Annotated in this window: 53 protein-coding genes and 1 other RNA gene (2 of these 54 only partly in view); 22 read left to right on the top strand and 32 right to left on the bottom strand. The window is 66.5% G+C overall.

What is annotated here, in order from left to right:
- Both PQB87_RS05665 and PQB87_RS05660 read right to left on the bottom strand, forming a co-directional pair.
- Positions 1–358, bottom strand: partial view of a PA0069 family radical SAM protein gene (locus tag PQB87_RS05665; RefSeq protein ID WP_489242668.1) — the beginning only. Its footprint begins 830 nt before the window's first position; only the first 358 of its 1188 coding nucleotides appear in the window; the start codon lies at positions 356–358; the stop codon falls past the left edge of the window.
- A gap of 90 nt (positions 359–448) precedes the next feature.
- Positions 449–937 (bottom strand): Lrp/AsnC ligand binding domain-containing protein, encoded by a 489-nt coding sequence (locus PQB87_RS05660; RefSeq protein WP_011351353.1) that lies wholly within the window; start codon positions 935–937, stop codon positions 449–451.
- Positions 938–1082: 145 nt separating this feature from the next.
- Here PQB87_RS05660 and PQB87_RS05655 point away from each other — a divergent pair, with 145 nt between their 5' ends.
- The gene (locus tag PQB87_RS05655) at positions 1083–2369 is read left to right on the top strand and encodes a D-amino acid dehydrogenase (RefSeq protein WP_027788049.1); all 1287 of its coding nucleotides are present in this window, start codon (positions 1083–1085) and stop codon (positions 2367–2369) included.
- A gap of 100 nt (positions 2370–2469) precedes the next feature.
- Here the strand turns inward: PQB87_RS05655 and PQB87_RS05650 are convergent, their stop codons facing one another.
- The 6 genes from PQB87_RS05650 to PQB87_RS05625 form a co-directional block, all read right to left on the bottom strand.
- Positions 2470–4260: an acyl-CoA dehydrogenase gene (locus PQB87_RS05650; protein ID WP_153487990.1), complete on the bottom strand. Its 1791-nt coding sequence runs from the start codon at positions 4258–4260 to the stop codon at positions 2470–2472.
- A gap of 98 nt (positions 4261–4358) precedes the next feature.
- Positions 4359–5294 carry an electron transfer flavoprotein subunit alpha/FixB family protein gene (locus tag PQB87_RS05645; RefSeq protein ID WP_048026736.1) on the bottom strand — a complete coding sequence of 312 codons (936 nt, stop codon included), beginning with the start codon at positions 5292–5294 and terminating at the stop codon, positions 4359–4361.
- A 16-nt stretch (positions 5295–5310) separates the two neighbouring features.
- The gene (locus PQB87_RS05640) at positions 5311–6060 is read right to left on the bottom strand and encodes an electron transfer flavoprotein subunit beta/FixA family protein (protein ID WP_021157446.1); all 750 of its coding nucleotides are present in this window, start codon (positions 6058–6060) and stop codon (positions 5311–5313) included.
- 228 nt (positions 6061–6288) lie between these two features.
- Positions 6289–7083 (bottom strand): MetQ/NlpA family ABC transporter substrate-binding protein, encoded by a 795-nt coding sequence (locus tag PQB87_RS05635; protein ID WP_059685530.1) that lies wholly within the window; start codon positions 7081–7083, stop codon positions 6289–6291.
- Between the two features lie 31 nt (positions 7084–7114).
- Positions 7115–7768 carry a methionine ABC transporter permease gene (locus PQB87_RS05630; RefSeq protein ID WP_006486982.1) on the bottom strand — a complete coding sequence of 218 codons (654 nt, stop codon included), beginning with the start codon at positions 7766–7768 and terminating at the stop codon, positions 7115–7117.
- A complete protein-coding gene (locus PQB87_RS05625; RefSeq protein WP_027788053.1) occupies positions 7758–8792 on the bottom strand; it encodes a methionine ABC transporter ATP-binding protein in 1035 nt (344 codons plus the stop codon). The genes PQB87_RS05630 and PQB87_RS05625 overlap by 11 nt, the downstream gene beginning before the upstream one ends.
- Before the next feature lie 216 nt (positions 8793–9008).
- On the opposite strand from PQB87_RS05625, the gene PQB87_RS05620 reads away from it, so the two are divergent.
- Positions 9009–9929 (top strand): alpha/beta hydrolase, encoded by a 921-nt coding sequence (locus PQB87_RS05620; protein WP_489242667.1) that lies wholly within the window; start codon positions 9009–9011, stop codon positions 9927–9929.
- Between the two features lie 27 nt (positions 9930–9956).
- Here PQB87_RS05620 and PQB87_RS05615 read toward each other — a convergent pair whose 3' ends face one another.
- Positions 9957–10880: a histone deacetylase family protein gene (locus PQB87_RS05615; protein WP_489242666.1), complete on the bottom strand. Its 924-nt coding sequence runs from the start codon at positions 10878–10880 to the stop codon at positions 9957–9959.
- A gap of 43 nt (positions 10881–10923) precedes the next feature.
- Here PQB87_RS05615 and mltB point away from each other — a divergent pair, with 43 nt between their 5' ends.
- Complete coding sequence (mltB, locus tag PQB87_RS05610; RefSeq protein ID WP_081076022.1) at positions 10924–12267, top strand: lytic murein transglycosylase B; 1344 nt, start codon at positions 10924–10926, stop codon at positions 12265–12267.
- A gap of 78 nt (positions 12268–12345) precedes the next feature.
- On the opposite strand, the gene cysM is transcribed toward mltB, so the two are convergent.
- From cysM to gyrA, 16 genes are all read right to left on the bottom strand, one after another.
- Complete coding sequence (cysM, locus tag PQB87_RS05605; RefSeq protein WP_042973431.1) at positions 12346–13248, bottom strand: cysteine synthase CysM; 903 nt, start codon at positions 13246–13248, stop codon at positions 12346–12348.
- 214 nt (positions 13249–13462) lie between these two features.
- Entirely contained in the window at positions 13463–13810 is a 348-nt protein-coding gene (locus tag PQB87_RS05600) for a ComEA family DNA-binding protein (protein WP_021157453.1), read from the bottom strand.
- 73 nt (positions 13811–13883) lie between these two features.
- On the bottom strand, positions 13884–14876 hold the full coding sequence (rfaD, locus tag PQB87_RS05595) for an ADP-glyceromanno-heptose 6-epimerase (protein ID WP_048024367.1): 993 nt from the start codon (positions 14874–14876) through the stop codon (positions 13884–13886).
- Between the two features lie 63 nt (positions 14877–14939).
- Positions 14940–15890, bottom strand: coding sequence for a D-glycero-beta-D-manno-heptose-7-phosphate kinase (gene rfaE1, locus PQB87_RS05590; RefSeq protein WP_051363294.1), 951 nt, complete (start codon positions 15888–15890; stop codon positions 14940–14942).
- Positions 15891–15897: 7 nt separating this feature from the next.
- Positions 15898–17298 (bottom strand): UDP-glucose dehydrogenase family protein, encoded by a 1401-nt coding sequence (locus PQB87_RS05585; protein WP_027788058.1) that lies wholly within the window; start codon positions 17296–17298, stop codon positions 15898–15900.
- A 90-nt stretch (positions 17299–17388) separates the two neighbouring features.
- Positions 17389–18561 (bottom strand): lipopolysaccharide assembly protein LapB, encoded by a 1173-nt coding sequence (lapB, locus tag PQB87_RS05580; RefSeq protein ID WP_059485227.1) that lies wholly within the window; start codon positions 18559–18561, stop codon positions 17389–17391.
- Positions 18562–18614: 53 nt separating this feature from the next.
- Positions 18615–18908 (bottom strand): lipopolysaccharide assembly protein LapA domain-containing protein, encoded by a 294-nt coding sequence (locus tag PQB87_RS05575; protein ID WP_021157458.1) that lies wholly within the window; start codon positions 18906–18908, stop codon positions 18615–18617.
- A 210-nt stretch (positions 18909–19118) separates the two neighbouring features.
- Positions 19119–19442, bottom strand: a complete 324-nt coding sequence (locus PQB87_RS05570; RefSeq protein ID WP_006486894.1) for an integration host factor subunit beta — start codon at positions 19440–19442, stop codon at positions 19119–19121.
- 22 nt (positions 19443–19464) lie between these two features.
- Complete coding sequence (rpsA, locus tag PQB87_RS05565) at positions 19465–21177, bottom strand: 30S ribosomal protein S1 (RefSeq protein WP_027788061.1); 1713 nt, start codon at positions 21175–21177, stop codon at positions 19465–19467.
- Positions 21178–21319: 142 nt separating this feature from the next.
- The gene (gene cmk / locus PQB87_RS05560) at positions 21320–22006 is read right to left on the bottom strand and encodes a (d)CMP kinase (protein WP_006476573.1); all 687 of its coding nucleotides are present in this window, start codon (positions 22004–22006) and stop codon (positions 21320–21322) included.
- A 13-nt stretch (positions 22007–22019) separates the two neighbouring features.
- Positions 22020–23324 carry a 3-phosphoshikimate 1-carboxyvinyltransferase gene (aroA, locus tag PQB87_RS05555; protein WP_048024362.1) on the bottom strand — a complete coding sequence of 435 codons (1305 nt, stop codon included), beginning with the start codon at positions 23322–23324 and terminating at the stop codon, positions 22020–22022.
- 13 nt (positions 23325–23337) lie between these two features.
- A complete protein-coding gene (locus tag PQB87_RS05550) occupies positions 23338–24264 on the bottom strand; it encodes a prephenate dehydrogenase/arogenate dehydrogenase family protein (protein ID WP_111940462.1) in 927 nt (308 codons plus the stop codon).
- 186 nt (positions 24265–24450) lie between these two features.
- On the bottom strand, positions 24451–25533 hold the full coding sequence (gene pheA / locus PQB87_RS05545; RefSeq protein WP_048024358.1) for a prephenate dehydratase: 1083 nt from the start codon (positions 25531–25533) through the stop codon (positions 24451–24453).
- A gap of 33 nt (positions 25534–25566) precedes the next feature.
- Positions 25567–26649, bottom strand: coding sequence for a 3-phosphoserine/phosphohydroxythreonine transaminase (gene serC / locus PQB87_RS05540; RefSeq protein WP_021157462.1), 1083 nt, complete (start codon positions 26647–26649; stop codon positions 25567–25569).
- Between the two features lie 155 nt (positions 26650–26804).
- Positions 26805–27404, bottom strand: coding sequence for a DUF2059 domain-containing protein (locus PQB87_RS05535; protein ID WP_021157463.1), 600 nt, complete (start codon positions 27402–27404; stop codon positions 26805–26807).
- 83 nt (positions 27405–27487) lie between these two features.
- Positions 27488–30091 carry a DNA gyrase subunit A gene (gene gyrA / locus PQB87_RS05530; RefSeq protein ID WP_042973437.1) on the bottom strand — a complete coding sequence of 868 codons (2604 nt, stop codon included), beginning with the start codon at positions 30089–30091 and terminating at the stop codon, positions 27488–27490.
- A 527-nt stretch (positions 30092–30618) separates the two neighbouring features.
- Between gyrA and ompA the strand changes: the two genes are divergently transcribed.
- From ompA to ssrA, 4 genes are all read left to right on the top strand, one after another.
- Entirely contained in the window at positions 30619–31287 is a 669-nt protein-coding gene (ompA, locus tag PQB87_RS05525) for an outer membrane protein OmpA (protein WP_021157465.1), read from the top strand.
- 154 nt (positions 31288–31441) lie between these two features.
- A complete protein-coding gene (gene ubiG, locus PQB87_RS05520) occupies positions 31442–32140 on the top strand; it encodes a bifunctional 2-polyprenyl-6-hydroxyphenol methylase/3-demethylubiquinol 3-O-methyltransferase UbiG (protein ID WP_021157466.1) in 699 nt (232 codons plus the stop codon).
- A gap of 13 nt (positions 32141–32153) precedes the next feature.
- Positions 32154–32870 carry a phosphoglycolate phosphatase gene (gene gph, locus PQB87_RS05515; RefSeq protein ID WP_489242665.1) on the top strand — a complete coding sequence of 239 codons (717 nt, stop codon included), beginning with the start codon at positions 32154–32156 and terminating at the stop codon, positions 32868–32870.
- Positions 32871–32887: 17 nt separating this feature from the next.
- Positions 32888–33257, top strand: a transfer-messenger RNA (tmRNA) gene (ssrA, locus tag PQB87_RS05510).
- Between the two features lie 269 nt (positions 33258–33526).
- Here ssrA and PQB87_RS05505 read toward each other — a convergent pair.
- Entirely contained in the window at positions 33527–33880 is a 354-nt protein-coding gene (locus PQB87_RS05505; RefSeq protein WP_011351324.1) for a DUF4148 domain-containing protein, read from the bottom strand.
- Positions 33881–34047: 167 nt separating this feature from the next.
- Here PQB87_RS05505 and PQB87_RS05500 point away from each other — a divergent pair, with 167 nt between their 5' ends.
- Positions 34048–34230, top strand: coding sequence for a hypothetical protein (locus tag PQB87_RS05500; RefSeq protein WP_489242664.1), 183 nt, complete (start codon positions 34048–34050; stop codon positions 34228–34230).
- A gap of 27 nt (positions 34231–34257) precedes the next feature.
- On the opposite strand, the gene PQB87_RS05495 is transcribed toward PQB87_RS05500, so the two are convergent.
- Both PQB87_RS05495 and PQB87_RS05490 read right to left on the bottom strand, forming a co-directional pair.
- Positions 34258–34527 (bottom strand): hypothetical protein, encoded by a 270-nt coding sequence (locus PQB87_RS05495; protein WP_042973441.1) that lies wholly within the window; start codon positions 34525–34527, stop codon positions 34258–34260.
- 101 nt (positions 34528–34628) lie between these two features.
- On the bottom strand, positions 34629–35735 hold the full coding sequence (locus PQB87_RS05490; protein WP_489242663.1) for a substrate-binding domain-containing protein: 1107 nt from the start codon (positions 35733–35735) through the stop codon (positions 34629–34631).
- A 131-nt stretch (positions 35736–35866) separates the two neighbouring features.
- Here PQB87_RS05490 and PQB87_RS05485 point away from each other — a divergent pair, with 131 nt between their 5' ends.
- From PQB87_RS05485 to PQB87_RS05470, 4 genes are read left to right on the top strand one after another with little or no spacing between them, the layout of a single operon-like run.
- Entirely contained in the window at positions 35867–36367 is a 501-nt protein-coding gene (locus PQB87_RS05485) for an NAD(P)H-dependent oxidoreductase subunit E (RefSeq protein WP_059685551.1), read from the top strand.
- Positions 36364–37941: a formate dehydrogenase beta subunit gene (locus PQB87_RS05480; protein WP_060060720.1), complete on the top strand. Its 1578-nt coding sequence runs from the start codon at positions 36364–36366 to the stop codon at positions 37939–37941. The genes PQB87_RS05485 and PQB87_RS05480 overlap by 4 nt, the downstream gene beginning before the upstream one ends.
- A gap of 17 nt (positions 37942–37958) precedes the next feature.
- The gene (gene fdhF, locus PQB87_RS05475) at positions 37959–40910 is read left to right on the top strand and encodes a formate dehydrogenase subunit alpha (protein WP_489242662.1); all 2952 of its coding nucleotides are present in this window, start codon (positions 37959–37961) and stop codon (positions 40908–40910) included.
- A gap of 7 nt (positions 40911–40917) precedes the next feature.
- Positions 40918–41169: a formate dehydrogenase subunit delta gene (locus PQB87_RS05470; protein ID WP_059685558.1), complete on the top strand. Its 252-nt coding sequence runs from the start codon at positions 40918–40920 to the stop codon at positions 41167–41169.
- Positions 41170–41177: 8 nt separating this feature from the next.
- On the opposite strand, the gene PQB87_RS05465 is transcribed toward PQB87_RS05470, so the two are convergent.
- The gene (locus tag PQB87_RS05465; RefSeq protein ID WP_489242661.1) at positions 41178–42821 is read right to left on the bottom strand and encodes an FAD-dependent monooxygenase; all 1644 of its coding nucleotides are present in this window, start codon (positions 42819–42821) and stop codon (positions 41178–41180) included.
- A 130-nt stretch (positions 42822–42951) separates the two neighbouring features.
- Here PQB87_RS05465 and PQB87_RS05460 point away from each other — a divergent pair, with 130 nt between their 5' ends.
- A complete protein-coding gene (locus PQB87_RS05460) occupies positions 42952–44790 on the top strand; it encodes a tetratricopeptide repeat protein (RefSeq protein WP_404824630.1) in 1839 nt (612 codons plus the stop codon).
- 90 nt (positions 44791–44880) lie between these two features.
- Here the strand turns inward: PQB87_RS05460 and PQB87_RS05455 are convergent, their stop codons facing one another.
- Positions 44881–46176 (bottom strand): MFS transporter, encoded by a 1296-nt coding sequence (locus PQB87_RS05455; RefSeq protein ID WP_042973445.1) that lies wholly within the window; start codon positions 46174–46176, stop codon positions 44881–44883.
- Here PQB87_RS05455 and PQB87_RS05450 point away from each other — a divergent pair.
- Together PQB87_RS05450 and PQB87_RS05445 are read left to right on the top strand one after the other, a co-directional pair.
- Entirely contained in the window at positions 46175–46543 is a 369-nt protein-coding gene (locus tag PQB87_RS05450) for a hypothetical protein (RefSeq protein ID WP_059685565.1), read from the top strand. The genes PQB87_RS05455 and PQB87_RS05450 overlap by 2 nt on opposite strands.
- Positions 46540–47478, top strand: a complete 939-nt coding sequence (locus tag PQB87_RS05445; RefSeq protein WP_111940434.1) for a hypothetical protein — start codon at positions 46540–46542, stop codon at positions 47476–47478. Before PQB87_RS05450 ends, PQB87_RS05445 begins: the two co-directional genes overlap by 4 nt.
- 78 nt (positions 47479–47556) lie before the next feature.
- Here PQB87_RS05445 and PQB87_RS05440 read toward each other — a convergent pair whose 3' ends face one another.
- Both PQB87_RS05440 and PQB87_RS05435 read right to left on the bottom strand, forming a co-directional pair.
- Entirely contained in the window at positions 47557–48249 is a 693-nt protein-coding gene (locus PQB87_RS05440; RefSeq protein WP_111940432.1) for a DUF2968 domain-containing protein, read from the bottom strand.
- A 115-nt stretch (positions 48250–48364) separates the two neighbouring features.
- Positions 48365–49552: a gamma-glutamyl-gamma-aminobutyrate hydrolase family protein gene (locus PQB87_RS05435; protein ID WP_060060708.1), complete on the bottom strand. Its 1188-nt coding sequence runs from the start codon at positions 49550–49552 to the stop codon at positions 48365–48367.
- 279 nt (positions 49553–49831) lie between these two features.
- On the opposite strand from PQB87_RS05435, the gene PQB87_RS05430 reads away from it, so the two are divergent.
- The 7 genes from PQB87_RS05430 to guaD form a co-directional block, all read left to right on the top strand.
- Positions 49832–50512, top strand: coding sequence for a GntR family transcriptional regulator (locus PQB87_RS05430; protein ID WP_489242660.1), 681 nt, complete (start codon positions 49832–49834; stop codon positions 50510–50512).
- A gap of 6 nt (positions 50513–50518) precedes the next feature.
- Positions 50519–51895, top strand: a complete 1377-nt coding sequence (locus PQB87_RS05425; protein WP_027788083.1) for an amidase — start codon at positions 50519–50521, stop codon at positions 51893–51895.
- A 140-nt stretch (positions 51896–52035) separates the two neighbouring features.
- On the top strand, positions 52036–52548 hold the full coding sequence (locus tag PQB87_RS05420) for a disulfide bond formation protein B (protein ID WP_111940428.1): 513 nt from the start codon (positions 52036–52038) through the stop codon (positions 52546–52548).
- A 638-nt stretch (positions 52549–53186) separates the two neighbouring features.
- The gene (gene xdhC, locus PQB87_RS05415; RefSeq protein ID WP_489242659.1) at positions 53187–54182 is read left to right on the top strand and encodes a xanthine dehydrogenase accessory protein XdhC; all 996 of its coding nucleotides are present in this window, start codon (positions 53187–53189) and stop codon (positions 54180–54182) included.
- An 18-nt stretch (positions 54183–54200) separates the two neighbouring features.
- Positions 54201–55226 carry an adenosine deaminase gene (locus PQB87_RS05410; protein WP_489242657.1) on the top strand — a complete coding sequence of 342 codons (1026 nt, stop codon included), beginning with the start codon at positions 54201–54203 and terminating at the stop codon, positions 55224–55226.
- Between the two features lie 27 nt (positions 55227–55253).
- Positions 55254–55601, top strand: a complete 348-nt coding sequence (locus tag PQB87_RS05405) for a hypothetical protein (RefSeq protein WP_153487973.1) — start codon at positions 55254–55256, stop codon at positions 55599–55601.
- A protein-coding gene (guaD, locus tag PQB87_RS05400; protein ID WP_111940422.1) for a guanine deaminase crosses the window boundary here: on the top strand, positions 55598–56719 show its 5' portion. Its footprint extends 195 nt past the window's final position; the window shows 1122 of its 1317 coding nt (coding positions 1–1122); the start codon lies at positions 55598–55600; its stop codon lies beyond the right edge, outside the window. The genes PQB87_RS05405 and guaD overlap by 4 nt, the downstream gene beginning before the upstream one ends.

The raw sequence follows: 56719 nt of genomic DNA, 5'->3' as shown, positions 1-56719 counted from the left end.
TGCGGCTTTCGAAATCGAGCCCCGGCGACAAGCCGAGATAACTGTGTGTCGGACGCGCAAAGCAGTAGATGCACCCGTGCTCGCAACCTCGATACGGATTGAGCGATACGCTGAATGGAATATCGGGCGACTGGTTGTGCGTCAGGATGCTCTTCGCCCGCTCCTCGAATACCTGCGTGCGCAGCGGCGCGGGGAAATCGGCATCGTCCGACTCGTGCGTCCAGCCGTCGTCGACCGCTTCACGCTGGGCGATCTCGTATCGCCCCTGCAGGTTGTCGACCGCACCGCGCCCCTTGCGGGGCACGGGCGGCGCTATCGGAAATTCGTTGTCGGATCGATCGTCCATATGCCCACCCATTCGCCTGCGCCCAATACTGTACATTTATACAGTATTGGGCGCAGCGTGCCAAGGGCGGGATAAAGGGCCCGGCGGCCTGCCGCCGGTACGTCAGTCGCCCACCGCGATCGTCAGCGTCTCCTTGATTTCTTCCATCACGACATAGCTCTTCGACTGCACGGCGCCGGGCAACTGCAGCAGGATGTCGCCGAGCAGCTTGCGGTAGTCGGCCATTTCGCCGATCCGCGCCTTGATCAGGTAGTCGAAATCGCCGGACACGAGATGACACTCGAGCACCTCGTCGATCTTCATCACTTCCCGGCGGAATTGCTCGAACATGTTGCCGCCCTTGTGGCCGAGCGTGATCTCGACGAACACCAGCAGCGCAGCATCCAGCTGATGGGGATCGACACGCGCGTGATAGCCGGTGATCACGCCGTCCCGCTCCATGCGCCGCACACGCTCGATACACGGCGTGACGGTCAGTCCGACCTGTTCCGCGAGGTCCTTCATCGCCATCCGGCCGTCGTCCTGGAGCAGTTTCAGGATGCGCCGGTCGAGCTTGTCGAGCGAGCGTACGGGCTGACGTTGCGTTCTCATTTGTTTATGCTGAAAACCTGAAAAATACGATAACAAAACCTACACATTCGACAATACCATAGCGCAAAAAACTAGATCAGCTAGAGGTTACACGGAGCCGCAGGTGCGCCCGGCCTCGATCTGGTCCCTTCCATCTGGAGCAGCTATGCGAGTCGTCATTCTGGGCAGCGGTGTGGTGGGCGTGGCAAGCGCGTATTACCTCGCGCGCGCCGGTCATGAAGTCACGGTGATCGACCGGGAGGCCGGCCCGGCGCTCGAGACGAGCTTCGCGAACGCTGGCCAGATCTCCCCCGGCTATGCCGCGCCGTGGGCTGCCCCCGGCGTGCCGCTGAAGGCCGTCAAATGGATGTTCGAGAAACACGCGCCGCTCGCGATCCGCCTCGACGGCACGCGCTTCCAGCTCCAGTGGATGTACCAGATGCTGCGCAACTGCACGGCCGAGCGCTATGCAGTCAACAAGGGCCGCATGGTTCGCCTCGCCGAATACAGCCGCGACTGCCTGCAGGCGCTGCGCGCCGATACCGGCATCCAGTACGAAGGCCGCACGGGCGGCACGCTGCAACTGTTCCGCACGCAGCAGCAACTCGACGGTGCAGCGAAGGACATCGCCGTCCTTCAGGAAGCGAACGTGCCGTTCGAACTGCTGTCGCCTGCCGACCTGAAGAATGCCGAACCGGCCCTCGCCGCCGTTTCGCACAAGCTGACGGGCGGCCTGCGCCTGCCGGGCGACGAAACGGGCGACTGCCAGCTGTTCACGACGCGCCTCGCGGCACTCGCGGAATCGCTCGGCGTCAAGTTCCGCTACAACACGCCGATCGATGCGCTCGCGATCGCGGGCGGCAAGATCGCCGGCGTGCAGTGCGGCAGCGAGACGGTGCGTGCGGACGCGTACGTCGTCGCGCTCGGCTCGTACTCGACCAGCTTCATCTCGAACCTGATGAAGATCCCCGTCTATCCGCTGAAGGGCTATTCGATCACCGCGCCGATCGTCAACGAAGCGGCCGCGCCCGTGTCGACCGTGCTCGACGAAACCTACAAGATCGCGATCACGCGTTTCGACCAGCGCATCCGCGTCGGCGGCATGGCGGAAATCGTCGGCTTCGACAAGAAGCTGCGCGCCGCGCGCCGCGAAACGCTCGAAATGTGCGTGAACGACCTGTTCCCGGGCGGCGGTGACACGTCGAAGGCAACGTTCTGGACGGGCCTGCGCCCGATGACGCCGGACGGCACGCCGATCGTCGGCCGCACGCCGGTGTCGAACCTGTTCCTGAACACCGGCCACGGCACGCTCGGCTGGACGATGTCGTGCGGTTCGGGCCAACTGCTCGCGGACCTGATCTCGGGCAAGATGCCTGCGATCCAGGCTGACGACCTGTCGGTACACCGTTACCTGAAGGACGTGGCAGGCCAGACGCGCCCGGCCTACGCATAAGCCGCTGCCGCCCGCAGCAATGCGGGCCTGCCGGCCGGCATCAAAAAGAAAGGCGCCCCGTGGGGCGCCTTTTTCATGACGTCGAGTGTCTCGCGAAGAATCAGAACTGATCTTCCGTCAACGCGAGCACGCCCTCGTTGCCCTTCGTGCCGACGATCGACGCCTCGAGCGCGCCTGCCTGCACCAGCACCTGCTCCGCATAGAGCTGCGCGATCGCGATCTTCGCGTCGAAGAACGCCGGGTCGCTCGCGCGGTTTGCCTGCGCGGCCACCAGCGCACGCGCCATCTGCCATCCGCACAGCACCACGCCCGCCAGCTTCAGGTACGGCACGCTGCCCGCGAACACCGCGTTCGGGTCCTGCTTCGCGTTCGCCAGCACGTAATCCACCACCGACGACAGCGCCTTCGCGCCCTTCTCCAGCTGCACCTTCATCGATGCGGCCGCCGCACCGTCCAGCTTGCCGAGCGCCGCGACAGTCTCGCCGATTTCGGCGATCAGCGCCTTCGCCACCGCGCCGCCGTCGCGCAGCGTCTTGCGACCCACCAGGTCGTTCGCCTGGATCGCCGTCGTGCCTTCGTAGATCGCCAGGATCCGCGCATCCCGGTAATACTGCGCCGCGCCGGTTTCCTCGATGAACCCCATCCCGCCGTGCACCTGCACGCCCAGGCTCGCCACGTCGTTCACCATCTCCGTGCTCCAGCCCTTCACGACCGGCACCAGATATTCGTAGATTGCCTGATGACGCGCCCGCGTCGCCTCGTCCGAATGGCGGTGGGCAATGTCGCTGTGCGCCGCGGCCACGTACGCCAGCGAGCGCGCGCCTTCGGTCAGTGCGCGCATCGTGCCGAGCATCCGGCGCACGTCCGGGTGGTGGATGATCGTCACCGACTGCTTGGCCGACCCGTCCACCGGGCGGCTCTGCACGCGTTCCTTCGCGAATTCCGCGGCCTTCTGGTACGCGCGGTCGGCCACGCCGATCCCCTGCATCCCGACGCCGAAGCGCGCCGCGTTCATCATGATGAACATGTATTCGAGGCCGCGGTTTTCTTCGCCGATCAGGTAGCCGATCGCACCGCCGTTATCGCCATATTGCAGCACCGCCGTCGGGCTCGCCTTGATCCCGAGCTTGTGCTCGATCGACACGCAGTGCACGTCGTTGCGTTCGCCCAGCGAGCCGTCCTCGTTGACCAGGAACTTCGGCACGATGAACAGCGAAATGCCCTTCACGCCTTCCGGTGCGTTCGGCGTGCGTGCCAGCACCAGGTGGACGATGTTGTCCGCCATGTCGTGCTCGCCCCACGTGATGAAGATCTTCGTGCCGAACACCTTGTACGTGCCGTCGCCCTGCGGCTCGGCGCGCGAGCGCACCAGCGCAAGATCCGAGCCCGCCTGCGGCTCGGTCAGGTTCATCGTGCCGGTCCATTCGCCCGAGATCAGCTTCGGCACGTAGCGCTGCTTCTGCTCGTCGGTGCCGGCCGTCAGCAGCGCCTCGATCGCGCCGTCGGTCAGCAGCGGGCACAGCGCGAACGACAGGTTCGCCGCGTTCAGCATCTCGATGCACGGCGTCGCGATCAGCTTCGGCAGCCCCTGGCCGTCGTATTCGGACGGGTGCTGCAACCCCTGCCAGCCGCCTTCGACGAACTGGCGGAACGCTTCGCCGAAGCCCGGCGTCGCGGTCACGACACCGTCCTTCCAGCTGCTCGGATTGCGGTCGCCTTCGACGTTCAGCGGCGCCAGCACCTCGCCGCAGAATTTCGCGGACTCGTCGAGCACGGCCTGCGCCGTGTCGTAACCGGCGTCCTCGAAACCCGGCAGTTGCGCAACGGTGTCGATGCCCGCGAGTTCCTTCAGCACGAACAGCATGTCCTTGACGGGGGCGTTATAGCTCATGGTGTGTCTCCCTCTTCTCTCTTCTGTCGATGGCGAAAAAAAGGGGCGCTCGTCGCGCCCCTCTTCTCGTGTGCTTACCGCCTGAGCGTCACACTGCGTCAGCCGAGCTCGTTCACGAGCTCCGGCACGAGCGCGAACAGGTCGCCGACGAGGCCGTAGTCGGCCACGCTGAAGATCGGCGCTTCCGGATCCTTGTTGATCGCGACGATCACCTTCGAATCCTTCATGCCGGCCAGATGCTGGATCGCACCCGAGATGCCCACCGCGATGTACAGCTGCGGTGCGACGATCTTGCCGGTCTGGCCGACCTGGTAGTCGTTCGGCACGTAGCCGGCGTCGACTGCCGCGCGCGATGCGCCGAGTGCCGCCGACAGCTTGTCGGCCAGCGGCTCCAGCACCTTCGTGTAGTTCTCGCCGCTGCCCAGACCACGGCCGCCCGACACGATGATCTTCGCGCTCGTCAGCTCCGGACGGTCCAGCTTCGTCACTTCACGGCTCACGAACTGCGACTTGCCGGCGTCTGCCGCCGCCTCGATCTTCTCGACCGCCGCGCTGCCGCCTTCCGCTGCAACCGGATCGAAACCGGTCGCACGCACCGTGATGACCTTGATCGGGTCGCTCGACTGCACCGTCGCGATCGCGTTGCCCGCGTAGATCGGGCGCTCGAACGTGTCGGCACTGTCGACAGCCGTGATGTCCGAGATCTGCGCGACGTCCAGCTTCGCGGCGATACGCGGCGCGATGTTCTTGCCGTACGCAGTTGCCGGCGCGAGGATGTGCGAATAGTCCTTCGCGATGTTCAGCGCGGTCGCTTCGACGTTTTCCGCGAGGCCCGCTTCGAGTTGCGGCGCATCGGCCAGCAACACCTTCGACACACCTGCGATCTTCGCTGCGGCATCGGCCGCGCCTTGCGCATTGTGGCCCGCGACCAGCACGTGAATGTCACCGCCGATCTTCGCCGCCGCCGCCACTGTGTTCAGCGTCGCGGCCTTGATCGACGCGTTGTCGTGTTCTGCAATCACCAGAATCGTCATTTCTTTCCGCTCCCTCTTACAGCACCTTGGCTTCGGTCTTCAGCTTCTCGACCAGCGTCTTCACGTCCGGCACCTTCACGCCGGCCGCGCGCTTCGGCGGCTCGGCCACCTTCAGCGTCTTCAGACGCGGTGCGACGTCCACACCGAGGTCTTCCGGCTTCACGGTTTCCAGCGGCTTCTTCTTCGCCTTCATGATGTTCGGCAGCGTCACGTAGCGCGGCTCGTTCAGGCGCAGGTCGGTCGTCACGACCGCCGGCAGCGTCAGCGACAGCGTTTCCGCGCCGCCGTCGACTTCGCGTGCAACCGTTGCCTTGCCGTCAGCGATCGTCACCTTCGATGCGAACGTCGCTTGCGGCAGGCCTGCCAGCGCGGCCAGCATCTGGCCCGTCTGGTTCGAATCGTCGTCGATCGCCTGCTTGCCGAGGATCACCAGTTGCGGCTGTTCCTTGTCGACCAGCGCCTTCAGGATCTTCGCGACGGCCAGCGGCTCGACGCTGTCGTTCGATTCGACGAGGATTGCGCGATCCGCGCCGATTGCCAGCGCCGTGCGCAGCGTTTCCTGCGCTTGCGTCACGCCCACCGACACCGCGATCACTTCGGTCGCGACGCCCGCTTCCTTCAGGCGCACCGCTTCTTCCACCGCGATTTCGTCGAACGGGTTCATCGACATCTTCACGTTCGCGATATCGACGCCCGTGTTGTCCGACTTCACGCGGACCTTCACGTTGTAATCGACCACTCTTTTCACTGGCACCAGGATTTTCATGCACACGCTCCAAAGTTACGAATACGACCAGAGGCCATTCTATAGCGAGGCCTCATGACTGCGCGGCCAAGCGGACCCAACCATCATGGTTGTCGAGGATACCGCTTCTTGACGACGCGCCAATGATAGCGAACGATCGTTCTATTTTAAAAGAGAAAAAACCCGGACGCAAAGCCCGGGTTTTCGATCATCGACTCTAATCTCTCCGGGCGTCCCGTTGTTCGCCCGTTACCAGGCGGCAACGACCGCGCCGCCGAACTTGCCTTCGATGAACTGCTTCACGTCGGCCGAATGATACGCCGCGATCAGTTTCGCGACCCACGGCTTGTTCCGGTCCGCCTCGCGGATCGCGAGGATGTTCGCGTACGGGCCGTTCGGCCCTTCGATCGCGATCGCGTCCTGTTTCGGTTTCAACCCCGCTTCCATCGCGTAGTTGGTATTGATCGCGGCCGCGTCGACGTCGCCGAGCGAACGCGGAATCTGCGCCGCGTCGAGTTCGACGATCTTCAGCTTGCGCGGATTGTCGACGATATCAAGCGGCGTCGCCTTCAGTCCCGCGTCCGCGCGCAGCTTCAGGAGACCCTGCTTCTGCAGCAACAGCAGCGCACGGCCGCCGTTGGTCGGATCGTTCGGGACCGCGACGCGCGCGCCAGGCTTCAGTTCGGTCAGCGACTTCACGCGCTTCGAATAGATGCCCATCGGGAACGTGACGGTATCCGCGACCTTGATCAGCTTGTAGCCGCGATCCTTCACCTGCGCCTGCAGATACGGGTCGTGCTGGTAGCTGTTCGCATCGAGGTCGCCCGACGCAAGCGCTGCGTTCGGCTGCACGTAATCGGAGAATTCGACGATGCGGATGTCGAGGCCGCTCTTCGCCGCGACCTTCTTCACCGCTTCCATGATCTGCGCGTGCGGCCCGCCCGTCACGCCTACCTTGATGGTTTCGGCCTGTGCGTGCGCGCCCGCGAACAGCGCGGCTGCGCCGAGTGCCACCGCGAACTTCAGCATGAAGCGTCGTTGCATCGTCTCTCTCCCCTAACGGATCAATTTCGTCTTATTTGTGGCTCAGCCGGCGGACGAGCCAGTCGCCGAACGACTGCACGATCTGCACGAACACGATCAGGATCGCGACCACCGTCCACATCACTTCCGGCAGATAGCGCTGGTAGCCATAGCGGATCCCGAGATCGCCGAGCCCGCCGCCACCGATCGCGCCCGCCATCGCCGAATAGCCGACCAGCGACACGAACGTGATCGTCAGGCCCGCGACGACACCCGGCAGCGATTCGGGCAGCAGCACCTTGAAGACGATCTGCGACGTGGTCGCGCCCATCGATTGCGCGGCCTCGATCAGCCCGCGGTCGACTTCGCGCAACGCCGTCTCGACGAGACGCGCGATGAACGGCGCGGCCGCGAGCGTCAGCGGCACGACCGCCGCGGCCGTGCCGATCGACGAACCCGTGACGAGCCGCGTGAACGGAATCACCGCGACCAGCAGGATGATGAACGGCGTCGAGCGAACGGCATTCACGATGCCGCCGAGCACGCGATTCACCGCGAGGTTCTGCAGCACGCCCTGGCGGTCGGTCAGGTAGAGCAGCACGCCGAGCGGCAGGCCGACGAGCGCGCCGACCGCCCCGGAGATGCCGACCATGATCAGCGTCTCCCAGAACGACTGCACGAACATATCGAACATCTCACTCAACATACGAAAGCTCCTCTACCACCACACCTTGTTCGCGCAGGAACGCGAGCGCCTGCCCGACCTTGCCCGGCTCGCCGCCCGCGAGCACCGCGAGCGAACCGAATGCCTGCCCCTGGATCTCGTCGATCTGGCCGTGCAGGATGTTGAAATCGAGTTCGTACCGACGGATCGTTTCCGACAGGATCGGCTGGTCGACACCCGAGCCCGTAAACGCAAGCCGCAGCAGATGCCCGCTGCCGGTCTTCAGCCGCTCGGCCACGCGCGCCTTCAGCGCGGGCGGCAACTCCTGCGCGATCACGTCGCCGATCAGCGCGCGCGTCACTTCGTGATGCGGCTGCAGGAACACGTCGATCACGCGGCCTTCCTCGACCACGCGCCCCGCATCGAGCACCGCGACGCGATCGCACACCTGCTTGATCACTTCCATCTGGTGCGTGATCAGCACGATCGTCAGGCCGAGTTCGCGGTTGATGCGCTTCAGCAGGTCGAGGATCGAGCGCGTGGTCTCGGGATCGAGCGCGGACGTCGCTTCGTCCGACAGCAGTACCTTCGGCTGGCTCGCGAGCGCGCGTGCGATGCCGACGCGCTGCTTCTGCCCGCCGCTGATCTGCGACGGATAGCGATCCTTCTGCGCGGACAGCCCGACGAGGTCGAGCAGCGGCAGCACCGCGGCCTCGATGTCGGCACGGCTTGCGCCGGCCAGTTCCAGCGGCAGCGCGACGTTGTCGAACACCGTGCGCGACGACAGCAGGTTGAAGTGCTGGAAGATCATGCCGATCTCGCGTCGCGCCTCGCGCAGCGCGCCAGCAGACAGCAGCGTGAGATCGAGCCCGCCGACGACGACATTGCCTTCGGTCGGCCGCGTGAGCAGGTTGATGGTGCGCACGAGCGTGCTCTTGCCGGCGCCGCTTCGGCCGATGATGCCGAACACCTCGCCCTGCGGGATCGTCAGGTTGATGTTGCGCAGCGCCTCGACCCAGCCGCCCGGCCCGGGAAATCGCTGCGAAAGATTGCGTAATTCGATCATGTAAACAAAACGGCGGCCGGCTGGCGAGTTGGCCCGCCAGTCGGCCGCCGATGCATCTGGAATAACCGTCGATTTTACCGCAAACCCCTCATTCCCCTTAATAATCGATTTCGATCTTTTCATAACCGCACGAAATTAGAGGGACGCCGCTGGCGCGCCACGACGATGCCGCGACTATGATCCGGAACACCGACCAACCGACAGGGGACACGCCAGATGACCGCCACCACCACGCCGGCCGCCGCACCTGCCACCGCCGGACCGGCGCCTTCGTCCCCACCCGCGCCGACGATGGGCCGCCTGCGTACCGCCGACGGGCTCGAACTGGCGTCGTACCGCTGGCCGGCTGGCAACGGCACCGAGCCGCCGCGCGCGACGATCGCACTCGTACATGGCCTTGCCGAACACGCGGGTCGTTATGCCGCGCTCGCCGGCCGGCTGAATGCGGCCGGCATCGAGGTGCTCGCGATCGACCTGCGCGGGCACGGCCAGTCACCCGGCAAGCGCGCCTGGGTCGAGCGCTTCGACGGCTACCTGAACGACGCGGATGCGCTGGTCGCCGAAGCCGCACGCGGCAATTCGCCGCTGTTCCTGATGGGGCACAGCATGGGCGGGGCGGTCGCGGCGCTGTACGCGATCGAACGCGCGCCGGCACGCGGCCACGCGCTGAGCGGCCTCGTGCTGTCGAGCCCGGCGCTCGCGCCGGGACGTGACGTGCCGCGCTGGATGCTCGCTGTGAGCCGCGTCATCAGCCGCATATGGCCGACCTTCCCCGCAATCAGGATCGATGCCGCGCTGCTGTCGCGCGATCCGGTCATCGTCGCAGCCAATCGCGCCGATCCGCTCGTCCATCACGGCGCGGTGCCCGCCCGCACCGGCGCGGAGATTCTCGACGCGATGGCACGCATCGAAAGCGGTCGCGGCGGGTTGCGCGTTCCGGTGCTCGTCTATCACGGCACCGAGGACAAGCTGACCGAACCCGACGGCAGCCGTGCGTTCGGTGCGCGCGTCGGCTCGCCCGATCGCACGCTGACGCTGTACGAAGGCGGCTTTCACGAAACGATGAACGATCTCGAACGCGATCGCGTGATCGACGCGCTGATCGCGTGGATTCACGCGCGCGTGCCGGCGCGCTGAGTGCGCCCGGGGCAGGTCACGCGATCGTCAGATGCCGGCCAGTACGCGCAGGTGCGCGACGACGCTGCGCCCGAGCGCGGACAGGTTGTAGCCGCCTTCGAGGCAGCTCACGATGCGCCCCTGCGCATGCCGGCGCGCCACCTCGACGATCTGCGCGGTCAACCATTCGAAGTCGGCTTCGACGAGGCCGAGGCTGCCGATGTCGTCCTCGCGATGCGCATCGAAACCCGCGGACACGAACAGCATCTGCGGCCTGAACGCATCGAGGCGCGGCAGCCAGAACATGTCGACGGCTTCGCGGATCGCCATCCCGTTGCTGCGCGCGGGCATCGGCAGGTTGACCATGTTCGGCGCCTGGTGATCGACGCCCGAGAACGGGTACAGCGGATGCTGGAAGAAACTGCACATCAGCACCCGCTCGTCGTTCGCGAACGCCGCCTCGGTGCCGTTGCCGTGATGCACGTCGAAATCGATGATCGCGACTCGCTCCAGACCGTGTACGTCGAGCGCATGTCGCGCGGCGATCGCGACGTTGTTGAAGAAGCAGAACCCCATCGCGCGCGCAGGCTCCGCATGATGGCCGGGCGGTCGTACGCCACAGAACGCATTCGCATAGCGGCCTTCGATCACCGCGTCGGTCGCCGCGATCGCGGCGCCGGCCGCACGCAGCGCCGCGCGCCACGTATCGCGGTTCATCAGCGTATCGGGATCGATCTCGACGTAGCCGTCGACAGGCGTCATGCTCCGGATGTAGTCGATGTGCGCCTGCGTATGCACCCGGCCCAGCGCCACCTCGCTCGCGAACGGCGCGGTTTCGTGCACGATCAGATCGTCGATGCGGCTCGCGATCAGTTGATCCTGGATCGCCGACAGGCGGGCCGGGCATTCCGGATGCCATTCCCCCATCTCGTGCAGCATGCAGTCGGGGTGCGTATAGAAAGCGGTTGCCATAAGCTGTCATCCGCGGCGCACGGTGCGCCGCAGGTCTCCATCAATGATGTCCATCGTCTGCCGCGAATTCGCCGCTAACTTACCACAACGGGGGCCTGCCACGCCCCGGCGCGCCGGATCCGTCGGGTATACTGCGCCGAACCCAATCGCCCTGTCCGCCCGCTTCGACATGAATTCCAGCAAGCCTGCCGCCCTTCTCTCCGCGCTGTTCCGTGTTCGCGCTCCGCTCGTCGCGGCCGCTGCCGTCGCGGCTCTCGGCACCGCGCCCGCCGGCGCGCAGACGCAACCCGCGAAGCCCGCGGGCACGCTCGTCGCACAGGCCCAGCCGCAACAGCCGACGCCGCAAGGCCAGACCTTCGAAGAGGAAATCGTTCCGCAGCGTTACGCGAACAACGCGAAGGTCGATGCGTTCATCGACGAGATGGTCAGCCGCAACGGCTTCGACTCCGCGAGCCTGCATGCGCTGTTCTCGCGCATCAGCTATTCGGCGACAGCGGTCAAGCTCGTGAAACCGGCCCCGTCGCCGACGGTCAAGAACTGGCGCGTCTATCGCTCGCGCTTCATCGAGCCGATCCGCATCAACGCGGGCGTGAAATTCTGGAAGGCGAACCAGGCAACGCTGCAGCGTGCATCCGAGCAATTCGGCGTGCCGCCCGAGGTGATCGTCGGCATCATCGGTGTCGAGACGATCTACGGCCGCTACATGGGCAATTTCCGCGTGCTCGACGCGCTGACGACGCTCACGTTCGACTATCCGGACACGCCGAATCGTGACAGCCGCCAGGCAACATTCCGCAAGAACCTCGAGGATTTCCTGGTCTGGACCCGCGACAACCAGCTCGACCCGACCACCGTGCTCGGTTCGTATACGGGCGCGATCGGGATTCCACAGTTCCTGCCGAGCAGCATCCGCGAATATGCGGTCGACTTCGACGGCACGGGCCATGTCGACCTGCGCAGCAGTCCTGTCGATGCGATCGGCAGCGTCGCGAACTACCTGAAGCAGCACGGCTGGGAAACCGACCGACCGGTGGTCTGGCAGATCACGCCCGACACGGGCAGCCTGGGGATCGCACAGGCCGCCGCCGACGGCCAGCCCGAACCGCACTGGGCACTGTCGCAACTGCTGCGCGCGGGCATGACGCTGAACGAGCCGACGGTCAACATCACGACCGAAGCCGGCACGCCCGTGACGGTGGTCGACCTGCCGTCGCCGGGCCGCGCGACCGAATACATGCTCGGGCTCAAGAATTTCTACGTGCTGACGCGCTACAACCGCAGCTTCTTCTACGCGCTTACCGTGTACCAGCTTGGCGAGGCCGTCAAGGCGCAGATGGAAGCGAGCGGCGCACTTCAGCCGAGTACCACCGATACACAGTCGCAGTAAGCACCGCCCGCCCAATGAAAAAGCGCCGCACAAGCGGCGCTTTCTTTTCGTCCACGCGCGACGCGCATCCGCCCGCGTTCAGGCAGGAAACACGCCCGTGGACAGGTAGCGGTCGCCGCGATCGCAGACGATGAACACGATCGTCGCATTCTCGACCTGGCGCGCGATGCGCATCGCGACTTCGCATGCGCCGCCCGACGAAATGCCCGCGAAGATGCCTTCGACGGCCGCGAGGCGGCGCGCCATCGTTTCCGACGCAGCCTGGCTCACGCTCTCGACGCGGTCGACACGGCTGCGATCGAAGATCGTCGGCATATAGGCTTCCGGCCACTTGCGGATGCCCGGAATGCGCGAGCCGTCTTCCGGCTGCGCACCGACGATCTCGATCGCCGGATTCTGCTCCTTCAGATAGCGCGACGTGCCCATGATCGTGCCCGTCGTGCCCATTGCCGACACGAAGTGCGTGACGCGCCCTTCGGTATCGCGCCAGATTTCCGGGCCCGTCGCTTCGTAGTGCGCAACCGGATTGTCGGGGTTCGCGAACTGGTCGAGGATCACGCCCTTGCCTTCGCGCTGCATCTCGTCCGCGAGATCACGTGCCAGCTCCATCCCGCCCTTCACCGGCGTCAGGATGATTTCGGCACCGTAGGCGGCCATGCTCTGGCGGCGCTCGACCGACAGGTCCTCCGGCATGATCAGCACCATCTTGTAGCCTCGGATCGCCGCTGCCATCGCGAGTGCGATACCGGTGTTGCCGCTCGTCGCCTCGATCAGCGTGTCGCCCGGCTTGATGCGCCCGCGCGCCTCGGCCTTGCTGATCATCGACAGCGCCGGACGATCCTTCACGGAACCGGCCGGATTGTTGCCTTCGAGCTTCGCGAGCACCACGTTGTTGCGCGCGCGAATCTCGTCGTCCGGCAAGCGGACCAGTTGGACGAGCGGCGTATTGCCGATCGTGTCTTCGATAGTTTTGTAAGCCATGGATATACCGTGAGTACGAGGCCGATCAATCGATCGATTGTAAACCAGCACCGCTGCTCGCGCCGGCAACCCCATTGCGGCGATGGAATACGCATGCCGTGCAACGCATGGACGCCGCATGCGCCGTGCCCACGCAAAAAACCCGCGGCATGCCGCGGGAAGCCGTCGCAACGACGGCGACTGAAGGAGCTTGTTGTCGGCTGCGCGCGACGCGTTACTTCTGCGTGGTGGTGCGGGCAGGTGCGGCCGCAGGCTTGCCGGCGGCCGGCTTGCCCGGGGCCGGCTGCGCGGCACCCGTACCGGCCGCACCGATCGTCAGGCCTTCCTGCTGAAGCCGCTCGACGGTATGGCCGCCCATGCCTTTCACGCGTGCGGCGAGATCCTCCGCATTCCTGAACGGGCCGCGTGCGCCGCGTTCGTCGAGAATCGCCTTTGCCCGCGCCGGGCCGATACCCTTGATGCCGACGAGCGCATCCTCGTTGGCGGTGTTGACGTCGACGGCCGCCCAGGCCGAGGCGATCGTGCCGAGCATTGCCGCTGCGGCCAACCATTTCCTGATCATGTGCTGGATCTCCGATGAATACGGCCGGCGGCTGCCGACCGTGAGACCCAGTCTATCGATGCAACGCTTCCGTTTAAACCTGGCCGGATAGCCAACGCACGTAGCGATCGACGCCTTCCTGCACGGTCAGGAACGGTGCGTCGTAACCGGCCGCGCGCAGCTTCGTCTGGTCGGCCTGCGTGAAGCACTGGTACTTGCCGCGCAGCGCATCGGGGAACGGCACGTATTCGATCAGCCCTTGCTCGACCTGCTGCGCGAGCGTCAGCGGCGGCAGGTTGTCGAGCGCGCGCAACGTATTCACGACCGTCGACGCGATATCGTTGAACGGCTGCGCACGGCCCGTGCCGAGGTTGAAGATGCCCGACTTCTCCGGATGATCGAAGAAGAACAGGTTCACCTTGGTCACGTCCTCGATCGACACGAAGTCACGCGTCTGCTCGCCCGGTGCGTAGCCGTTGTACTCGCCGAACAGCTTCACCTTGCCTTCCGCACGGAACTGGTTGAAGTTGTGGAACGCGACCGATGCCATGCGGCCCTTGTGCGTCTCGCGCGGGCCGTACACGTTGAAGTAGCGGAAGCCCGCGATCTGGCTCTGCGCGGTCGGCAGCACACGACGGATCACCTGGTCGAACAGGAACTTCGAATAGCCGTAGACATTCAGCGGCGCCTCGACGTCGCGCTCCTCGACGAATCGCGTCGAGCCGCCGTAGGTCGCCGCCGACGACGCGTACAGGAACTGCGTGCCCTGTGCGAGGCAGGTGTCGAGCAACGCGCGGCTGTAGCGGAAGTTGTTGTCCATCATGTAGCGGCCGTCGGTTTCCATCGTGTCCGAGCACGCACCTTCGTGGAACACCGCGCGTACCTTGCCGAAATCGCCGCGTGCGAAACGTTCGACGAATTCCGACTTGTCCAGATAGTCGTCGATTTCGCAATCGACGAGATTCCGGAACTTGTCCGCGCGCGTCAGGTTGTCGACCGCGATGATGCGCGTCTCGCCGCGCTCGTTGAGCGCCTTGACGATGTTCGCGCCGATAAAACCGGCTGCGCCGGTGACGATGAGGGTCATGATCGTCCTGCCTGAAAAGTGCGAGCCATGCGTGCGGCGCGCTCATCGCGCCGCCGCATGCGCTCAATGAAACAGTTCGTCGTAGTCCACCGTGGCCGTGCCGAGCTTGCCGACCACGATGCCTGCCGCGCGATTCGCGAGCACGACGGCGTCGACGAGCGGCACGCCTGCGCCGAGCATCGTCGCGACCGTCGCGATCACGGTATCGCCCGCGCCCGACACGTCGAACACCTCGCGCGCGAGCGCCGGTGCGTGCAGTTCGCCGGTGGCGGAAAACAGCGTCATGCCTTCTTCCGAACGCGTGAGCAGCAGCGCGTCGATGTCGAGTTCCGCGCGCAGCTTCGCGACACGTGCGCGCAGATCGTCTTCCGATTTCCACTGCCCGACCACTTCGCGCAATTCCGCGCGATTCGGCGTGATCAGCGACGCACCGCGATAGCGCGCCCAGTCGTCGCCCTTCGGGTCGACGAGGACGGACTTGCCGGCCGCGCGCGCCTTCTCGATCATCGTCGTGACGTGCGTCAGGCCGCCTTTCGCGTAATCCGACATCAGCACGACGTCGTGCTGCGGCAGCAGCGCATCGAAGCGCGCGAGCCCCGCGAGCAGCACCTCGTGCGTCGGCATGGCCTCGAAGTCGACGCGCAGCAGTTGCTGCTGGCGCGCGAGCACGCGCAGCTTGATCGTGGTCGGCAACGCCGGGTCGCGTTCGAGATGCGGCGTCACGCCGCTGCTGCCGAGCAATTCGACGATGCGCTCGCCGGGTTCGTCGCACCCGACGACGCACAGCAACCCGGCCTGGCCGCCGAGCGTCACGGCGTTGCGCGCGACGTTGGCCGCACCGCCGAGCCGCTCTTCCTGGCGCTGCACGTGCACGACCGGCACGGGCGCCTCGGGCGAAATGCGATCGACGTTGCCGAACCAGTAACGGTCGAGCATCACGTCGCCGACGACAAGCACGCGCGAGCGCGCGAGTTGCGCACGCGGCACCGGAACGACCTCGCGGAGAGTATTCATCGTGTGATCAGCCACGGGAGGACGACTGGGGATCGACATACGGCCGGCCGATCGCGTAGTAGTCGATGCCCAGTTCGGCCATCGCATCCGGCTCGTACAGGTTGCGCCCGTCGAAGATCACCGGCGCCTTCAGTTCAGCCTTCAGGCGCGTGAAATCGGGGCTCCGGAATTCCTTCCACTCGGTCACGATCACGAGCGCGTCCGCGCCCGTCACGGCGATGTCCTGTGTGTCGACGAGATGCAGCCGCGCCAGCGCGTCCGGATCGGTACCGAAATCGAGCGCAAACACGCGCCGCGCCTCGTCGACCGCGACCGGATCGTACGCACGCACGGTCGCGCCGCGTTCGAGCAGCGCGGCGATCAGGCGGCGGCTCGGCGCCTCGCGCATGTCATCGGTGTTCGGCTTGAACGCCAGGCCCCAGACCGCGAACTCGCGGCCGGTCAGGTCGGCACCGAAGCGCTGCTCGATCTTGCCGATCAGCACGTCCTTCTGCGCATGGTTGGCCGCCTCGACGGCTTCCAGGATGCGCAACGGCTGGCCGTTCTCGCCGGCCGTGCGAATCAGCGCCTGGACGTCCTTCGGGAAGCACGAGCCGCCGTAGCCGACGCCGGCGTACAGGAAGTGATAGCCGATGCGCGGATCGGAGCCGATCCCGCGGCGCACGGCCTCGATGTCGGCGCCGACCTTGTCGGCGAGATTCGACATCTCGTTCATGAACGAGATACGCGTTGCAAGCATCGCATTCGCCGCATATTTCGCGAATTCCGCCGAACGCACGTCCATGTAGATCGTGCGCTCATGGTTGCGGTTGAACGGCGCGTAAAGCTTCTTCATCTTCTCGCGCGCGATCGTGCCCGTCTCGTCGTCGTCGACGCCGATGATGATCCGGTCCGGACGCATGAAGTCCTCGACCGCGGCGCCTTCCTTCAGGAACTCCGGGTTCGACACGACCGAGAAGCGATGCGCGACGCTGCCCGCCAGCCCGCGGGCGGCAAGCGCTTCGTCGACCACGCCGCGCACGCGCTGTGCGGTACCGACCGGCACCGTCGACTTGTCGACGATCACCTTGAAGCCCGTCATGTGGCGGCCGATGTTGCGCGCGGCTTCGAGCACGTACTGCAGGTCGGCCGAGCCGTCCTCGTCGGGCGGCGTGCCGACGGCGATGAACTGGATCTCGCCGTGCGCGACGCTTGCCTCGATGTCGGTCGAGAAGCGCAGGCGCCCCGCCGCGCGGTTGCGCGCGATGATGTCCAGCAGCCCAGGTTCGTGAATCGGCATCCCGCCGTTGTTCAGGATGTCGATCTTGCGCGGATCGACGTCGAGGCAGAAGACGTCGTGGCCGATCTCCGCCAGGCAGGCGCCCGTGACGAGACCGACATAGCCGGTGCCGATGATGGTGATTTTCATAGATGTTCCGGTACTTCCCGGTAATTGACTAACTTGGCCGCCGGGACGAACCCGGCGGCAACCGCAGTGCGTTGGCTCCGCGTGCCGGGATCAGCCCGGCATCGCAGGATCGACGCGACGCGGCGCATAGGTTTCCCAGCCGCTGCAGCCCGGACACTGCCAGTAGAAATTGCGCGCCCGGAAACCGCAATTCTGGCACGTATACCGTGGCAAATTCTTGGTGCGCTGCTTGATCAGCGCACGCATCATTTCAAGTTCCTTACGGCGCGGTTCGTCGGCCGCCGCGATCTGCGCATCGAGCAGGTGCAGCATCCCCGACAGGTTCGGCGACTTCTCCATCTGCGTGCGCGCGAGCGTGTGCGCCGCGTCCTGACCGCGCAAGCCCGCGATGTGCTGGTATGCGATGTCGAGCAGGTCGTTCGACGGATAGCGGTCGACATAGCCCATCAGCAGCTCGGCGCCTTCGGCGTTCTTGCCGAGCGCGACGTACGCCTTCATCAGCTTGTCGGCGACGAGCGGCAGATACGCCGGATTCTGCGCTTCGACGCGCTTCCAGTGCTCGATCGCGGCCGCATGGTTGCCCTCGGCCGCCGCGGCGTCGCCGGAGAGGATCGTCGCGCGAACGTTCTGCGGGTTCACGGTCAACGCGAGGCGCAACTGTTCGGCAGCCGCTGCCGCGTTCTTGCGCTGCAGCGCGTCCTGCGCAAGTTCGCAGTGAAACTGCGCAATTTCGACGCCGAGCGGTTTGTCGCTCATCGACTCGATGCGCTTCGCCGTATCGATCGACTTGTTCCAGTCCTTCTCGATCTCGTAGATCGTCAGCAGCGCCCGCTGCGCGCCGAGTGCGTAATCGCCGTCGGCGAGTTTGTGGAACGCCTCCTCGGCGCGATCGAGCAGGCCGGCCTTCAGGAAATCCTGGCCGAGTTCGTACAGTGCGTGGTCGCGCTCGTTGACCGGCAGGTCCGTGCGGCTCAGCAGGTTCTGGTGCACGCGGATCGCGCGGTCGGTTTCGCCGCGGCGGCGAAACAGGTTGCCGAGTGCGAAGTGCAGCTCGACCGTCTCGGGATCCAGCTTGGCGACCTCGATGAACGCGTCGATCGCCTTGTCGGGTTGTTCGTTCAACAGAAAATTCAGGCCGCGGAAATACGAGCGCGGCAGGTTGGCACTCTCCGACAGGAGATTCTTAAGGTCATAGCGTGACGCCGCCCAACCGAGCGCGAACGCGACCGGAATCGCGAGCAACCACCAGAAATCCAGATCCATGCGAAATATCGAAGCAGAGACGAAAACCGCGCGATGATCGCGCGGCGTCCGTGTTAAATGACGGGCGGCATCGGCGGCTGGTCGATGACGGCCGGCGTTTCGCGCGCCGCGCGCAGATCGCGCTTCAGGCGCCCGTTCTCGAGACGCAGGCGGAAGATCGAAGGCAGCGCGGACAGCAAGCCAGCCAGCAGCCCCACGGCGAAGAACGCGAGGCCGATCAGGATCAGCGGCGCCTGCCATGAATAGCCGGCCACGAAATTCAGCGTCGCGGTTTGCGTATTGGCCAGCGCAAGCACCAGCAGCAGTACGAACACCAATACCCGGATCAGCCAGACGATAAACTTCATGAAGCCCTCTCTTTGTTGAGGTTTGCCGCGGCGCGCGACTCCCCTTCGTCGCGCCGAATCGACCCGTATTGTAAAGGAAGCGTTTCCGCGGCTGCGCACATCCTGCACGCACCCGTTGCGTCGCATTCGCCGGAAATGAAAAAAGCGCCCGCAAGGGGCGCTTTTCTTTTCAGCCTTCGCCGGATGGGTTCCGGGCAATCCGGGTGACGCTCAACGCTCGTCGTCCGGATCGTCAGCCTTCAGCGGTTCACCGGCGCGGCCGTCGACGCGTTCCCGCAATTCCTTGCCAGGCTTGAAGTGCGGCACGAACTTCTCGGGCACCTGCACTTTCTCACCTGACTTCGGGTTGCGTCCGACGCGCGCCGGGCGACGGTTGAGGCCAAAGCTGCCGAAACCCCGAATTTCGATACGATGCCCTTTCGCCAGAGCGTCAGACATCGCATCGAGCATCGTTTTCACCGCGAAATCCGCATCCTTGAGGACAAGTTGCGGAAATCGCGATGCCAGCTGCGCGACCAACTCGGATTTGGTCATACTTCAGCAGACCTCGTGAGGCTTACTGGTTCTGGCCGTCGAGCTTCGCCTTCAGCAGCGCGCCGAGGTTGGTCGTACCGGTCGCAGCAGCGCTGGTGTCCGACTGCAGGCCGCGGATCGCTTCCTGTTGTTCAGCCGAATCCTTCGCCTTGATCGACAGGTTGATGCCGCGCGACTTGCGATCGATGTTGATCACCATCGCGTTGACCTTGTCGCCTTCCTTCAGCACGTTGCGTGCGTCTTCGACGCGATCCTGCGAGATTTCCGACGCACGCAGGTAGCCTTCGATGTCGCCCGTCAGCGTGACGACCGCACCCTTCGCATCGACCGTCTTCACGACGCCGTCGACGATCGAGCCCTTGTCGTTCATTGCAACGTAGTTGCTGAACGGGTCGCCTTCGAGCTGCTTGATGCCGAGCGAAATACGCTCCTTCTCGACGTCGATACCGAGCACGATCGCTTCGACTTCGTCGCCCTTCTTGTACTTGCGAACGGCTTCTTCGCCGGCTTCGCTCCACGACAGGTCCGACAGGTGGACCAGGCCGTCGATGCCGCCCGGCAGACCGATGAACACGCCGAAGTCGGTGATCGACTTGATTGCGCCCGTGATCTTGTCGCCCTTCTTGAAGTTGCGGCTGAAGTCATCCCACGGATTCGGCTTGCACTGCTTCATGCCGAGGCTGATACGACGGCGGTCTTCGTCGATCTCGAGGACCATGACTTCGACTTCGTCGCCCAGCTGGACAACCTTCGACGGAGCAACGTTCTTGTTGGTCCAGTCCATTTCCGACACGTGGACGAGGCCTTCGATGCCCGATTCCACTTCGACGAATGCGCCGTAGTCGGTGATGTTCGTGACCTTGCCGAACAGGCGCGTGCCCGACGGGTAACGGCGCGAGATGCCTTCCCACGGATCGTCGCCCAGTTGCTTGATGCCCAGCGAGACGCGGTTCTTCTCTTGGTCGAACTTGAGGATCTTCGCGGTGACTTCCTGGCCAACCGACAGGACTTCGCTCGGGTGACGCACACGACGCCATGCGATGTCGGTGATGTGCAGCAGGCCGTCGATGCCGCCGAGGTCGACGAACGCGCCGTAGTCGGTGATGTTCTTGACCACGCCGTTGACGATCGCGCCTTCCTTCAGCGTCTCGAGCAGCTTCGCGCGCTCTTCGCCTTGGGTTGCTTCGATCACTGCACGACGCGACAGCACGACGTTGTTACGCTTGCGATCGAGCTTGATCACGCGGAACTCGAGCGTCTTGCCTTCGTACGGGGTCGTGTCCTTGACCGGACGCGTGTCGACCAGCGAACCCGGCAGGAACGCACGGATGCCGTTGACCATCACGGTCATGCCGCCCTTCACCTTGCCGGTGATCGTGCCGGTGACGAGTTCGTTGTTGTCGAGAGCCTTTTCCAGCGACAGCCACGATGCAAGGCGCTTCGCCTTGTCGCGCGACAGGATCGTGTCGCCGTAGCCGTTTTCGAGTGCGTCGATCGCGACGGACACGAAATCGCCCGACTGCACCTCAACCTCGCCCTGATCGTTCAGGAATTCCTCGATCGGAATGTAAGCCTCGGACTTCAGGCCTGCATTGACGACCACGAAGTTGTGGTCGACGCGCACGACTTCGGCGGAAATCACTTCGCCGGCGCGCATGTCTTGGCGGGTCAGCGACTCTTCGAACAGAGCCGCGAAAGATTCAGTATTCGGGGTGGAGGTTTGCAGGTCGGACATAAAAATCTGATTGTGCATGGATCGCTGTGCCACGCCGGCCGGAATGGCAGGCTGAAAGGGCCAGATCGATGACCACACGGGGTTAAGGGTTCGAAACACGCTCCGCGCTTGCGACGCGGAACACCTACTGCTACCCGCCTTCTCAGGCGGGCTGGCCGAGCGCCCGGTACCACTGCAGCACCTGATCGACCGCTTCATCGACCGAAAGCGCCGACGTATCGAGCAGCTTGGCATCTGCCGCAGGCTTCAGCGGCGCGGCCGCGCGATTGCTGTCGCGCGCATCACGTTCACGAAGATCCCGGAGCAAGTCATCTATATTAGCAGAAAAACCTTTTTGCATCAATTGCTTATGCCGTCTGGTCGCGCGCGCCTCGGCGCTGGCCGTCAGGAACACCTTCAACACGGCGTCCGGGAAGATCACGGTGCCCATGTCGCGCCCGTCTGCAACGAGGCCCGGCGTCTTCCGGAACGCGCGCTGACGCGCGACGAGCGCGGTGCGCACCGGCCCATGCACGGCAATCGCCGATGCGCGGTTGCCGACCGCTTCGGCACGGATGTCGTTCGACACATCGACGCCGTCGAGCTGCGCGCAGCCCTCCCGGAACGTGATGTGGAGATCGTCGATCAGCTTCACCAGCGCGTCGATGTCCTCTGCCGCGATGCCGTAGCGCACGCTCGCGAGCGCGGCGAGGCGGTACAGCGCGCCACTGTCGAGCAGGTGGAAGCCAAGATGCGCGGCGACGAGCGCGGCGACGGTGCCCTTGCCGGAAGCAGTGGGACCGTCGATCGTGATGACGGGAGTCGGGTGAAAGGGTCGGGTCGATTTCATCGGAACAGTCGGGTCAGGCTTTGGCGAGCGCGGCGAAGCGGTCGAAATAGTCGGGGAACGTCTTGCCGACGCACTTCGGATCGTTGATCCGCACGGGCACACCACCCAGGCTGACGAGCGAGAAGCACATCGCCATCCGGTGATCGTCGTACGTGTCGATCGCCGCGTTCGGCGTGAGCTTTTCCGGCGGCGTGACGACGAGATAGTCAGGACCTTCCTCGACGATCGCGCCGACCTTGCGCAGTTCGGTCGCCATCGCCGCGATGCGGTCGGTTTCCTTCACGCGCCAGCTTGCGATGTTGCGCAGCGTGCTCGGGCCGTCGGCGAACAGCGCCGCGACCGCGATCGTCATCGCCGCATCGGGAATCAGGTTGAAATCCATGTCGATCGGCTCGAGCTTGCCGTGGTCGTGGCCGATGCCGCGCACTTCGATCCAGTCGTCGCCCATCGTCACGTTCGCGCCCATCTGCATCAGCGCGTTCGCGAAGCCGACGTCGCCCTGGATGCTCGCGCGCCCCACGCCCTCGACACGCAGCGGCCCGCCGCCGAGCGCGCCGGCCGCGAGGAAATACGACGCCGACGATGCGTCGCCCTCGACCATGATCTGCCCCGGCGATTTGTAGCGAACCCCGGCCGGCACGACGAAGCGCTGCCAGCCGTCGCGCTCGACGGTCACGCCGAAGCGCTCCATCAGCCGGATCGTGATGTCGATGTACGGCTTCGAGATCAGCTCGCCGTCGATCTCGACGACGATCCGGCCGTCCTTCGCCTTCACGAGCGGCAACGTCATCAGGAGCGCCGTGAGGAACTGGCTCGACACGTCGCCGCGCACGCGGATCGGCGCATCGACCGAGATCGTCGCAGGTTTGATCCGCAGCGGCGGGAAGCCTTCGTTCAGCTCGTAGTCGATCTGCGCGCCGATCTGGCGCAGGCCGTCGACGAGATCACCGATCGGTCGCTCGTGCATGCGCGGCACGCCGTGCACACGATAGTCGCCGCCGTTCACCGCGAGCGCGGCGGTCAGCGGCCGCACGGCCGTGCCCGCGTTGCCGAGGAACAGGTCGGCCGTCTTCGCGGTGAATGCGCCGCGCGTGCCCGTGACGACACAGGTGTCGCCGTCGCGCGCGAGCTTCACGCCGAGCTTGCCGAGTGCGTCGAGCATCACGCGCGTGTCGTCGGAGTCGAGCAGGTTGGTGATCGTCGTTTCGCCTTCGGCCAGCGCCGCGAGCAGCAGCACGCGGTTCGAAATGCTCTTCGAGCCGGGCAGGCGCACGGTGCCCGATGCGCTGGAGTACGGGCCGAGATCGAGATAGTCCATGGGAATCGTCCTGTTATTTCTTGACCGGTTCGGCAGCGGGCGCGCCGCCGCGCTCCTGCCATGCCTTGCGCGCGGCGCGCGAACGCGTGAACACGGCTTCGAGCGCCGCGCCGTCGCCGGCGTCGATCGCCGCACGCAGCCGCGTGAGCACGCGCGTATAGCCGTCGAGCTCGTCGAGCAGCGCCGTGCGATTCGCGACGCACACGTCGCGCCACATCTCCGGGTTCGACGCCGCGATGCGCGTGAAATCGCGGAAACCGCCCGCCGCGTACGAGAATTTGAGTTCCGCGTCGGCCTCGCCGAGGATCTGCTCGACGAGCGCGAACGACAGCACGTGCGGCAAATGGCTGATCGACGCAAACACGCGATCGTGCTGCTCCGTGCTCATCGTGCGCACGTCGGCGCCGGTCGCGCGCCACATCGCGTCGATCCGCGCGACGGATTCGGGCGCATTCTCCGGCAGCGGGCACAGCACCACGTTGCGGCCGACGTACAGATCCGGCAACGCGGCCTCGACGCCGCTCGACTCGCGACCGGCAATCGGATGCCCCGGCACGAACTGCACGATGCGTGCGCCGAGCGCGTCGCGCGCGGCCGCGACGACATCGGACTTGGTGCTGCCGGCATCGGTGACGATCGTCGCCTCTTCAAGCCACGGCGCGATGCGCGTAAGCAACGGGCCCGTTTGCGCAACGGGTGCCGCCAGCAGCACGAGATCGGCGCCGGCCAGCGCGTCGCGCAATTGCGCGTCATCGTCGAGTGCCGCCGCGCGATCGATCACGCCGAGCGCGAGCGCGCGCTCGACCGACGCACGCGAACGGCCCACGCCGACGACCTCGCCTGCACCGCCCGGCGCGCGTTCGCGCAGCGCGCGGGCCAGCGATCCGCCGATCAGGCCGACGCCGAAAATGACCAGTTTGTTGAATGCAAAGCCTGACACGACAAGAGCCAAGTTACGCGCGCGGAACGACGCCCCGCATGCGGAATTCCAGATTCCGGGCAACGGGCCCGCACCCGGCGCAACCTGCGCCGGACGCGGGCCGAACCCGCCTTCGGCAGCGCCGACCGGCCTGCCCTGCCCGCCTCGCCGCAACGCCTGCCCGAGCAGGCGACGGGCCGCCGCGCATCAGCGTGCGCGCGGATACGAACCGAGTATCTTCAGGAACGCGGCCTTCTGGCCGAGTTCCGCGAGCGCGGCCGCCACCGCCGCATCGTCCCGGTGCCCTTCGATATCGATGTAGAAGTAGTACTCCCACGTGCCGACGCGCGCCGGGCGCGACTCGAAGCGCGTCATCGACACGCCGTGCCGCGCGAGCGGCTCGAGCAGCTTGAACACGGCGCCCGGCTCGTTCTTCACCGACACGATCAGCGACGTCTGGTCGTGACCGCTTTGCCCGGCCGGCTGCTTGCCGACGATGACGAAGCGCGTGCGGTTGTGCGGATCGTCCTGAATCAGCGAGAACGCGATCTGCAATCCGTAGTGCGCGGCCGCACGGTCGCCCGCGATCGCCGCGACGGTCGGATCGGCCGCCGCGAGACGCGCGGCCTCCGCATTGCTCGCCACGGCCTGCCGCTCGAGCTGCGGCGCATTCGCCGCGAGCCACTGCTGGCATTGCGCAAGCGCCTGCGCATGCGCGCAGACGCGCTTCACGCCGTCGAGCGTGCCGCCCTGCGTCAGCAGGTTGTGATGGATCGGCAGCGCGAGCTCACCGCTGATCAGCAGTTGCGTCTGCAGCAGCAGGTCGAGCGTGCGCGACACGGCGCCTTCGGTCGAATTCTCGACCGGCGCGATGCCGTATGCAGCAGCGCCGGCCTCGACCGAGCGGAATACTTCGTCGATCGACGGGCACGGCAGCCCTTCGATCGACTGGCCGAAATACTCGAGCATCGCCTGCTCGCTGTACGTGCCGACCGGCCCGAGGAACGCGACGTGGATCGTCTGCTCGAGCGCGCGGCTCGCGGCCATGATCTCGCGCCAGATGGCGCTGATGTGCTCGCTCGCGAGCGGCCCCGCGCTCATGTCCTGCAACCGCGCGATCACCTGCAGCTCGCGCTCCGGCCGGAACACCGGCGCGTTGAAATGCTTCTTGACCTCGCCCACCTCCAGCGCCACCGCGGCGCGCTGGTTCAGGAGCGCGATCAGCTGCGCATCGATCGCGTCGATGCGATCGCGCAGCGGTTTCAGGCGGGAATTCAGTTCGTCGTCCATGCGTTTTGCCGTGCTGTTTGAACAGCGCCGCCGTCAGGCGCCGCGCTGCTCGAAGTCCTTCATGTACTCGACGAGCGCTTTCACGCCCTCGAGCGGCACCGCGTTGTAGATCGACGCCCGCATGCCACCGACGGACTTGTGGCCCTTCAGCTGCAGCAGCCCGCGCGCCTTTGCGCCGGCAAGGAAGTCTTCGTTGCGCGTTTCGTCGGCCAGGAAAAACGGCACGTTCATTCGCGAACGTGCTGCCGGCTCGACCTTGTTCAGATAGAAACTGCTCGCATCGATCGTGTCGTAGAGCAGCTTCGCCTTTTCGATATTGCGGGCCTCGATCGCTTCGAGACCGCCCTGCCGCTTCAGCCACTGGAATACCAGACCCGCGATGTAGATCGCGTAGGTGGGCGGCGTGTTGTACAGCGAGTTGTTCGCGGCAATGGTCTTCCATTCGAACGCGGACGGGCAGATCGACAGCGAGCGGTCGAGCAGGTCCTCGCGCACGATCACGAGCGTCACACCGGCCATCCCGATGTTCTTCTGCGCACCGCCGAACAGCACACCGTACTTCGCGACGTCCATCGGACGCGACAGGATGTGCGACGAGACATCCGCGACCAGCGGCACGTCGCCGAGATCGGGAATCTCGAACGTCTCGACGCCGTCGATCGTTTCGTTGGTGCACAGATGCACGTAGGCCGGATCGTCCGACAGCTGCCATTCGGCGCGCGCGGGCGCACGCGTGAAGCCGTCTTCCGTCTTGCCGGTTGCGGCGAGATGCGGCGTGCCGTATTTCTTCGCTTCGCTGAACGATTTCTGCGACCACGAGCCCGTCACGACGAAGTCGGCCGTCTTGCGCGAGCCGAGCAGGTTCATCGGCACGATCGCGTTTTCGGCGATACCGCCGCCCTGCAGGAACAGGATCCGGTGGCTTGCCGGCACGCCGAGCAGGTCGCGCAGGTCGGTCAGCGCGGCCTCGTGGATCGACATGAACTCCTTGCCGCGATGGCTCATCTCCATCACGCTCATACCGCTGCCGTGCCAGTCGAGCATTTCGTCGGCGGCTTGCCGCAGCACTTCCTCGGGCATCGCCGCAGGGCCGGCGGAGAAATTAAAGACGCGCATCGTGAAAACCTCGGAGGGACGCGACCGGCTCGCCGCCGGCAGAACGCGCCAGAAAAGAAATGGCCGCTTGCGCTCGCGCGCAAACGGCCATTATCGCACTGTCGTCAGGCTCCCGCCAAACCCGGCCGAACGGCCGGTAGCGTGCCCGGACGGCTTTACTTGCCCGGCTTGACTGCTGCGACTTCCTTGTCAGCCTGCGTACGCGTTGCCTGGATCGCTTGCGGCATGTACTTCTGCATCAGGCCGTTGACCACGTCGCGACCGACCTGATCCTGAACCTGGATGAACTTGCGGCCCGTCGGGCTCTTGTAGAACGTCGTCAGATCCTTGATCTCCGACGTGCTGTAGTACTTCGCGTAGGCGTCGTACTGAGCCGACATCGCGTCGTTCTGGAACTGTTGCGTACCGAACACCTTGCCTGCGCCGTCGACCAGCTTCGGCACCGCGTTCTTTTGCAGCGTCGGAACGGCAGCCTGCTTCTGCTTGTCGTTCAGCGTCTTGTTTTCCGACAGCGCGTCCGACAGGATTGCCGGCACGAGTTGCTTGGCCTGCATTTCGGCGCTGTTGCCGATTGCCGACACGAGCTTCGGCGCGTCGATCGCGTCGAGCAGATCCTTGATCGCAGCCTTCTTGTCGGCGTCGATCGGCGCAGCTGCCGCGGCAGGCGCCGGTGCGGAATTCGACAGCGCTTGCGCCATCGCGAACGTCGGCACCAGTGCAGCCAGCAGGACCAGTTGCTTGAATTGCTTTTGCATCATCACTCCCTTTTGGAAATATGAATGGTTGCTCGCCGGCCGCGGCGCTTCACGCCCGCGGCGGCCAGAGTCTCATCCGTTCTTCAGGCTTCGCCGTCCGACGCCTCGTCGGCCTCGCCATCGCCCTCTTCAGCCTCCGCGATCTGCTGCAGGCCGGAGAGCTTGGTACCCTCATCGAGACTGATGAGTGTAACACCTTGCGTGGCACGCCCCATCTCGCGAATCTCCGAGACACGGGTGCGAATCAACACGCCGGCCGTCGTGATCAGCATGATCTGATCCTCGGCGTCGACGAGCGTCGCGGCCACGACCTTGCCGTTACGCTCCGACGTCTGGATCGCGATCATACCCTTCGTGCCGCGGCCGTGACGCGTGTACTCGGTGATCGGCGTGCGCTTGCCGTAGCCGTTCTCGGTCGCGGTGAGCACGGTCTGCTCCTCGCTGCCCGCGACCAGCATCGCGATGACCTGCTGCCCGTCCTCGAGCTGCATGCCGCGCACGCCCCGCGCCTCGCGCCCCATCGGACGCACGTCGTTCTCGTCGAAGCGCACGGCCTTGCCGGAATCGGAGAACAGCATCACGTCGTGCGCACCGTCGGTGATCGACGCGCCAATCAGGAAGTCGCCCTCGTCGAGACCGACCGCGATGATGCCCTTCTTCATCGGACGGCTGAATGCCTCGAGCGGCGTCTTCTTCACGGTGCCGAGCGACGTCGCCATGAAGATGAACTTGTCGGCCGAGAATTCCTTGACCGGCAGCACGACGTTGATCTTCTCGCCTTCCTGCAGCGGGAACATGTTGACGATCGGGCGGCCGCGCGAGTTGCGCGAACCCTGCGGCACTTCATAGACCTTGACCCAGTACACGCGGCCGCGGTTCGAGAAGCACAGGATGTAGTCGTGCGTGTTCGCGATGAACAGCGTCTCGATCCAGTCGTCTTCCTTCATCTGCGTCGCCTGCTTGCCGCGGCCGCCGCGCTTCTGCGCGCGGTACTCGGACAGCGGCTGCGACTTCACGTAGCCCGCGTGCGACATCGTGACGACCATGTCCTGCGGCGTGATCAGATCCTCGGTGTTCAGCTCGGTCGCGTTCAGCTCGATCTTCGAGCGGCGCGCGTCGCCGAATTCGGCCTTCACCGAGGTCAGCTCCTCGCCGATCATCGTCGTGATTCGCTCGGGGCGTGCGAGGATGTCAAGCAGGTCGGCGATCTGCGCCATCACTTCGCGATATTCGCCGATGATCTTGTCCTGCTCGAGGCCGGTCAGGCGCTGCAGGCGCATCTGCAGGATTTCCTGGGCCTGCGTGTCGGACAGGCGGTACAGCCCGTCGCTCTGCATGCCGAACGCCGGGTTCAGGCCTTCCGGGCGGTACGCGGAGCGGCCGCCGGCCGCCGCGTTCTCGCTCTCGGCGCGCGTGAGCATCTCGCGCACGAGCGACGAATCCCACGGCTTCGCCATCAACTCCGCTTTCGCGATCGGCGGCGTCGGCGCTGCCTTGATGATCGCGATGAATTCGTCGATGTTGGCGAGCGCGACCGCGAGACCTTCGAGCACATGGCCACGTTCACGGGCCTTGCGCAGTTCGTAGATCGTGCGGCGCGTCAGTACTTCGCGTCGGTGCGACAGGAAGCACTGCAGGATTTCCTTCAGGTTCAGCAGCTTCGGCTGGCCGTCGACCAGCGCGACCATGTTCATGCCGAACGTATCCTGGAGCTGCGTCGCCTTGTACAGGTTGTTCAGCACCACTTCCGGTACTTCGCCGCGCTTGAGCTCGATCACGACGCGCATGCCGCTCTTGTCGGACTCGTCGCGGATGTCGGAGATGCCTTCGAGCTTCTTCTCGTTGACGAGCTCGGCGATCCGCTCGAGCAGCGAGCGTTTGTTCACCTGGTACGGCAGCTCGTCGACGATGATCGCCATCCGCTGGCCGCGGTCGATCTCCTCGAAGTGCGTGGCCGCGCGCATCACGACGCGACCGCGCCCGGTGCGGTAGCCGTCGCGCACGCCGGCGACGCCGTAGATGATGCCGGCCGTCGGGAAATCCGGCGCCGGGATGATCTCGATCAGCTCGTCGATCGTCGCTTCCGGGTTACCCAGCAGGTGCTGGCACGCGTCGACGACTTCGTTCAGGTTGTGCGGCGGGATGTTGGTCGCCATGCCGACCGCGATGCCCGACGAGCCGTTGATCAGCAGGTTCGGGATGCGTGACGGCAGGACCGACGGCTGCATTTCGTTGCCGTCGTAGTTCGGCTCGAAATCGACCGTTTCCTTGTCGATGTCGGCGAGCAGCTCGTGACCGATCTTCGCCATGCGAATTTCGGTGTAACGCATCGCCGCGGCATTGTCGCCGTCGATCGAGCCGAAGTTGCCCTGCCCGTCGATCAGCATGTAGCGCAGCGAGAAGTCCTGCGCCATCCGCACGATCGTGTCGTACACCGCGGTGTCGCCGTGAGGATGGTACTTACCGATCACGTCACCGACGATACGCGCCGACTTCTTGTACGCGCGGTTCCAGTCGTTGTTCAGTTCGTGCATCGCGAACAATACGCGCCGGTGCACGGGCTTCAGGCCATCGCGGACATCCGGGAGGGCACGTCCGACGATCACGCTCATCGCGTAATCGAGATACGAACGGCGCATTTCCTCCTCTAGGGAGGTGGGCAGGGTCTCTTTGGCGAATTGATCCATGTATCCGTATCGTTTCGGAGCGAAGACGGCGAACGCCTTTCGCGTGGGCGCTGCATGCGCAACGCAACGCGAGATTCTAACATGCGCCCATCAGCCGCCAATTCGCCGCCCCCTCTATATATAAATAGCGAAAATCGCGGCCACGTCGATTCGACCGAAATCGCGCGCGACTCGACGCCGCCGGCGATCCCCTCACACTTGTTTCATGCGCACGAGTAAACAACCACGCACATTCGCGCAATTTCGCCGACACACTCTTGACAATCTCTAAAAGTTGCGGCAGGCCGGTGTTGCGCATGCGCCACAAAGTTGAAGCGATCTTAGGGTGGGGAGGATTTTTTTTCGTAGGAAGGGAACGATATGGCAAAATGCCAACGCACTGAAAGTTAGACGCTGCTCGAAGTCTACACAGAGCGGTGCCGCGTTTTTTGTGCCGCACCAATGTTATACTTCGAGCAATGTATGACTTGTCACCGTCAACAGGCTCGCAGTAAACCTGCGGTAATCTCAATTTCGAGAGGAGAAATATGAATAAACTTTCAAAGCTCGCGTTCATTGCAGCTACCGCAGTTATGGCTGCATCCGCTTCGGCACAGTCGGTGCCGGCGTCGCGTCAAGCCGTCAATGACAACTGGGTGAACGGCACGGGCGAATGGGTGTGGATGAACGGTACGAACGAGCTCTGCTGGCGCGACGCGTTCTGGACGCCGGCCACCGCCAACGCGAAGTGCGATGGCGCACTGGTCGCCCAGGCACCGCAGCCGCCGGTCGCTCCGGTCGCTCCGGCTATCTCGAGCCAGAAGATCACGTATCAAGCTGACGCACTGTTCGACTTCGACAAGGCAACGCTCAAGCCGCTGGGCAAGCAAAAGCTGGACGAACTGGCTTCGAAGATCGAAGGCATGAACACGGAAGTGGTCGTCGCAACGGGCTACACGGACCGCATCGGTTCGGACAAGTACAACGACCGTCTGTCGCTGCGCCGCGCGCAAGCCGTGAAGTCGTACCTGGTCAGCAAGGGTGTGCCGGCCAACAAGATCTACACGGAAGGCAAGGGCAAGCGCAACCCGGTCACGACGGGCTGCAACCAGAAGAACCGCAAGCAACTCATCGCCTGCCTCGCACCGGATCGCCGCGTGGAAGTCGAAGTGGTTGGTACGCAAGAAGTCCAGAAGACGACCGTTCCGGCAAACTAAGCCGCGGTTTTCGACTGCTTCAAAGCCCCGCCCCGGCGGGGCTTTTTCTTTGACGCCCGTCCAGGCGCCTGCCGCTTCGCCGCTCGTCCGCTTCTTATATACTCGGGGCTGACGAATCGCAGTACCGCCCTCCTCTCGTAGCCCGTTTGCCGACATGACCAACGCCGATCCGCACGAACTCCAGAAATTCAGCGACCTCGCCCATCGGTGGTGGGATCCGAACGCCGAATTCAAGCCGCTGCACGACCTGAACCCGGTCCGCCTCGGCTGGATCGATGCGCATGCGCACCTCGCCGGCAAGCGTGCACTCGACGTCGGCTGCGGCGGCGGCATCCTGTCCGAATCGATGGCCGGACTCGGCGCACAGGTGAAAGGTATCGACCTGTCGACCGAAGCGCTCGGCGTCGCCGACCTGCACAGCCTCGAAAGCGGCATCTCGGTCGACTACGAAGCCATTGCCGCGGAAGCGATCGCCGCGCGTGAACCGGGCACCTACGATGTCGTCACGTGCATGGAGATGCTCGAGCACGTGCCGTCTCCCGGCGATGTCGTCGCCGCGTGCGCGACGCTCGTGAAGCCGGGTGGCTGGGTGTTCTTCTCGACGCTGAACCGCAACCTGAAGGCCTACCTGTTCGCCGTAATCGGCGCGGAGTACATCGCGCAAATGCTGCCGAAGGGCACGCACGACTACGCGCGCTTCATCCGCCCGTCGGAACTGGCCGGCTTCGTGCGTGCGACGGATCTGCACATCGTGGAGATCAAGGGCATCACGTATCACCCGATCGGCAAGCGCTTCGCGCTGTCGAACGACACCGACATCAACTACCTCGTCGCGTGCCGCCGCGGCGCATGACCCTCCACCCTGCATGACGACTCCCCTCTCGACCGCGCGGGCTGCACTCGACGAACCGCGCCTGCTGCACTGCGATGCCGTGCTGTTCGATCTGGACGGCACGCTCGCCGACACGGCCCCCGATCTCGCGGCGGCCGTCAACAAGATGCAACGCGTGCGCGACCTGCCCGAAACACCGCTCGACGTGCTGCGGCCGCTGGCCTCGGCCGGCGCGCGAGGCCTGCTCGGCGGCGCGTTCGGCATCGATCCGCACACGCCCGGATACGAAGCGATGCGCGACGAGTTCCTGGCCAACTACGCGACGGATCTGTGTGTGCATACGACGCTGTTCCCCGGCATCGGCGACGTGCTCGACGAACTCGATGCGCGCGGCGTGCGCTGGGGGATCGTCACGAACAAGGCGATGCGGCTCACGGCGCCGCTCGTCGAGTTGCTCGGTCTCGCGCCACGCGCGGCCTGCGTCGTCGGGGGCGACACAACGCCGCACCCGAAACCGCATCCGGCCCCGCTGCTGCATGCGGCCGACCAGTTGACGCTCGCGCCCGCACGCATCGTCTACGTCGGCGACGATCTGCGCGACATTCAGGCCGGCAGCGCCGCCGGCATGGCGACGATCGCGGCCGCGTACGGCTACTGCGGCGACGGCGTCGCACCGGCCGACTGGCAAGCGCAGCATCTCGTCGACACGACACAGCAACTGCGCGAACTGCTGCGCGATGTTGGGCTATAATGGTCGATCTTATCCGCGGGGGCGACCTGGTTTCGACAGGGGTTGTGAAGCGGCTAGGGCATGTCGAGGACCCGTCACCTCGTTAATCAATGGGAAAATCGTAACTGCAAACGACGATACGTTCGCACTGGCAGCCTAACGGCCGCCGTCCTCTGCCTAGTTCACTGACGGGCTAGTGTCGCAAGACCGGTAGCAATACCGCCAGAGGTCATTTACGTCAGTTAAGCCCTGTCGGCGTCGCGACGCCAGGGTCGAAAACCTAGCGAATCGCCGTAGTGCAGCGTGTTCGTCCGCGTCGCTGCGGTTAAATCAAATGACTGAACTAAACATGTAGAACTAGTCGTGGAGCGCTTCTGGACGCGGGTTCGATTCCCGCCGCCTCCACCAAATTCCGCGCTCGTCGCACGAACCCCGCATGACGCAAGTCTGCGGGGTTTTTTGTTGCCGCCGAAACGCATGCACCCTTCCCCTTCCGAAAAAGCGCCCAGCCACGGGCGGGCCGGGCGGAATGCCACCGGTATTCCGGCGACAGGAGGTGACGGATGTCCTGCCGCGCCCGCGCAATCATCGATCGCGCCAGGCGGCGGCCGGCCCGGGTGCCGCAGTGCCGGACGCGTCGTCGCACCAGCACTCACGCACACCGGGCGATGTGCGGCTTAGCTGCCGCGATACAGCGACTTCATTTCTTCAGCGGTGGCCGGGCGCACGCCCATTGCACGCGAACCCGATGCCGACGCACCCTGCGCCTGTGCACCGTAACCGCTGGCGTCGGCGCCTTGCGCTTGCGCCAGCGCGCTGCGCTGTTGCTCTGCAACACGCGCCGTTGCGGCCTGGATCGCTTCCGGATAATGCGGATCTTCGCCGCGAGCGGAGTTGTAACCTGCCTGCTGCAGCTGGACCAGTTCGGCGCGAACCTGCGCGCGGGTGATCGTCGAACCCGACTGGGCAAACGACACGACCGGAGCAACGAGCGCGGCAGCAACGACAACAGCTTGAACGAGCGACTTCATGATGACCTACCTCCAGATTTGTCTGTGTTCGCGGTGAACACCTTGTTCATCGCTGACAACCCGAAGTTTATGTAGGCGGATGCTTAAGAATAAGGCAGGTTTCTGGAAGACATCCTTCCTGATTTACGGGTTAACCCTAGATTGCCCGCCCGGCCGACGATGCGCACATGCAGGCATCGCCCGACATCGAATCGCATGAAGATTCGCCGGAAAGCAAAAGCCCCGCGAAGCGGCAACGCTTCGCGGGGCTCGGACAGAACCGGAGTCGCGCGGGATTCCGGCAGTCGCCGGTCAACCGGCAAGGCCAGTACGTGGACGAAACGCCCGTCAAGCGAACCGGCGCCGCATGACCCTTGCGGACGCGCCCGTCCGCCCGGTTACTGGCTATCCATCGGACACTTCAGGTTGCAGCCGTTCGGATCGCCCAGGTCGCCCTTGCGGCGCAAGGCCGACTTCTTGCCGCTCTGGTATTTCTGCGACGGCGTCGACGCTGCGAACGGCATCTGCGGATGCTCGTTCAGGCGAAACTGTTCGCTCAGGATACCGCCAGGCACACCAGGGGAATTCTGCGCGAGCGCAAACGGCGAAACAGCGACCAGCAGCCCCGCGGTCAACGCTGCCGCGGCGAGGGGAACGGAAAATTTCATGGCGGGATGACGCTTGAACGGCGTGCTTGTTGGAACGTTGGTCAAGCGGCAAGCGTAGCGCAAATCCCCCGCTGCTGCAGCGCGGTTCGATCGCCCGCGCGTTACCGCGAATTGCCGCCCGGCACGCTCGCACCGTCGCCGCCGGCCAGCCCCGTCGCGATGCTCGTCAGCGTTCCGCACGCAGCCGGGTCGTAGCCGTCGAGATGCGCGACGCGCTCGACGAAGCGCGCGTCGCGCAGCAGCGCCAGCACGCCGGCAAGCGGCCGCGCGTCGAGCCGCGCGCGTTCGCACGCGAAGTAATAGTCTTCGTCGACGACCGGGATGAAATCGAGCCCGAAATGACGGGCGGCAGGCTCGACACCGAAGCCGAGATCGGCCATCCCGCTCGCGACGAACGCCGCGATCGCCGAATGCGTGAGCTCGGCCGACGCGTAGCCGTCGATGCGCTCGGGATCAATGCCGATCGCGCGCAGCGCGAGGTCCAGCAGCATGCGCGTGCCCGACCCCGGCTGGCGGTTGACGAAGCGGATGTCATTGCGCGCGAGATCCGCGAGGCCGCGAACCTGCTTCGGGTTGCCGCGCGGGACGAACAGCCCCTGCTGGCGCCGAGTCAGGTGGATCAGCACATGGCGCGTATCGTCGAGCCACGGCCGGTAGATTTGCGCGCACTGCGCACGAAACGCACCGCGCGGCAGATGGAAGCCCGCCAGGTCGCACTCGCCGCGGGCAAGCGCCTGCACGGCCTCGACGCTCTCGCGATACTTGATGTCGACAGCCGCCTGCGCATCGACGAGCGCGGATACGAGCGTCGCAACCGCGTAGCCGTGCGACGCGTGAATGCGCACGGCGCCGTCGCGCTGCGCGAGCCGCCGGTTCAGGTCGCTCGCCACTTCGGCCGCCAGCGTCCGCAGGTTACCGTCGAGCCGGCTACGCGCGAGGCGCTGCGCATCGACGACCGCCTGCCCGAGTGCCGACAGCGTCGAGCCCTTGCCGCGCGCGGTTTCGATCAGTTCCCCGCCGATGCACGCCTCCAGCGCGCGCAGCATGCCCCACGCGTGCCGGTAGGACAGCCCTTTCGCGTGCGCGGCCTGCGCGATGCTGCCCGTGTCGGCCACGAGTTCCAGCAACGGCGCGACATCCGACAAGCTGGCCGCACGGCCTTCCGTGTCGCGTACGGTCAGATACGCGTCGCATTCGATCCGAATCAATTATGCACTCCGATTTCCTATTGCGACCGCCAAATCTTCCGCTTATCGTTGGTCAAAATCAATCAGAACGAAGTCGCAGTGCGCACTATATGAAACCCGAGCGCATATGAGACTTTGGAGGAGCACAACCGATGTCCCCGAATTCCCACGCGCCCGACGCGCTCGTCGAGCGCCATGCACGCGCCGGCCGGTCGCTCGTGGCGATCCTGCACGCGATCCAGGACGACGCGGGCTACGTGCCGCCGGGCTGCGTCGCGCCGCTCGCCAGGGCGCTCAACCTGTCGCGCGCGGAAGTGCACGGCGTACTGACTTACTACCACCACTTCCGCACCGCACCGCCCGCCCGCGTGACGATCCAGATGTGCCGTGCCGAAGCGTGCCGCAGCATGGGCTGCGAAGCGCTGGCCGCGCATGCGGAAGCCCGCACGGGTTGCCGGTTCGACACGGCGCACGGCGATGTCGCGAACGCGCATGCGCCCGGTGACGTCGCGCTCGAATCGGTGTACTGCCTCGGACTGTGTGCACAATCGCCGTCGCTGACGGTCAATGGCGTGCTGCACGCAAAGGTCACGCCGGAGAAATTCGACGCGCTGCTTGCCGAGGCGGTCGCCCATACCCCGGAGGCCGCATGACGACCCGCATCTACGTTCCGCGCGATTCGTCGGCACTGGCACTCGGCGCCGACGCGCTCGCCGCCGCCATCACGGCGGAAGCACAGCGGCGCGGCGTCGCCGTCGAGCTGGTCCGCAACGGTTCGCGCGGGCTGCTGTGGCTCGAACCGCTCGTCGAGGTCGGCACGGCCGCCGGCCGCGTCGGGTATGCGAACCTGTCGGCCGCCGACGTGCCGGCCCTGTTCGACGCAAACTGGCTCGACGGCGGCACGCATCCGAGCGGTGTCGGCCTCGTCGACGCATTGCCCTATCTCGCGCGCCAGCAACGCCTCACGTTCGCACGCATCGGCCTGACCGATCCGCTGTCGATCGACGACTACCTGCAATACGAAGGCCTCGCCGGCCTGAAGAACGCGCTCGCGCTCGACGGCGATGCCGCGTGCGAAACGCTGATCGAATCGGGGTTGCGCGGCCGCGGCGGTGCCGCATTCCCGGCCGGTATCAAATGGCGCACGGTCCGGCAAGCCAGCGCCACGCAGAAATACATCGTCTGCAATGCAGACGAAGGGGATTCGGGCACCTTCTCCGATCGACTGATCATGGAGTGCGACCCGTATTGCCTGATCGAGGGGATGATCATCGCGGGCGTCGCGACCGGCGCGACGGTCGGTTACATCTACGTGCGCAGCGAATACCCGCATGCAATCGCCACGCTCGAAGCCGCGATCGTCCGTGCACGCGAAGCCGGCTGGCTCGGTGAGCACGTGCTCGGCTCCGCGCATGCGTTCGAGCTGCACGTCGCGAAAGGCGCGGGCTCGTACGTGTGCGGCGAGGAAACGGCGCTGCTCGAATCGCTCGAAGGCAAGCGCGGCGTCGTGCGGGCGAAACCGCCGCTGCCCGCGCTCGCGGGCCTGTTCGGCCAGCCGACCGTCATCAACAACGTAATCACGCTCGCGACGGCGCCCGTGATCTTCGCGCGCGGCGCCGCGTTCTATCGCGACTACGGGATGGGCCGCTCACGCGGCACGCTGCCGTTCCAGCTCGCGGGCAACATCCGCCACGGCGGCCTCGTCGAGCTCGCGTTCGGCGTCACGCTGCGCGAGCTGCTGTTCGACTTCGGCGGCGGCACGGCAAGCGGTCGGCCCGCGCGCGCCGCCCAGGTCGGCGGCCCGCTCGGCACCTACCTGCCTGACCATCAGTGGGACGTGCCGCTCGACTACGAAGCGTACACGGCGATCGGCGCGGTCGTCGGGCACGGCGGCATCGTGCTCCACGACGATACGTCGAACCTCGCCGAGCTGGCCGAATACGCGATGAAGTTCTGCGCGATCGAGTCGTGCGGCAAGTGCACGCCGTGCCGGATCGGTTCGACACGTGGCGTCGAGACGATCGCGCGCATCCGCCACGGCGACACGTCGGAGCGGCAGGTCACGCTGCTGCGCGACCTGTGCGACACGATGCTGGCCGGTTCGCTGTGCGCAATGGGCGGCATGACACCCTATCCGGTGCTGTCCGCGCTCGACCATTTCCCCGAAGATTTCGGGCTCGCCGCCGGCAAGGATGCCGCGTCGGGTCCGGTCAAGGCTGCGGCCTGACCCAGAAGGAGCCCTGCATGTCCCTCGACACGAACAACGTCCGCCAAGGCGGCTGCGGCTCGGGCCAATGCGCGTGCAAGAGCGCCGCGCAAGCGCGTGCCCGCGACCCGTTCGACGATACCGACTACGGCACGCCGCAACGGCATGCCGATACCGACGTCACGCTCGAAATCGACGGCCAGTCGGTCACCGTGCCGGCCGGCACGTCGGTGATGCGCGCGGCGATCGAAGCCGGCGTCAACGTCCCGAAGCTCTGCGCGACCGATTCGCTCGAACCGTTCGGCTCGTGCCGGCTGTGCCTCGTCGAGATCGAAGGACGGCGCGGTTATCCCGCCTCGTGCACGACGCCTGCCGAAGCGGGCATGAAGGTGCGCACGCAGTCGGACCGGCTGCAGTCGCTGCGTCGCAACGTGATGGAGCTGTACATCTCCGACCATCCGCTCGACTGCCTCACCTGCCCCGCCAACGGCGACTGCGAGTTGCAGGACATGGCGGGCGTCGTCGGGCTGCGCGAGGTGCGCTACGGCTTCGACGGCGCGAATCACCTGAAAGACCGCAAGGACGAGTCGAACCCGTACTTCACGTACGACCCGTCGAAGTGCATCGTCTGCAACCGCTGCGTGCGCGCCTGCGAGGAAACGCAAGGCACGTTCGCGCTGACGATCGCCGCACGCGGCTTCGAATCGCGCGTCGCCGCGGGCGAAAGCGAATCGTTCATGGCGTCGGAATGCGTATCGTGCGGCGCATGCGTCGCCGCCTGCCCGACCGCCACGCTGCAGGAAAAATCGGTCGTGCAACTCGGGCAGGCGGAACACTCCGTCGTCACGACCTGCGCGTACTGCGGCGTCGGCTGCTCGTTCAAGGCCGAAATGAAGGGCACGCAGGTCGTGCGCATGACGCCGCACAAGAACGGCCTCGCGAACGAAGGCCATGCGTGCGTGAAGGGACGCTTCGCGTGGGGCTACGCGACGCACAAGGACCGCATCACGAAGCCGATGATCCGCGAGAAGATCACCGACCCGTGGCGCGAAGTCAGCTGGGACGAAGCGCTCACCTACGCGGCAACGCAATTCCGCAAGCTGCAGCAGAAGTACGGCCGCGACTCGATCGGCGGCATCACGTCGTCGCGCTGCACGAACGAGGAAACCTACCTCGTGCAGAAACTGGTGCGCGCCGCATTCGGCAACAATAACGTCGACACCTGCGCACGCGTGTGCCACTCGCCGACGGGCTACGGCCTCAAGACGACGCTCGGCGAATCGGCCGGCACGCAGACGTTCGCGTCGGTCGGCCAGGCCGACGTGATCGTCGTGATGGGCGCGAACCCGACCGACGGGCACCCGGTGTTCGGCTCGCGTCTGAAGCGGCGCGTGCGCGAAGGTGCGAAGCTGATCGTGATCGACCCGCGCCGCATCGACGTCGTCGACGGCCCGCACGTGAAGGCCACCCACCATCTGCAGCTGCGCCCCGGCACCAACGTCGCGATCGTCAACGCACTCGCGCATGTGATCGTCACCGAGGGGCTCGTCGCCGACGCGTTCGTCGCCGAGCGCTGCGAGACGCGCGCATTCGAGCAGTGGCGCGAATTCGTATCGCGTGCCGACAATTCGCCCGAGGCGACCGCCGACGTGACGGGCGTACCGGCGGCACAGGTCCGTGAAGCCGCGCGCCTCTACGCGACGGGCGGCAATGCCGCGATCTACTACGGGCTGGGCGTGACCGAGCACGCGCAGGGCTCGACGACGGTGATGGGCATCGCGAACCTCGCGATGGCGACCGGCAACGTCGGCCGCGAAGGCGTCGGCGTCAATCCGCTGCGCGGCCAGAACAACGTGCAGGGCTCGTGCGACATGGGTTCGTTCCCGCACGAGCTGCCCGGCTACCGGCATATCAGCGACACGATCGTGCGCACGCAGTTCGAACAGGCGTGGTCGGCCACGCTGCAACCCGAACCGGGGCTGCGCATCCCGAACATGTTCGACGCGGCGCTCGACGGCAGCTTCAAGGGGCTCTATTGCCAGGGCGAGGACATCGTCCAGTCGGACCCGAATACGCAGCACGTCGCGGCCGCACTGTCGGCCATGGAATGCATCGTCGTGCAGGACATCTTCCTGAACGAGACCGCGAAATACGCGCACGTGCTGCTGCCCGGCTCGTCGTTCCTCGAGAAGGACGGCACGTTCACGAACGCGGAACGCCGCATCTCGCGCGTGCGCAAGGTGATGCCGCCGCTCGCGGGCTACGCGGACTGGGAAGTCACCCTGATGCTGTCGCGCGCGCTCGGCTACGAGATGGACTATGCGCATCCGTCGGAAATCATGGACGAGATCGCGCGACTCACGCCGACGTTCTCGGGCGTGTCGTACGCGAAGCTCGACGCGCTCGGCAGCATCCAGTGGCCGTGCAACGAGCACGCACCGGAGGGCACGCCGACGATGCACATCGACGCATTCGTGCGCGGCAAGGGCAAGTTCGTGATCACGCAGTTCATCGCGTCGCCGGAGAAGGTCACGCAACGTTATCCGCTGATCCTGACGACGGGCCGCATCCTGTCGCAATACAACGTCGGCGCGCAGACGCGCCGCACCGAGAACGTCCGCTGGCACGAGGAGGATCGCCTCGAGATCCATCCGCACGACGCGCAGGATCGCGGGATCCGCAGCGGCGACTGGGTCGGCATCGAGTCGCGTGCGGGGCAGACGGTACTGCGCGCGCTCGTGACCGAACGCATGCAGCCGGGCGTCGTCTATACGACGTTCCACTTCCCCGAATCGGGTGCGAACGTGATCACGACGGACAGCTCGGACTGGGCGACGAACTGCCCCGAGTACAAGGTGACGGCCGTCCAGGTGCTGCCCGTCGCGCAGCCGTCCGACTGGCAGCAGGCCTACGCGCGCTTCAACGCGGAGCAGCTCGATCTGCTCGAGCGCCGTGCGGCCGCGACCGCCGGCGTGACCACGGGCAAGTGAGGAAGCGATGGACAACGGACACCTGATCGACATGGCCAACCAGATCGGCGCATTCTTCGAATCGATGCCCGATCGCGACGAAGCGCTGGCCGGCATCGCCGACCATATCCGGCGCTTCTGGGAGCCGCGGATGCGCCGCGCGCTGCTCGCGGCGCTCGACGATCCGTCAGGCGAGGCCGCGCAACGCGCGGCGCCGATCGTGCGCGATGCGATCGCCGCGCACCGCGCGTCTCTCGTGCCTGCCGCGGCAAAGGCCTGACCGCCCCGCTACGCGGGCCGCGACATGCCCGCGAACCAGCTTTCGCAGTGGCGCAGCAACGCATTCGCGTCGGTCGCCGTACGCCCGCGCGCGGCCACGTAACCGTCGGGCCGGAGCAGGTAAAACGACGGCCGCGAGCGGCCGTATTCCTGCGCAAGCCCGGCATCCCCGCCTTCGGCATCGGTGACGCGCCAGACGCGCACCGCGTCCGGCATGATCCGTTCGAGCCCCTGCGCGAGCACCTGCGCATCGGCCGGTATCGGCGGCAACGCGCCAGTGTCGGCATCCGGCGGCTCTTCCAGCAGCAGCAACGTGAAGCTCGCGGGATCGTGCAGGTCGTATAGCCGCGCCGTGCCGGGCGCCTGACCGAGCGGCCCGTCGACCACGCGCACGTACGCATCGGGTGCCCGCTCACCTGCGCGCGGCCCGCCGTCGAGCACGCGCTCCAGCGTGAGCGGGCTCTTCCGGTACTGCACGGCGAGTTCGCTGACCGTACGCCGCACCGCGTCGCGCATCGGCCCGAACGACGCCAGCAGCGGCACGACATGATCGCGCAGCAGCTTCATCGCGCCGCGCTCGGCTTCGACGACCTGCGTGACGAAACCGGTCTGCCGCAACACGTCGCGCTCGATCGGATGACGTTCCGCGTGATACGTGTCGAGAAGCCGCTCGGGCGTGCCCGCGCCGAGCACGCGCGCGAGCTTCCAGCCAAGATTGAACGCTTCCTGGATGCCGGTGTTCATGCCCTGCGCGCCGGCCGGGCTGTGAACGTGCGCGGCGTCGCCCGCGAAGAACACGCGGCCGTGACGCAGCCGGTCGACCATCCGGCTGTGCAGGTGAAAATAGGACGACCACACGAGATCGCTCGGCGAGATCGACGCACCGGCGCGGGCACGCACGATCGCGTCGCATTCCGCGAGCGACGGGACCGGCGCATCGGACGACGCGTCGCTGCCGGGCGGCCGGTCGGCCACGAGCCGGTAACGGCCGCCGCCCATCGGAAACAGGCCGGCCATGCCTTCGGGCGTCGCGAACAGGTGGATCTCTTCGTCCGGCCAGTCGGGTATCGCCGCGAAATCGGCGAGCAGGAACGTCTGCTCGAATGCCTGCCCGGTGAAGCCCAGGCCGAGCAGATGCCTGACCGTGCTGTGCGCGCCGTCGGCGGCGATCAGGTACGACGGCGCGAACGATTCGTCGCGACCGTCGGCGCAGCGGATCGACACGTCAAGCGACGCGCCGCCCGCATCGCATGCGGTCAGCGTCACGCCGCGCTCGACCGTCACGCCGAGCCGGGCCAGATGCTCGGCGAGCAGGCGCTCGGTGACGGTCTGGTCGAGAAACAGCAGGTACGGATAGCGCGTGTGCAGCGGATCGAAATCGAGCCGCGCGATCACGCGGCCGTCGGCATGCAGCGCGGCCGCATGCGCACGATGCCCGAGCGCGAGAAACGGTTCGACGGCGCGATGCTGCTCCAGCAGTTCGAGCGTGCGCGCCTGGATGCCGATCGCGCGCGAATGCGGCGCGGGCGCGGCAAGCCGATCGATGATGCGCACCGGCACGCGGGCTCGCGCGAGGCTCATCGCCGCGGCAAGGCCGGTCGGCCCCGCACCGACGATCAGCACGGGCCGGATATCGGGCAGTGTGTCAGCCATGAGAACCTCGATGACACGCGATCCTGCAAGTCTACGCCGCTCCACGTGACGGGGCCATATGCCGATCGGCCGACGCGCGGCACCGCCGCGCGGTGTGGGAAAATACGCCCTTTCCGTCAGTTTTCGCGTCATGGATACCGCATTCGACCGGGCGTATGCCGCACACCGCGCGGGCCGCCTCGCCGAGGCCGAGCACGGCTATCGCAACGCGCTCGCCTCCAATCCCGCCAACGCCGACGCGCTGCATCTGTTCGGCGTGCTGCGGCACCAGCAGGGCCAGCACGCCGAGGCGGCCGACCTCGTCGGCCGCGCCGTCGCGCTGCGTCCGGACGATGCCGCGCTGCAGCTCAATCTCGGCAACGCGCTGAAGGCGCTCGGCCGGCTCGACGAAGCGGTCGACCGCTTTCGCAACGCGCTGACGCTCGCGCCCGAATTTCCGCTCGCGCACTACAACCTCGGCAACGCGTATGCGGCGCTGCAGCGCCACGACGATGCGATCGACGCATTCGGCCGCGCGCTGCGGCTCACGCCCGACGATGCATCGATCCACAACAATCTCGGCAACGCGCTGAACGCACTCGGCCGCCACGACGACGCGCTCGCCGCGTTCCATCGCGCGCTCGAGTTGCGGCCGGGGCATGCGGGAGCGCACAACAACCTCGCGATGGCGCTGAACGCGATGGGCCGCGCCGACGACGCGATCGCGCACTTCCAGGCCGCGATCGCCGCGCAGCCGCGCTTCGTCGCCGCGCACTTCAATCTCGGCAACACGTTCGACGCGGTCGGCCGGCATGCCGAGGCCGCCGCCGCATTCGAAGCCGCGCTCGCGCTGCATCCGCCGTTCCCGCTCGCGCTGTTCGGGCTCGCGAACGCACTGAGCGCGCAGGCGCGCCACCGCGACGCGCTGCCCTTCTACGAGCGTGCGGTCGGTCTCGATCCGTCGTTCAGCCTGGCCTGGCTGAACCTCGGCAACGCACATCACGCGCTCGGTGCGCACGAGATGGCGCTGCGCGCGTTCGACCAGGCGCTGCGTGTCGCCCCCGATCTCACGCTGGCACGGCTGCACCGCGCGGTCACGCTGCTGACGCTCGGCGACTTCACGCGCGGCCTGCCCGCCTATGAAGCGCGCCACGACACGCCGGGCGCGACGCCGCTCGGCACGCTGCCGCGCTGGCAAGGCGAACCGATTGCCTCGCGCACGCTGCTGATCCGCGCGGAACAGGGCTTCGGCGACACGCTGCAGTTCGTCCGCTTCGTGCCGCTCGCTCGCGCGCGCTGCGCGCGCGTCGTGCTCGAAGTCCAGCCGGAACTCGTTACGCTGCTGGCGCCGGCGGCAGCGCGCTGGCGCGTGACCCTCGTCGCACAGGGCACCGCGAAACCGCCTGCCGCCGATGTCGCCTGCACGCTGATGAGCTTGCCGTTCCTGCTCGGGCTTCAGGCGGAGGACATCGTCGCGGGCTCGCGCTACCTCGACGCCCCCGACGGCGCCGGCCGGCGCTTTCGCGGCTCGCTCGGCGGGCAGTCGAAGCGCAAGTTCGGCCTTGCATGGTCGGGGCGCCGGCAGGCGCAGGAAAACCGCTCGATGCCGTTCGACGCGCTCGCGCCGCTGCTCGCGCTGCCGGATATCGACTGGATCGTGCTGCAACCCGCACTCGACGAGGACGAACGCGCACGCGTCGACGCGCATCCGCGCGTGCATCGGCTCGACGGCCGGTTGAACGACTTTGCCGACACGGCCGCGCTGATCGATCGGCTCGACGGCGTCGTCACGATCGATACCGCGGTCGCGCACCTCGCCGGCGCGCTCGGCAAGCCGCTGTGGGTCATGCTGCCGTTCGCGCCGGACTGGCGCTGGTTCACCGGCGACGACTGCCCGTGGTATCCGCAGGCCCGGCTCGCCCGCCAGCCCGCACCGGGGCAATGGCTCGACGTGGCGGCAGCAGTCGCCGGCATGCTGCGCGAAGCCTGAACGCGAACGAAAAAAGGGAGCGCCGTTCACCCGGGCTCCCTTTTTCCATGCGACGCGTGCGGCCGGCGCCGCGCGGCATGCGCTTGCCCGTCAGGCCGCCTTGTACTGGTTGCGAGCCTCGGGCGTGCGATACAGCACGAGTGTCGCGATCAGCCCGCAAATCGCGGCAACGCTCAGCCACAGCCCCGGCGCGGCCTTGTTCCCGGTCTGATGAATCAGCAGCGTCGAGATCGCGGGCGTGAAGCCGCCGATCGTCGTCGCCAGGCTGTATGCCAGCGAGAAACCGGCCGTGCGCACGTCGGCCGGCATCACTTCGGTCAGCGCGACGACCATTGCGCCGTTATACGACGCATACAGGAATGACAGCCACAGCTCGACCGCGAGCAGCCGCAGGAACGACGGATCGCCGACGAGCCACAGCACGGCCGGGTAAGCCGACAGCAGCGTCAGCACGGTAAACGCAATCAGCACCGGGCGGCGACCGATACGGTCGGACAACGCACCGGACAGCGGCAGCCACACGAGATTGGAAATCCCCACGCAGACGGTCACGACGAGCGCGTCGAGCGACGACAGGTGCAGCACCTCCTTGCCGAACGTCGGCGTATAGGCGGTGATCATGTAGAACGACACCGTCGTCATGATCACCATCCCCATGCCCGCCACCACGACGCCCCAGTTGTCGAGCATCGAACGCATGATCTCGCCCATCGTCGGACGATGACGCTTCGCGAGGAACTCGTCGGTCTCCTTCAGCGAACGCCGGATCAGGAACAGGAACGGCACGATCAGGCAGCCGATCAGGAACGGAATGCGCCAACCCCACGCGGTCATCTCCTCGGCCGGCAGCGCGCGGTTGAGCAGCACGCCGACGAGCGCGGCGAACACCACGGCCACCTGCTGGCTGCCCGACTGCCACGACGTATAGAACCCCTTGTGGCCCTTCGTCGCGATCTCCGACAGATAGACCGACACGCCGCCGAGTTCGACACCCGCCGAAAAGCCCTGCAGCAGCCGGCCGAGCAGCACGAGCACCGGCGCGAGCACGCCGATCGTCGCGTAGCCGGGTATCGCGGCCACCGTGAGCGTGCCGAGCGCCATCAGCCCGAGTGTCAGGATCAGCCCCTTGCGCCGGCCGTGGTGGTCGATGTACGCACCAAGCACGATCGCGCCGACCGGCCGCATCAGGAAGCCCGCGCCGAACACCGACAGCGACAGCATCAGCGACGCGAATGCGTTGCCGCTCGGGAAGTAGGTTTTCGCGATGGCCGACGCGTAATAGCCGTAGACCATGAAGTCGTACATTTCCAGGAAGTTGCCGCTGACGACCCGGAATACGGTGCGGAATTTCGATTCCTGCGTGATGGCGTGTGACGCTGTGGACATGTTTTTCTCGCTCAGCTCGGATGGCGCGAATCGGCGCCACATGGATCCGACGACGCACGCGGCGCCGGGCCGGGCCGGCGCGCACGGGCATCGCTGCCCGCCGGCGGCGCGCCGCGCGATGACGCACGCACCGGCATGGTTCGCGCATCATGCCACGCCAACCCGACATTTGCCTTGTGCCGCCGCGACCGTTGCCATTGCCGTCGCGGCACGCTTCTCGTACGAGTCGTCCCGAAACGGAAGCAAAAATCAGATTGTTCTGATCGACCTGCTCTCGCCGCCTGACCACAATGTCACGATTAGCGACGACATTTCCGCGCCGCGGCCGGCACGGTTGCCCGTGTCGCACGGCGTACTGCTCTCATGACCCCATCGCCCCTCGTCCCCGTCGAAGGCGCAATCGCCCGCCCTCGCGTCACGCCGCTCGATATCGTTCCGTCGTTCGGCCGCGAATGGACCTTTCGCGGCGCGCCCGGTGCGCGGCCCGGCAGGCACTGTCTCGCCACGCTGACGACATCCTGCATCGACGTCGACCGGCCGCACAGCGCGTGCCGCTGGCAGCCACGGCCCGTGGCGATATCGATGCCGGTTTCGGCTGGTGCGCCGGTCGTGCCGGCTGCCGTTGCCGGCACGCGCATCCGCCGCTCTCACGACCGGCGTGCGAGGTACGCGATCTGCTGGAGCGTCGGCGCGCTCGGCATCATCGGCTGGCTGATCGCCGCATATGAACCTCCTGCGGGATTCGGGCCCACATACGCGATTCACGCGGCCGGCAGCGTGCCGGATCACGCTACGTCGTCGTCCGGCACCGTGCGGGTTGCGACGGTGCAGTCGGATACGTCGACGAGCGCGCCACCGCAGCGCACGATGCCCGCGCCTGTCGCGACAACGGCCGAAGCGCCGCAGGTCATGCACCACGTCACGCTTCGTCCGGCATCGCTTCGTCCCGACGCAACGACCAACGTGCCGCACACGGCATCGCCACTCCGTTCGAACGACAAACGCAGCGCGACGGCGGCGGCACCGGCCCGGCCCGCAACCGCGTCGCGGCTGGCCGCGCGCCCACCGGGCCGGAGCAGCACGGTTGCCTCACGCGCACATGATCAGTTCGCCCCCGCGTCGCCCGCAATCGCCGAACCACGCGACACGCTCGACGATCCGCTTACGCGGATCGCGATGGCAGGCGCGCTGCGCGCTACCCAGCCCACCCGCGCAACGCGCACGCCCGCCGCCGGTTTCGACTGGACGGCACAACTGTCCCACCGCCGCCTGACCGATACGCCGGACGCGTTCGCGCGCTGACGGCCGCGCCATGAAAAAACCCGGCGAAGCAAGCTTCGCCGGGTTTTGCCCGTCTCTCTCCGTCCGTCTGACGAATCGTTACTTGTGTGCCGGCAGCCCCGTCTCGGTCTGCTTCTCGAGTTGCCGCACCTGCTCCTGCAGATCACGCAACTGCATCTGCGCGGCCCGCTTCTCGACCTGCAGCGCCTGTGCCTGCTCCTGCGCCGAACGCTGCCGTTGCGCGACTTCGGCCTGCTGGCTACGCGCAACGCTCAGGTCGGCCTGCAACTGCTGCGCCCGGTTCGCCTGCAGCGCGATCACGCGCTCGAGAAACGCTTTCTGCGCCTCCAGCTCGGTACGACGGATCTCGATATCGGCGAGTTGTACGGTCTGCTGAACGAAGTTCGCGTACACCATCTCCGCGCGGCTCTTCTCCTGCGACCGGATCACACGCCACAGGTGCTTGTCCTGGAACAGCGCGACGTAGTACGTCATCTCGCGCGGATCGAACATCAGGCTCGCACCGTAGCTGCCGTTGTACGTCGTGCGCATTTCGACGATCCGGCCATCGTGCAGCATCTGCGTCAGCTCGGCGACGTTGCCTTGCGCGGATACATCCGTCGCCACCGCGGCGGACGCCGCCGCGTCGCCGCGCAGGCTCGTGACCGCCGGGCGCGTACCGGCGGCCGGCGCGGTCGCGTCTGCGGACCAGGCCGTGCCCGCTTGCGTGCAGGCAGCCAGCGCAACGATCCACGTTGCGCATCGTGCAGGGGAAAAATTTCGGAAAACCAACGTCGAACTCCGGCGAACGAATCGGAACTCGCGATTATCGTTCAAAACGAAACGGCCGCATCTCGAATTTATCGGGATGCGGCCGGCCTTCGTACGACGCGAAAAAAGTGGCTGGCTACAGGCGGGTTTCGCGCGCCGCGCGCAGGAACGCATCGAGCAGCGGCGTGCAGTCGAGCAGCTCCGAGCCGCCGGCGCGATGGAACTCGGGGTGCCACTGCACGCCGACGACGAACGGCGAACGCCGATGACGAATGCCTTCGATGATCCCGTCGCCCGCCGACACGGCCTCGATGTTCAGATCGCGGCCGAGATCGCGGATCGCCTGATGGTGAATCGAGTTGACGATCGCCTCGCTGCGCCCGGGGAACATGCTCGCGAGCGTCGACGAATCGGGAAAGCGGATCGCGTGTCGATGCTGGTCGTAATGCTCGCTCACGTGCGCATTCGCGGTCGGCACGTCGGTGGCGATGTCCTGGTACAGCGAGCCGCCGAACGCGACGTTGATCAACTGGCAGCCGCGGCACACGCCGAGGACGGGTTTGCCGGATTCGACGAACTCGTGCAGCAGCTCGAGTTCGTACATGTCGCGCACGCGATCGCCCGGCCATTCGGGGCGGGCGTCGGACGCGGCGTAGGTTTGCGGCGATACGTCGGCGCCGCCCTGCAGCAGCAGCCCGTCGAGATGCTTCGCGTAGTCGCGCAGGCGGATGTTGCTCGGGTGAATCATGCCCTGGTGGCCGACGGTCGGAATCATGAACACGAGCACGTCGCGCGACATCACCCAGTGCGCGATCGATTCCTCGAGATACTGCAGCGTCTTGCCCCGCAGCCCCTTCGCACCCGGTTCCGGATGGAAGATCCGCGCCGACACGCCGATGCGCAGCGTGCGCTGCGTGATGCGCTGGCCGGCGCGGTCGAACAGCCGGCGCGCGCGCGCGGCCACGATCCGGCCGAACACCGACCACGGCGTGTCGCTCTGCTTCAGGTAGGCCGGCGGCGCATTCTGCGCGCTCGCCGGCGGCGGCCGCGGCGTGTCGAAGTCGGGCTGCGCGCCGAACCCCGGCGGCGGCGCGCCATGCTTCGGCGGCGCGGCAACAGCGCCGTCGACGGCGGCGCCCGTCGCACCGGGCGCACCCGGCTCGGACGCCGCCGTGACCGGCGACGCGCCGTCCGCGGCGACGTTCTGCGCGGCGGCCTGGGCTGCCGGCGCATCGGGCGCTTTCGCCGGATCGGTACGGGGGGAATCGGAAGAAACGGAGGAGGTGCCGGGCAGACCGGCCGGGGAAGGCGTGTTTTCGCTCATGACGATGGTCTGGTACGTCGCTCACGCGTATGGATAAACGAGGATTCATTATGCTTCAGCGCACGATCGCGCGGCAAACCTGCAACATCCTGTCGATATTGTTGCAAGTCGGCGGCAAACCGCGCCGGCAAGCGCCCCGTCCCCCGCGCCGGCAAGCCGGTGCACCGCCGCCGGTACTGGACACCAGTGATATATCACAATAATATCCAGGCATCGTCCACACTTCCCGATCGCCCGCGCCATGATCGCGCCCCGTCCGGCCGCCGCGCCCCGCCCCGCATGAATGCCCTGACCGACGTCACCCGCGACCGCCCCGCCGCACCGGTGGCCAGCCTCGCCGACCGCGCGTACGCACTGATCCAGCGCGACATCATCACGATGCGCCTGAAGCCCGGCTCCGCACTCAACGAAGCCGACCTCGTCGCCCGCACCGGGATCGGCCGCACGCCGGTGCACCAGGCCGTGCATCGGCTCGTGCTCGAAGGGCTGCTGTCCGTGATGCCGCGCAAGGGATTGATGGTGCAGCCGCTGTCGCTCGACGACATCGTCGCGGTGATCGACGTGCGGCGCATCAACGAAGCGCACTGTGCGGAACTCGCGGCGCGCCATGCGACGCCCGACGATCTCGCGCGCCTGGCCGCGCTGCTCGACGAAGGACAGGCGTGCGTCGACACGCACGACGTCGAGGGCATGATGGAACTCGACCGCGCGTTCCACCAGGCGATCGCCGCGGCCGCGCGCAATGCGGTTCTCGCCGACATCCTGCGCGCGCTGCACGAACGCTCGTTGCGCTTCTGGTTCGTCACGCTGTCCGAACCCCATCATCTCGCCGACGTCCAGCACGAACATCGCGAACTGTTCGACCGGCTGTCCGCGCGCGATGCCGCCGGCGCACGCGCGGCCGTCGAAAACCATATCGACTCGTTCCGCTCCACGCTTCTTCAACATCTTCGCCCCTGAGCCGCCATGACCACTTTCACGCCCTTTCCCCCGCTCGCCCAGCTCGCCGCCGACCTCGCCGCCGGCCGGACCACGAGCCGCGCGCTCGTCGACACCGCGCTCGACCGGATCGCCGATCCGTCGGGCCAGGGTGCGGTCGTCTTCACCGAAGTCGATGCCGACAACGCGCGTGCGGCCGCCGACGCGCACGACCGGCTGCGCGCCGCGGGCACCGTGCTGTCGCCGCTCGCGGGCATTCCCGTGTCGGTCAAGGACCTGTTCGACGTCGCGGGCCAGGTCACGCGCGCGGGTTCGCGCGTGCTCGACGGCGCGCCGGCCGCGCGCACCGATGCGGTCGCCGTCGCTCGGCTCAAGCGGGCGGGCGCGGTGCTGGTCGGCCGCACCAACATGAGCGAGTTCGCGTTCTCGGGGCTCGGGCTGAATCCGCACTTCGGCCACCCGCGCTCGCCGTACCACCGCGACGTGCCGGGCGACGCACGGATTTCCGGCGGCTCGTCGTCCGGCGCGGCCGCGTCCGTCGCCGACGGGATGGCCGCCGTCGCGCTCGGCACCGACACGGGCGGCTCGATCCGCATTCCGGCCGCACTGTGCGGGCTGACGGGATTCAAGCCGACCGCGAGCCGGATCCCGACACAAGGCGGCGTACCGCTGTCGACGACGCTCGACTCGTTCGGCCCGATCGGCCTGACGGTCGCCTGCTGCGCGCTCGTCGACCGGATGCTCGCGGGCCTCGAACCGCACGTGCCGGCCGCCCGGCCGCTCGAGGGCGTACGGCTCGGCGTGCTGACGAACTACGTGACGGACGGTGTCGATGCCGACGTCGCGGCCGCGCTCGACGCCGCGCTCAAGCATCTCGAAGCCGCCGGCGCGATCGTCACGGAAGTGCGCTTCCCGGCGCTCGACCGGCTGCCGGACGTCAACCGCTTTGGCTTCTCGCCGATCGAGGCCTACGCATGGCATCGCCCGCTGCTCGCACGGCACCGCGACCAGTACGATCCGCGCGTGCTCACACGCATCCTGAAGGGCGAACCCGCGAGCGCGGCCGACTATCTCGACCTGCTCGCCGCGCGCACCGCGATGCTCGACGAAGCCGCGCACACGGTCTGGGCGCGCTTCGATGCGCTCGTCGCGCCGACGGTGCCGGTCGTGCCGCCGCGCATCGCCGACCTCGAAACGGACGACGCCGCGTTCACGCGCACCAACGCGCTGATCCTGCGCAACCCGAGCGCGTTCAACTTCCTCGACGCGTGCGCGCTGTCGCTGCCGTGCCATCCGCGCGACGCGGCGCCGGTCGGCCTGATGCTCGCGGCCGCACCGCATCGCGACGACGCGCTGCTCGCGATCGGCCAGGCCGTCGAGGCCGTGCTCAATACGATCCGCTGAACGCAGCCAGCCGAGCGCCGGCGGACAGGACGCGCGGTGCGGCAGGTTGCCGCACGCGCGCTGTCAGTTTCGTGCCAGACCGTTCGCGCTAAAATCGCGCGATTGTTTTCCGGACCGACCCCACGAGGAACCCCGCCGACATGAACGACTACACGCTCGCAATCCGCCGCGAACGCCGCCTGCTGATGCTGCTCGGCTGGGTGTGCATCGCCCTGCTGGCCGGTGCGCTCTACCTGCAGTACGTGAAGAACGAAGATCCCTGCCCGCTGTGCATCATCCAGCGCTACTTCTTCTGTGCGATCGGGATCTTCGCGTTCCTGGCCGCCGGGATCCGCAACTGGCGCGTCATCTGGGTGCTCGAGCTGCTGATCGCGATCGCCGCCGCCGGCGGCGTCGGCACGGCCGCCCGGCATCTGTCGATCCAGATGAATCCGGGCTTCAGCTGCGGCTTCGACACGCTGCAGCCGATCGTCGACAGCCTGCCGCCCGCGCAGTGGTTCCCCGGCATGTTCAAGGTCGCCGGGCTGTGCGAGACCGTCTACCCGCCGATCTTCGGCATCCTGCTGCCCGGCTGGGCGCTGCTCGGCTTCGCCGCGATCCTGGTTGCCGTCGTCGCGAGCCTCTGGCGCCATCGCCGCAAGCTCGCGGCCTGACCGGCCGGTTTCGCACCGGCCCGCGCGCGGCCCGCTCACCCGGGCCGCACGCCGCCGGCCGGCAAGCCCGGCACCGGAGCATTCGCCGAACCGGCCCGGCCGGTCGCCCCTGACCGGCCGTACCCGGGCGGCCCCGCGTAAACACCTACCTCGCCGCCGCCCGGATAGCCGGGCGAACGCGCATCGCGCGACTTCCGCGCCCAGCCCCGCCACGCCTGCGTTTTGGCCCGATGTGCACGCATCGGCGCCCCGATCCCGAGCGGCGGGCCTATGATCGACATGATCGCCTCCTGATAGCCCGGATCAGCGCCCCGCGATGTTCCCGTCGCCGTGCGGTGCTATCTTCGGGACTGGATGGCGATCTACGTGCGCGAGGCCAGGCGGTCTCACCACCCCTGCGTAACGCGCGCCCGATCCGCAATGTCGACTGGATTCATCATGACAACGCAAACCATCCGCATCCGTCATCCTCATGGCGTCCGCGCATCCGGCGGTGCCGTCCGCGCGCACCGTCCCCGCGCCGCCGCACCGCATTCGCCGTGCGGCCGGCCCGCCCCGCTCCCGTCCGTCATCGTTGCCGCCACGCTCGCCAGCCCGCGCCGCGTGTCGTGCCGCGTCGTTTCGCACGGGGTGTGCTGATGGAAGCCTGGCTCGGCGATCTGCAGCAACTGCTCGCGCACGGCGAAGCGGCCGTGCTCGTGACGGTCGCGCACACCGACGGTTCCGCGCCGCGCGAAGCCGGCACCAAGATGCTCGTCACGCGCGACACGGCCCGCCATACGATCGGCGGCGGTCATCTGGAATGGAAGGCGATCGAGATCGCGCGGCATCTGCTGAAGGACGGCGCGCACGCGCGCCGGCTCGAACGGCTCGCGCTCGGCCCGAGCCTCGGCCAGTGCTGCGGCGGCGCCGTGGTGCTCGCGTTCGAGCGGCTCGACGTCGGCGATCTCGGCTGGATCATGTCGCTCGCGAAGCGTGTCGCGGCCGGCGCCGCGACCGTGCGTAGCGTATCATTCGGCCCCTCGCCGGGCGCGCCGCTGTTGAGCGAGCCCGAATCGGAAGCCGCGCGTGCCGACTGCCTGCTGTGGGAAACCGGCGGCGTGTCGCTGATGACCGAAACGATCGCGCCGTATGCGTTCCCCGTCGTGCTGTTCGGCGCCGGGCACATCGGCACCGCGCTCGTGAAGGTACTGGCGACGCTGCCGTGCCACGTGCGCTGGATCGACGGGCCCGATGCGGTGTTCCCGCCGGCCGACACGCTCGCCGGCATCGGCAACCTCGCGATCGAGGCGGCCGCTGCCCCGGCCGACACCGTCGACACGGCGCCGCCGCAGTCCTACTTCGTCGTGATGACGCACGACCACGCACTCGATTTCGTGCTGGCCGAGCGCATCCTGCGACGCGGCGACTATGCATACTTCGGGATGACCGGCTCGCACGCCAAGCGCGTGCAGTTCGATCATCGCCTCGCGGCGATCGGCATCGACCCGGCCCAGGTCGCGCGGATGCGCTGCCCGATCGGTGTCGAAGGCATCATCGACAAGGCACCCGAAGTGATCGCGATCTCGGTGGCTGCGCAATTGCTGCAGGCCGTCGAAGCGAACGCGGCCGCGCAGGCTTCCCCTACCTACTGACCGACCAAGAACGACGCCATGACCCCGACATTCAAGGACAAGATTGCCCGCGCGCCGAAAGCGGAGCTGCACATCCACATCGAAGGCTCGCTCGAACCCGAGCTGATCTTCGCGCTCGCGCAGCGCAACGACGTGAAACTCGCATACGACTCGATCGACGCGTTGCGCGCCGCCTACGCGTTCACCGACCTGCAGTCGTTCCTCGACATCTATTACGCCGGTGCGAGCGTGCTGCTGACCGAGCAGGATTTCTACGACATGACGGCCGCGTACTGCGAACGCGCGCTCGCCGACAACGTCGTCCACACCGAACTGTTCTTCGATCCGCAAACGCACACCGAACGCGGCGTGCCGATCGAGACGGTAGTCGCGGGCATCGAGCGCGCACTCGCCGATTACGAGCAGCGCGGGCTGTCGAGCAAGCTGATTCTGTGCTTCCTGCGCCACCTGTCCGAAGAGGACGCGCTCGCGACGTTCGAATCCGCGCTGCCGCTGTTCGAGCGCTATCGTCATCGCCTGATCGGCGTGGGCCTCGATTCGTCCGAACTCGGCCATCCGCCGACGAAGTTCGCGCGCGTGTTCGACAAGGCACGCGCGCTCGGGCTGAAGCTCGTCGCACATGCGGGCGAGGAAGGCCCGCCCGCATACATCTACGAGGCGCTCGACGTGCTGAAGGTCGACCGGATCGACCACGGCGTGCGCAGCATCGAGGACGCGGCCCTGGTCGAGCGTCTCGCCAGGACGCGCACGGCACTGACCGTCTGCCCGCTGTCGAACCTCAAGCTGTGCGTATTCGACGACATGGCGAAACACACGCTGAAGGCGCTGCTCGATCGCGGCGTCGCGGTGACGATCAACTCCGACGATCCGGCCTATTTCGGCGGCTACGTCAATGAAAACTACTTCGCGACGGCCGAAGGGCTGCAACTCACGGATGCCGAAGTCCATGCGGTGATCCGCAACGGCTTCGAGGCATCGTTCATCGATCCGGCGCAGCGCGACGCACTGTACGCGCGCCTCGACGCGTACTGGCAGGCCGCCTGACGGCCCGCATCGAGGAACCCCAGACAGATGAAACACGGCAACGGCATCCGCTTCGCAACCACCGGCCCGGCATCGCGCCGGAACGGTCGCGTGCGTGCCCGCGCGGCGAGCGCGCCATTCGTCGTCGCCCGCCCGTGCTTGCCGTCGCGGTTTGCCGCTGCGGTCGCCGCCGCACCGGTCGCGAACGCAGCGGCTGCGAGGCCCGCCGGCAACCACTCGCCGGCGGCTTCGGCCGCCACGTTCGCCCGCGCAATCGCCTCCGGTCGCGCCGCACGCAGCGTGCCGCTACCGCTCGCGAAGCGCCGTCCCGCCGCCCTCCGGCGTCGATCGCTTTCTTCTGTTCGCCTTACCTTGATGCAGGACCATTCGTCATGACGCAAACCGCTTTCCGTTCCCAGCTGCTGACTTTCAACGGCGACCCGGCGCAATCGAGCCAGGCCGCGAACTACGAGACCGACGGCCTCCTGATCGTCGACGACGGCAAAGTCGTCGCGGCCGGCCCGTACGCGCAGCTCGCCGCGACGCTCGCGCGCGACGCGATCGTCCATGACCTGCGCGACAAGCTGATCGTGCCCGGCTTCATCGACACGCACATCCACTATCCGCAGACGGACATGATCGCGTCGCCGGCACCGGGACTGCTGCCGTGGCTGGACAAGTACACGTTCCCGACCGAGCGCCAGTTCGGCGATCCCGAGCATGCGCGCGAGGTGGCCGACTTCTTCGTCGACGAACTGCTCGCCTGCGGCACGACGAGCGCGCTCGTCTACTGCACGGTGCACAAGCAGTCGGCCGATGCGCTGTTCGCGGCGAGCGACGCGCGCGACCTGCGGATGATCGCGGGCAAGGTGCTGATGGATCGCAACTGCCCCGAATTCCTGCGCGATACCGCGCAATCCGGTTACGACGACAGTGCCGAGCTGATCGGCCGCTGGCACGGCAAGGGCCGCCAGATGTACGCGCTCACGCCGCGTTTCGCGCCGACGTCGACCGAAGCGCAGCTCGAGGCGTGCGGCGAACTCGCGCGCCGCCATCCGGACGTGTTCGTACAGAGCCACGTCGCGGAGAACGTCGACGAGGTGAAATGGGTGGCCGAGCTGTTCCCCGGCCATCGCAGCTATCTCGACATCTACGACCGCTACGGGCTGCTGCGCCCGCGCGCGGTGTACGGCCACTGCATCCACCTCGACGACGAGGACCGCCGCCGGATGGCCGAGACGCGCACCGTCGTCGCGCACTGCCCGACGTCGAACTTCTTCCTCGGCAGCGGGCTGTTCGATTTCGACAAGGCCGGTGAATACGACGTGCCCGTCACGCTCGCGACCGACGTCGGCGGCGGCACGTCGTTCTCGATGCTGCAGACGATGAACGAAGCGCACAAGGTCGCGCGGCTGTCGGGCCACCACCTGACCGCGACCCGGATGTTCTGGCTCGCGACGGCCGGCGCCGCGCAGGCGCTCGACCTCGCCGACACGGTCGGCACGCTCAAGCCG

The organism is Burkholderia sp. KL41 (genome assembly GCF_057005415.2).
Note: the sequence above shows the minus strand (reverse complement) of the source record. Positions and strands in the feature narration are given on the sequence as shown.

What these genes read in the sequence shown, in the direction of transcription:
- PQB87_RS05660 (WP_011351353.1), bottom strand. Translation starts at nt 937, where the DNA reads ATGAGAACGCAACGTCAGCCCGTACGCTCGCTCGACAAGCTCGACCGG.
- PQB87_RS05655 (WP_027788049.1), top strand. Translation starts at nt 1,083, where the DNA reads ATGCGAGTCGTCATTCTGGGCAGCGGTGTGGTGGGCGTGGCAAGCGCG.
- PQB87_RS05650 (WP_153487990.1), bottom strand. Translation starts at nt 4,260, where the DNA reads ATGAGCTATAACGCCCCCGTCAAGGACATGCTGTTCGTGCTGAAGGAA.
- PQB87_RS05645 (WP_048026736.1), bottom strand. Translation starts at nt 5,294, where the DNA reads ATGACGATTCTGGTGATTGCAGAACACGACAACGCGTCGATCAAGGCC.
- PQB87_RS05640 (WP_021157446.1), bottom strand. Translation starts at nt 6,060, where the DNA reads ATGAAAATCCTGGTGCCAGTGAAAAGAGTGGTCGATTACAACGTGAAG.
- PQB87_RS05635 (WP_059685530.1), bottom strand. Translation starts at nt 7,083, where the DNA reads ATGCAACGACGCTTCATGCTGAAGTTCGCGGTGGCACTCGGCGCAGCC.
- PQB87_RS05630 (WP_006486982.1), bottom strand. Translation starts at nt 7,768, where the DNA reads ATGTTGAGTGAGATGTTCGATATGTTCGTGCAGTCGTTCTGGGAGACG.
- PQB87_RS05625 (WP_027788053.1), bottom strand. Translation starts at nt 8,792, where the DNA reads ATGATCGAATTACGCAATCTTTCGCAGCGATTTCCCGGGCCGGGCGGC.
- PQB87_RS05620 (WP_489242667.1), top strand. Translation starts at nt 9,009, where the DNA reads ATGACCGCCACCACCACGCCGGCCGCCGCACCTGCCACCGCCGGACCG.
- PQB87_RS05615 (WP_489242666.1), bottom strand. Translation starts at nt 10,880, where the DNA reads ATGGCAACCGCTTTCTATACGCACCCCGACTGCATGCTGCACGAGATG.
- mltB (WP_081076022.1), top strand. Translation starts at nt 10,924, where the DNA reads ATGATGTCCATCGTCTGCCGCGAATTCGCCGCTAACTTACCACAACGG.
- cysM (WP_042973431.1), bottom strand. Translation starts at nt 13,248, where the DNA reads ATGGCTTACAAAACTATCGAAGACACGATCGGCAATACGCCGCTCGTC.
- PQB87_RS05600 (WP_021157453.1), bottom strand. Translation starts at nt 13,810, where the DNA reads ATGATCAGGAAATGGTTGGCCGCAGCGGCAATGCTCGGCACGATCGCC.
- rfaD (WP_048024367.1), bottom strand. Translation starts at nt 14,876, where the DNA reads ATGACCCTCATCGTCACCGGCGCAGCCGGTTTTATCGGCGCGAACATC.
- rfaE1 (WP_051363294.1), bottom strand. Translation starts at nt 15,890, where the DNA reads ATGAATACTCTCCGCGAGGTCGTTCCGGTGCCGCGTGCGCAACTCGCG.
- PQB87_RS05585 (WP_027788058.1), bottom strand. Translation starts at nt 17,298, where the DNA reads ATGAAAATCACCATCATCGGCACCGGCTATGTCGGTCTCGTCACGGGC.
- lapB (WP_059485227.1), bottom strand. Translation starts at nt 18,561, where the DNA reads ATGGATCTGGATTTCTGGTGGTTGCTCGCGATTCCGGTCGCGTTCGCG.
- PQB87_RS05575 (WP_021157458.1), bottom strand. Translation starts at nt 18,908, where the DNA reads ATGAAGTTTATCGTCTGGCTGATCCGGGTATTGGTGTTCGTACTGCTG.
- PQB87_RS05570 (WP_006486894.1), bottom strand. Translation starts at nt 19,442, where the DNA reads ATGACCAAATCCGAGTTGGTCGCGCAGCTGGCATCGCGATTTCCGCAA.
- rpsA (WP_027788061.1), bottom strand. Translation starts at nt 21,177, where the DNA reads ATGTCCGACCTGCAAACCTCCACCCCGAATACTGAATCTTTCGCGGCT.
- cmk (WP_006476573.1), bottom strand. Translation starts at nt 22,006, where the DNA reads ATGAAATCGACCCGACCCTTTCACCCGACTCCCGTCATCACGATCGAC.
- aroA (WP_048024362.1), bottom strand. Translation starts at nt 23,324, where the DNA reads ATGGACTATCTCGATCTCGGCCCGTACTCCAGCGCATCGGGCACCGTG.
- pheA (WP_048024358.1), bottom strand. Translation starts at nt 25,533, where the DNA reads ATGGACGACGAACTGAATTCCCGCCTGAAACCGCTGCGCGATCGCATC.
- serC (WP_021157462.1), bottom strand. Translation starts at nt 26,649, where the DNA reads ATGCGCGTCTTTAATTTCTCCGCCGGCCCTGCGGCGATGCCCGAGGAA.
- PQB87_RS05535 (WP_021157463.1), bottom strand. Translation starts at nt 27,404, where the DNA reads ATGCAAAAGCAATTCAAGCAACTGGTCCTGCTGGCTGCACTGGTGCCG.
- gyrA (WP_042973437.1), bottom strand. Translation starts at nt 30,091, where the DNA reads ATGGATCAATTCGCCAAAGAGACCCTGCCCACCTCCCTAGAGGAGGAA.
- ompA (WP_021157465.1), top strand. Translation starts at nt 30,619, where the DNA reads ATGAATAAACTTTCAAAGCTCGCGTTCATTGCAGCTACCGCAGTTATG.
- ubiG (WP_021157466.1), top strand. Translation starts at nt 31,442, where the DNA reads ATGACCAACGCCGATCCGCACGAACTCCAGAAATTCAGCGACCTCGCC.
- gph (WP_489242665.1), top strand. Translation starts at nt 32,154, where the DNA reads ATGACGACTCCCCTCTCGACCGCGCGGGCTGCACTCGACGAACCGCGC.
- PQB87_RS05505 (WP_011351324.1), bottom strand. Translation starts at nt 33,880, where the DNA reads ATGAAGTCGCTCGTTCAAGCTGTTGTCGTTGCTGCCGCGCTCGTTGCT.
- PQB87_RS05500 (WP_489242664.1), top strand. Translation starts at nt 34,048, where the DNA reads ATGCAGGCATCGCCCGACATCGAATCGCATGAAGATTCGCCGGAAAGC.
- PQB87_RS05495 (WP_042973441.1), bottom strand. Translation starts at nt 34,527, where the DNA reads ATGAAATTTTCCGTTCCCCTCGCCGCGGCAGCGTTGACCGCGGGGCTG.
- PQB87_RS05485 (WP_059685551.1), top strand. Translation starts at nt 35,867, where the DNA reads ATGTCCCCGAATTCCCACGCGCCCGACGCGCTCGTCGAGCGCCATGCA.
- PQB87_RS05480 (WP_060060720.1), top strand. Translation starts at nt 36,364, where the DNA reads ATGACGACCCGCATCTACGTTCCGCGCGATTCGTCGGCACTGGCACTC.
- fdhF (WP_489242662.1), top strand. Translation starts at nt 37,959, where the DNA reads ATGTCCCTCGACACGAACAACGTCCGCCAAGGCGGCTGCGGCTCGGGC.
- PQB87_RS05470 (WP_059685558.1), top strand. Translation starts at nt 40,918, where the DNA reads ATGGACAACGGACACCTGATCGACATGGCCAACCAGATCGGCGCATTC.
- PQB87_RS05465 (WP_489242661.1), bottom strand. Translation starts at nt 42,821, where the DNA reads ATGGCTGACACACTGCCCGATATCCGGCCCGTGCTGATCGTCGGTGCG.
- PQB87_RS05460 (WP_404824630.1), top strand. Translation starts at nt 42,952, where the DNA reads ATGGATACCGCATTCGACCGGGCGTATGCCGCACACCGCGCGGGCCGC.
- PQB87_RS05450 (WP_059685565.1), top strand. Translation starts at nt 46,175, where the DNA reads ATGTTTTTCTCGCTCAGCTCGGATGGCGCGAATCGGCGCCACATGGAT.
- PQB87_RS05455 (WP_042973445.1), bottom strand. Translation starts at nt 46,176, where the DNA reads ATGTCCACAGCGTCACACGCCATCACGCAGGAATCGAAATTCCGCACC.
- PQB87_RS05445 (WP_111940434.1), top strand. Translation starts at nt 46,540, where the DNA reads ATGACCCCATCGCCCCTCGTCCCCGTCGAAGGCGCAATCGCCCGCCCT.
- PQB87_RS05435 (WP_060060708.1), bottom strand. Translation starts at nt 49,552, where the DNA reads ATGAGCGAAAACACGCCTTCCCCGGCCGGTCTGCCCGGCACCTCCTCC.
- PQB87_RS05430 (WP_489242660.1), top strand. Translation starts at nt 49,832, where the DNA reads ATGAATGCCCTGACCGACGTCACCCGCGACCGCCCCGCCGCACCGGTG.
- PQB87_RS05425 (WP_027788083.1), top strand. Translation starts at nt 50,519, where the DNA reads ATGACCACTTTCACGCCCTTTCCCCCGCTCGCCCAGCTCGCCGCCGAC.
- PQB87_RS05420 (WP_111940428.1), top strand. Translation starts at nt 52,036, where the DNA reads ATGAACGACTACACGCTCGCAATCCGCCGCGAACGCCGCCTGCTGATG.
- xdhC (WP_489242659.1), top strand. Translation starts at nt 53,187, where the DNA reads ATGGAAGCCTGGCTCGGCGATCTGCAGCAACTGCTCGCGCACGGCGAA.
- PQB87_RS05410 (WP_489242657.1), top strand. Translation starts at nt 54,201, where the DNA reads ATGACCCCGACATTCAAGGACAAGATTGCCCGCGCGCCGAAAGCGGAG.
- PQB87_RS05405 (WP_153487973.1), top strand. Translation starts at nt 55,254, where the DNA reads ATGAAACACGGCAACGGCATCCGCTTCGCAACCACCGGCCCGGCATCG.